This window comes from Actinacidiphila cocklensis (genome assembly GCF_907177275.1).
Lineage (GTDB): Bacteria > Actinomycetota > Actinomycetes > Streptomycetales > Streptomycetaceae > Actinacidiphila > Actinacidiphila cocklensis.
Map to the genome: position 1 here is coordinate 9,096 of NZ_CAJSLV010000058.1, position 57,671 is coordinate 66,766.

Here is a 57,671-nt window from a genome sequence, read left to right on the forward strand (position 1 = left end):
AACCGCCCGCTCCACCAGAAAACGGCCGTCCACGACCTTCCCGTGCTCAACATGACCACCAGCCGTGACGAAGACCGTGCCGTCCTCCGACAAGAACGACCCGTCATCCCCGACACTCCCCCACACCGTGTGCCCGTCGAGCACACGCGAAGCCCCATCCGGCAGGAACCGCCCGTCGGGCGCCGTCAACCCATGCGCAACCTTCCCCTGCGCATCGACATACACCGTGCCGTCGTCGGAGAAGAACGAGCCGTCCGGCTGGTTCGTCCCGGACACTTGGTGGCCGTCGATGGTCCGCTGCGCGTGGGTGACCGCTTGTGCTCCAGGGTCTCCTGGCGTCGGTGTCGTCACGTCGCGGCTCCACTCTTCCTTCTCCAGGCTTCCCTTTCACCGTACGGAGCGCCGCGCGGCGACCGGAAGGCCCACTTCGGGCGAGCGGGGGCGTCCAGGAAAGGGGACATCGCCCTCCCACCAGCGGGCCGTGAGAATAAGGGTGGTCCGTAGTATGGCCGACCAATCTGCCTCCTGAGGCCGGGAGTTCGGGGCCTCGTACGTCCAACAGAGAGCGGGTGCACAGCCGGTGTCCTCAGAGTCGGGTCACGTCAAGCCGATCAAGTCCAAGCACCAGGCACACCCCTGGCAACCAACGGTGGACTCGTCGGACGGCACCCAGAGTGCGGCCGGCAAGGACTACACCGACGTCTACGGCGGCAAGGTCAACAGCGCGAGCGGCGATTCCGGCAAGGGCGACGGCCGGCACGAGAAGAGCGGCCGCGAGCCGATCCTCAAGATGGCCTACACGACCGCGCCCGACCTCGTCGCGCCCGCCGATTCGGGCGGGACCGGCCAGGCCGCCGCCATGGAGAGCGGCCGTTTCAGCATCCAACTGTTCGCGCTGCTCAGCGCCGAGCAGACCTGCCTCAACGCGACCTCCGCGATGGTCGCCGGCTACGGCACCCTGAAGACGGTGGTCGACAAGGCGGCCTCCGACGACAACTACTTCGGGCAGTTGACCGGGCACCCGGTGGCGAATCAGCCCGATGGTGGGGGCCGAGGCGGCTGGTACGGCGACAGCTGGGTGCCCGACGCCGCCAACGCGGAGTCGAAGGAGTTCGCCGCCACGATCATCCCGCAGATGAAGAACCTGCTGAACACCATCGGCAACGTCATCGAGGCGTGCGGCCAGTTCAACGCGCTGCTCAACAACGCCGGCCAGTCTTACGCCACCATGGACTCCAAAGCCGAGTTCAAGGACGCCTGAGCCCGCTGCTACCCCGCCTTCGCCACGCCGGAGGCGCCCGGAGCACCTGAAGCGCCGGGAACACCTGGAACGCCGGGCAGGTCCTCCGGCAGGAGCGTCACCAGGTCCTCCGTGGTCGGCGCGACCATGTCGACCACCCGCCGCGCGTGGTTCTCCGTCATCCGCTGGAAGGTCTGCCGGGCGGTGCGGCCGTTGCCGAAGCGGTCGTCGCGGACCAACGCCTCGAAGTGGCCGAGCAGCGCCTCGCGGGTGCCGTCGGGCAGCTCGTACTGGTGGTGGCCGGCCTGCCACTCGACGATCCGCACCAGCTCCGGATCGTCGTAGTCCTCGAACATCAGGGTGCGGGTGAACCGCGAGGCGAGGCCCGGGTTGACGTCGATGAAGCGCTCCATCTCGTCCGGGTAGCCGGCCACGATGACGACGATGTTGTCGCGGTGGTCCTCCATCAGTTTCACCAGCGTGGCGATGGCCTCCCGGCCGAAGTCCGCGCCCTGGCCGCCGGGGGTGAGCGCGTACGCCTCGTCGATGAACAGCACGCCGCCGAGGGCCTGCCGGAACACCGCGGTGGTCTTGGGCGCCGTGTGGCCGACGTACTCGCCGACCAGCGAACCGCGGTCCGCCTCGACCAGGTGCCCGCGGGAGAGCAGGCCGACCGCGGCGAGGATCCGGCCGTAGAGGCGGGCCACGGTCGTCTTGCCCGTACCGCTGTTCCCGGCGAAGACCAGGTGCCGGCTGAGCGGCGGGGACGCCAGGCCGGCCTCGGTGCGCTGCCGGACCATCTGCATCACCTTGACCATGGTGCTGACGTCCTGCTTCACCCCGTTCAGCCCGACCAGGCCCTCCAACTCCGCGAGCGCCAGCGCCAGTTCCTCCGCCTCGCCGTCCTTCCCGTCCTTGTCCCCCTTGGCGTCCGCGCCGCCGGTGGCCTCGGTGGCCCGCGCCCCGGGTCCGGCCGGCGCGCCCGCCGGGACCGGCATCGGCGCCCCAGGCCCGGCGGCACCGGCGCCTTCGTCGCCCTCCGCGCCTTCGGGAAACGCGCCCGTGCGGACGTCCCGCACTCGGCATCCGACGAACCGCGGGGCGGCGCCCTCGGCGCACTCCACCGCCTCCTCCGTGTCGTGGACGAGGCAGCCGCGCAGCAGCGGGGCCGCCCCCGCGCCCACGTACACGGCCGGGAAGCCGGCGTCGCTGATGTCGCAGGACTCGAAGCTGCCCCGGCCGCCGGCCGCGACGTACACGCCGTTCTTGGCGGTGCGGGTGACGGACAGCCCCCGCACCCGGGGCGCCGCGCCCTCCCGCACCACCATCCCGGTGCCGCGGGTGTCGGCCACGGAGCAGTCGACGAGCCACGGTTCGGCGCGCTCCCGGACGAAGACGCCGGCACCGCCGGTGTTGAGGATCCGGCAGTCGACGACGAGGGCCGCCGTCCCGGCGGCCACGTCGAGCCCGGTGCCGGAGCAGCCGTCGACGTGGCAGCCGTCGAGGAGCGGCCGGTGCCCGGTGGTGAGGCTGATCCCGGTGGCGGCCTTGGTGATCCGGCAGCGCCGGGCCACGAGGTCGGCCCCGTCGACGCACAGCCCGGCCAGGCCGACGTCCTCGATGACGGTGTCCTCGACGGTGACCACCGCGTCCCCGACGCCGTGCAGCCCGTGCTCCGGGGTGCCGCGCAGCTCGCAGCCGTGCAGCGCCAGCCGGCTGGTGCCGGCGGCGTGCACGGCGGTGTAGGCGGCCTCGTCGACGACGGTCGCGTGCAGCTCCAGCCGGGCCGTGTCCGCCGCGTACACGCCGTTGGCCCCGGCCCGGTGGACGGCGCCGTTGCGGACCTCGACGCGCGCGGCGCCGCCGGCCGCCAGGCCGGTGTCCTTGGTGTCGCTGATCGCCGTGGCCTCCAGCCGCAGCCGGGCATCGCCGGCGGCGACCACCCCGGCCGCGCCCGCCTGGCTGATCCGGCAGTCCACCAGCGAGGCCACGGCCTGCCCGGTCACGTGCACGCCGTCGGTGGCCGTGTCCGAGATGCGGCAGCCGCGCAGCACCACGCCGGACGCGCCGCCACCCGCGTCCCCGTCGGCGCCGCCCGCGGCCGCGCCGGCGGACTGCCCCGGTCGCGCACCGCCGTCGGCGGGGTCCGGGTCACGGCCGGAGGTGCCGGCCCGGCCGGTGACGAGGACCCCGGCGGCGGCGCTGTCGCTGATCCGGCAGTCGGTCAGCCGCGGCAGCGCGGTGCCGTCGACGGCGACGGCCGCGACCCCCGTGCGGCTCACCTCGCATCCCTCGGCGACGGCACGCGAGGACCCGGTGAAGCGCAGCCCGTGGCCGCCGGTCCCGGCCACAGTGACCTGCCGCAGGACGGGGGCGGCCCCGTGGTCGACGAAGACGCCCGCCGAGGCGATGTCGGTGATCTCGGTCCGCTCGACCACGGCGGCGCTGTCGCCGCCCAGGTGGAGGCCGACCTCGCCGGTGTGGTGCACCCGGCAGTCGCGCACCACGGGGCTCGCGGTGCCGGTGACGCGGAGCGGGCCGCCGGTGATCTCGCAGCCCTCGATCACGACGTCGCCGGCGGTGACGGACACCGCCGGCTCCCCGTTCGGGTGCTCGATCACCAGGTCGCGTACGGTACCGCCGCCCCCGTGCACGGTGAGGGCGGGGCCGTGGCCGCCGACCAGGCGCACCGTGCCCGCGCCCTTCTCCGCGACCAGGCTGACGCCGCGGTCCAGGACGACGCTCTCGGTGTACGTGCCGGGCTGGACGGAGACGACCGAGCCCGGCTCGGCGGCCCGCACCGCCGCCGTGACGGTACGGTGCCCGCCCCAGCCGCGCGGGCCCACCCGCAGCGTCTTCACCGCCGCCACCGGGGGCCGGTGCCGGGGAAGCGGCCGGCTCCGCCGGTGCTCATACGGCGTGGCAGGTGATGCGCACCTGCGCGGCGGCGACGTGGGCGTCCTTCGCCTCGCCGCTGTCGCGGGCACCGGCGTCGACCAGCTTGACCGTCACCACGCCGGTCCTGACCTTGAAGGGGCTGCCGGTGACCCATCGGCCGCGCTGGCCGACCTGGTCGACGCGGTAGCCACCGAGTGACGACCCGCTGGTGGCGTAACCGTCGTCGGTCTGAAAGTAGTAGTAGTACGCCGGGTCACCGCCCACCGCGGTCCGCGTGCCGTCCGGCACGTAGGTGGAAAGGGTGCAGGAGGCGCTGGTGTACGTGGCGCCGAAGTCGAACCGCCACAGCGCGAACCGGTCCTGGTCGTAGGAGACCGGCTGCCCGGAGACCGGCAGGGACAGGTAGCTTCCGGTGCAACTGCCGCCACTGTAGCCGCCCTTGGCCGATGTGGACCAGCCGGTCGTCTGGTCGCTGTTGGTGCCGGTGTAGTAGCCGTACGCCGTGAAGCCGCTCGTGGCGTCGGAGGCGCAGCCGGGGCCGGCCACCGCCGTCCAGTCCTTGCCGGCCTGCGGCGCGCCGGCCGCACGTGAGCTGGGCGTGGCCATGGGCTTGACGTCGCCCGGCGACGCCGCCACCCGACCGCCGCCCAACGCGCCCTTCAGGAGTGCCGCCAGGCCGACGGCGACCACCACCGCGAAGCCGATGGCAAGCACCCGGGCACCCGAATGGGCGGGCCGGGCGTCGGGCCGGACCGCACGGTCGAAGGCGGAAGAGAATCCCCGCCAGTCCTCATCATTCATACGCAGCCTGAACTCCTCACGAACTGATGCTTCCGCCCGGCCAGGAACGGCGGAAAACCCTCTTCCCCTACGCGTGCGGGTGACTTCACCCGGCCGCCTGGATCCGTTTCCGATGATCACGCGCCCGCACGAGACAAACGGACAATTCGCAACCGAATCCGCGCCAGTAACGTGTATTTCACCGGTGGGCCGGTGTTCGCCTTCTTCCGAAATCCCGTCGCCATGCGCGTGTTTGCCAGGCAACTACCTTTGCAGTCAGTATCGTTGACACGCCATACGGCGGCCGGACCACCCAATTCCGTGGTCTGCGCGATGAAGAGAGAACGATAGGAGCACTATGCCCCGGATATGGCGCGTCGCCATCGTCGAACAGCACGCCCTTGTGCGGCGGGGGTTGACGAGCCTGCTGTCCACGAGCCCCCGGACGCGCCTGGCCGCCTCCGTGGCCGAACCCGGCGAACTGGCCGTCGCGCTCGCCGAGGCCGCGCCCGCGGAGCCGCTCGGCCCCGCACCGCACCTGGACGTCATCGTGCTGGGCCGGGCCGCGCGGTCCGACGGGACGCACGACAAGGTCGTCGAGGAGGTGTGCGGACTCGGCCGGGTCCTGGTCGTCGCCGACTTCGCCGACGGCCGGCCGGTCGCCGCCGTGCTGCGGGCCGGCGCCCACGGATGCGTCAGCCGCCTGTCCGAGGAGGAGGACCTGCTCGGCGCCGTCGAGACAGTGGCGCGCGGCGGCATCCACGTCGACCCGGCGCTGGCCGGGCACTTCCACGCCGAACTGCGGCAGCCCCGGGCGGCCGCCCCGCCCGAGCTCGCCCGCCGCGAGGTGGAGACGCTGCGCTGGCTGGCCGCCGGCCTGACGCACCGCCAGATCGCTCGCCGCATGGAGCTGACCGAGGCCACCGTCAGCACCTACGTCAAGCGGATCAGGAACAAGCTGGGTGTCGGCAACAAGGCCGACCTGACCCGCAAGGCCTTCGAACTCGGGGTGCTTCCGGACCCGGAAGAGCAGCGATCGACCGCCGGACCGCGCCCCCGGGGCGTTCGCGATCCCGCCGCCGCCTGACCGGCCGTCCGGCCGCCGCGCCCGGCCGTGGAACACCCCGCTCACAGGCCCTGGCCGACGTCGAGGATCGACCCGAAGACGCCGAACGTGGCGACGGCCAGCGCGATTCCGCCCGCGCCCAGCAGCGACGCCGCGCTGGTCGGCCAGCCGCGCCGGGCCCGTTCCAGCGGACCCGCCCCGCGCATCAGGTTGCGGAACCCGTAGGCGAGCAGGCCCGCGGCGACCAGGCACGCCGCGCCGGGCGCCGTCCACCCGGTCCAGCCCAGCCGCCCGGCGCCGAGCACCAGCACCATGCACAGGCCGGCCGCGCCCGAGGCGCCCACCGGCACCACCTCGGCGGCCAGCCGCCCTCCCCCGGCGCGCAGCAGCAGCGCGACGCCCAGACACGCCGCCAGCCCCACCCCGTAGCGGGACGGGGAGGCCGCCAGGCCCACCAGCGCCGCGGCCGCCACCGCGGTGAGGAACCACGTCCACGCCACCAGCAGCGTGCGGGCCGCAGCGACCGCGACGGCCACCCGGTCCTCACCCTCGTCCTCCGGCCCTGCGCCCCGGCGGGCCGCCTGTCGCCGGAAGACGTGGCCCACGACGCCGCTGGCGGTCTGCGCGCTGAAGGTCAGCAGCAGGAACGCGCACACGGCGGCCACCGCCGCCGCCTGGGTGCCGTCGGCGCCCGCCAGGGCGAGCAGCGTGCCGGCTCCCGCGGCGGCCGCGGCGGCGATGAGGACCGTGCAGGTCACCACGCCGAACGCGGCCACGTACGCGATCAGCGCGCCGAGCAGGGCGCCCACGGCGAGCGCGCCGAGGGTGAACCCGCCGCGGGTCAGCGCCCCGCCGGGGCCTTCCGCGCCGGGAGACCACTCGGCCACCGCCGTCACCCGGGCGCCGAGCGCCAGCAGCGGCACCGCGGCGAACGCGAACGCCTCGCGCAGCCGCCACGGCAGCGGCCACCGCCGCTCGCTCGCCACCCATGCCAGCGCCGGCAGCACCAGCCCGGCCGTCACGGTGAGGTCGCCGACGACCCGGTGCGAGATCCGCCCGCAGAGCAGCGACACCACCAGCACGGCCAGCAACCAGCACATCCCGGCCGCAGCGACCGTCACCACCCGCGTGCGTGCGGTCCAGCCGCGTTCCAGCATCCCTTCGGCAACCTCGGCGACCCGCTCGGCCACGTCGTGGACCACGGGCTCGTCGAACTCGTGCGCCGTCATGTCGCGCAGGTACAGCACCTGGCCGTCCACGACGCCGGCTTGCACCAGGGAGCGTTCGGGGGCGATCGGTTCCTGGGCGGCGACGGCCAGCGACCACGCGGCCGGCATCACGTCGGCCTGCGGCTGCCCGCACATCTGGACCAGGGATTCGACGTAAGTGGTGATCGGCGCGTCGGCGGGTACGGCCAGGTCGACCTGGCGCCGCTCGCCGACGACGGTGATCCGGCAGTGCTCGTCCACGGGAGAATGTCCTTGGGGTTCCACGATGGGGCTCAGGCCATTGTCGAGTGGCGGACCGCGTGCCTCCCAGTACCCCGTTCTGGTGTCACCGTCAGCCCCGGTTCGGGGTCGTACCGGGGGACGGCGCCGGTCACACCTTGAGCTTGACCGCCTCGATCCACGCGTTGTTGGCGTAGGTGCCGGCGTAGGTGAAGGAGTACCCACTCCCGGGGTCGTCGCACGCCAGGTCGAGCCAGCCGTCGTCGCTCACGTAGCCGGACTGGCAGACGGTGCCGTCGCCACCGCCGACGTTGATGGTGAAGCCCCGCATGAACGGGGCGTCCTTCGCGGTGCTGCCGACGTAGTTGTCGACGCCGTCCGCGGCGATCGACCACGGGTCGGGGAAGTACTGGTCCTCGCCCTTCGGGTTGTGGACGTTGGCGCCGCCGGACGTGCCCTTGGTCCCGAACACGGCGATGTCGACGGCCCTGAGCGGCGCCCCGCCCACCGTGCCCGCCGTCTGGCCGTCGCACGCGGGGGCGGTCCAGCCCTTGGTCGCCGTGTAGACCCGGTAGCAGATGTGCCGCCCGCTCGGGTCCCCCGCGGCCAGTTGCTGTACGGCGGTCGCCGCGGTCCGCTCCGGCGCCTGGGTCTTCTTCGCCTCGGAACCAACGGTGGCGGGGACGTGCTGCTGCGCCGGCGGGGGCGGGGCGGTGCGCGCGCCGGTAGTGGCTTGCGGCGGTGGGGACGGCTTCTTCGTCACGCCCTTCCGGGGTGTGCGCGTCGCACTCGCCGCGGGCAGCGACGCCTGAACCGTCTGGCGGGGCGCGGCCGGGCTGGTGGCGGCGGTGTCGGCCCGTCCCTTGCTCCCGGACGACGTGTGGCCGTGGAGCTGGACGGCCAGCGCCGTACCGAGGCCGACCAGCAGCACGGCGACGGCGGCCAGGACGGCGGTCGTGGGCACGTTCCGGCGAGGCCGGAGCTCCCCCGGACCGTCGGCGGCAGGCGGCTCCTCCGGCTCGTCCGGGTCGGCACCCGACGGGCCCGTGACCGACGCGGCGGTACTCGACGCGGCGGTGCCCGACGCGGCGGACCACTGGCCGCGTCGCAGCGAACCGCGGCCCGGGCCGCTGCCGGAGGCCGGCGAGGGCGCCTCGCCGGAGTCCGGATCGGACGAGGATTCCCCGTCCGACCCGGGCATTTTCGGATCGCGCAGCTCCGGCTCCGCCGGGACGTCCCCCGACGGCCTTTCCGTTGTCCCACCCACGTGCCAACCCCTCCTCGAACGCGGTATTTTCCCGCGCGGGTCCATGAACTCCGTTCACCGCCGTACCGTATGCGCGCCGTCCATCGGATGCGTGTGCCCCTGGCCGGAACGGATAGCGAACCGATGGCGAACGGGCCGGAATGCGGGAAGAGTTGTACCCTACCGGCACGGCGGCCGGGCTCCGTGTCATTGCACCAGCCACCGGACTGTGAAGAAGAATTACCCCGCGAAAGTCCGGAACCGGCCTCCTGGTTCCGACGTCGTTGACACACTGGTGGCCACCGACGAGGAGGTCACGGAAAGCCGGCACACCGGCATGTCGCCAAACAGAACCTGGTGGTGAGCTATGACACTCCCGCTCCAGCCCACGCTGATCGAACCTCTGCCGACCTTCTACAAAAGCGTCAAACCGGACTCCACGGGCGGCGGTTCCACGACCGTCGGGGGCGTCCACTACACGGTCACCCCGGAGTACCTGGCCCAGGCGCGCACGGACACGATCAACACCGCTCAGCGCATCGAGCAACAGCTGGCACAGCTGAAGTCCTACGTGCAGCAGCTGGAGAGCGCCTGGGGCGGTGTGGCCCGGGAGACGTTCCTCGTCCTGATGCAGGACTACGACATCTACTCGCGGATGCTGCACGACGCCCTGACGGACATCGCCTCCGGCCTCCAGGGCACGTACGTCAACTACACCCAGTCCGAGGCGCAGAACATCAACAACCTCCGCGCCCTGGGCGAGGACCTTCCCGCACCGCCCAGCGGCACGAACTTCGACTAGAGGAGCTCAGGATGGCAGACCCGTCCTCCATCGCCGGTGCCCGGATCAGGGTCGACGACACCCTGAGTGTGGCCGGCGCCACCATCCACGGCATGGCCGCGACCATCGCCGAGGAGCTGGCCACCCTCAAGGGCCGCCTCGCCCCGCTCCAGGAGGAGTGGCTCCAGAGCACCGCCGCCACGTACTACCAGGACATGATGAACGAGTGGGACCTCGCCGCGAACGGGCTGTTCGGCCCGGACGGCGTCCTGGGCCGCATCGCCCACGCGATGGACGTCAACTGGGGCAACTACTCCGACGCCGAGTGGTCCAACGTCAGCACCTGGCAGCGCTGACGAGCCTGCTCACCGGCGGAGACCGCACCGACGTCACGCAGCTCCTGCCGCTGCCCGACGCGGTCCCGCCGGGTGCGCGGCCGGTCGCATCCCGGTAGCCCGGGCCTGGGCACGTACCGCTGGGTCGTGGAAGGAGCGGTCGCGCGGCCTCACATCCGGGATCTCAGCACGTCGACCTCGCAGCCCGGCGCGGTCGGGTCGAAGCCGTGCTCAGCCAGCCAGCGGATGACCAGCAGGCTTCGCAACGACCACCACCCGCGGATCACGTCGAGGTCGACGTCGGTGCCGTAGCCGGCGACGACGTCGGCGAGGTGCTCCTCGTGCCCGAGCGTCAAGGTGGCGAGGTCGAACAGGGCATCGCCCTGGCCCGCCTCGGACCAGTCGATAATGCCCGTGACCTCGTCGCCGTCGACGAACACGTGAGTGATCTGCAGGTCGCCGTGCGCGAACACCGGAGTCCACGGCCGGAGCGCGGCCTCGGCGACCTGGCGGTTGCGGGTGACCAGGTCGGCGGGCAGGACGCCGTTCGCCACGAGCCGCTCGCACTCGCCGTCGAGATCCGCCGCCAACTCGTCGAGGCCCCTTCCCCGGCCGGGCCAGGGCGGCAACGGCGCGTCGTGCATGGTCCGGACGGCGGCACCCGCCGCCGCCCACGCCGCCGGCGACGCGGTCGACGGCTCGCCGAGGCGGCCGAGCGCCGTCCCCGGGACCGCGGCGATCGCGAGCACGGGCGGCTTGCGCCACAGGACCTCCGGGGTCGGGACCGGCACCAGGGCCATCGCCTCGACCTCGACGTCGATGCGCGCCTGATCGGGGTCCACCTTCAGGAACACGTCGCCGACGCGCAGGGTCGCGCGCTCGGAATGGGCGACGACGACCTCGACCTCATCCATGGCGACCAGGATGCCGGGGATGACGGTCGACGTCGCCGGGTTTACCGCGTGCGAGTGCGCTGCCGGCCACGCCCCGGGTGTCGGGCGGCCGTATCGGCCCCGGTCCTCACCCGCAACGAGATCAACCTGAAGCGGATCGCCACGCACTGGCCGGACATACTCCCGGTGGCCGGATCGCTCATCACGAACCAGGTCCGGGCCTACGACCTGCTGCGGATGTTCGGCCGCGAGGGCCGCCCCACCCCGCTGGCGGGGCCGCGTTCGCCGAGGACGGGCGGATCGACAAGACCATGCACCTGCTCGCCCCGGTCGACGACACCTACCGCCGACTGATGAACCGGCAGCTGACCGTGCAGGAGTCCGTCGCCGCCTGGCCCTGCGATCTGCACGGCGGCCGGGGCGCTCAAGGACCGGCACATCACCTTCCTGGGCCGTTATCTGTTCAACATCCAGGACAGCGGCCCCGACCGCGGCCTACGCCCTTTCCGCGATTCCGAGACCATCGAGGGCGACGAGGAGTGACGGCCAACGCACCAGGCTCGTTGTGCGCATCCGCAGCGAGAGGGGCATCCACTGGGGGTGGACGCCCTCTCGAAACCGCGGCGTGACCGGCCCTGCCGGACCTGTGCGGTCACAGCACTAGCGGGTCTCGCTGGGAACCCGGGCGAGCAGGGCGCGGGTCTCTGCGACGACTCGGTCGCTGAACTCGGGGTCACGCACCTGGGCGGAGCCGAGCATGGACTTGCCGTTCACCCACCCTCCCCGGGTGGTGCCGGAACTGGTCGCCACCGACCCGTCACAGGTCTTCTCCTGGGACATCACCAAGGTCGCAATGCCCAGTTCAAGACCACGAAGTACATGGCGGACTTCCCGGAAAGGTTCGACTCGCTGGCCCATGCCCGCGAGTGGTTCGAGGCGTTCGTCGCCTACTACAACCACGAGCACCGTCACTCCGGCATCGCCTGGCACACCCCCGCCAGCATCCATTTCGGCACCGCCGACGAGGTCCGCGACCAGCGGGCCGCCACCCTCGCTCAGGCATACGCACACCACCCCGTGCCCGAGCGCCCATCGGGCCACTGACATGCACGGATGAGATTATCGGCACCCGCAGGCGCCGACCGGGTCGAGCGCGCGCTGGACGTCACGGCGCAGGGCTCAGGTGCCGTTGGGGCCAAAGCCTGCGACGGCGAGCCGGAAGGCGCGGTCCGCCTGCATCGCCGGGTCGGTGTAATTCTCCGTGGCGAGGGCGATTCCGACGATCAGTGTGAGCAGATCGTCGATGGTGATATCCGCCCGGACAACCTGGTCGTCAATGGCCCTGCGGAGCAGCAAGGCGCCGGCCGCACCGATGACTGCCGCACAGGAGTCCTCGGTGGCCTCGTCCTGCAGGGGTTGGTAGGAGAGGGCGTCTGCCAGACCACGTGCGGCGAGCGAGTAGGCGAGCAGTTCACGCAGCCATTCCACCAACGCGAAGCGGCTGTCGTGGTCGCCACAGAGTGCATGAGCGCGATCGCACAGGCCATGGACGCGCTGTTTGAAGACGGCTTCGAGCAGGGCTTTGCGGGTGGGGAAGTGCCGCCGCACGGTGGCTGATCCGACGCCTGCGATGCGGGCGATCTGCTCCAGGGATGCCTGGGCTCCTCGGGTCGCCACCTCGGCCTCGGCTACGGCGAGGATGTGCGTGTAGTTGCGGCGGGCGTCCGAGCGCTGACCGGTCATGATCTCCCCCGTTGATAAGTGGCGGCCCCCGCCGTATCGTAGCGCCCACGAAACGGCGGGCCACGCCGTTTGTGCTGTGCGTGACTGTTGAGGGGATGCACTCATGACCACCGCCTCAGAACCGGTTCTCGTCGCCGGTGCCACTGGCCGCCAAGGCGGCGCAGCCGCCCGCGCCCTGCTCGCACAGGGAACACCGGTGCGCGCCCTGGTGCGCGATCCGAGTACGCCGCGCGCACAGGTCATCGAAGAACTCGGCGCCGGCCTGTTCGTGGGGGACCTCACCGAACCCGCGACCCTTGCGGCGGCCATGGACGGCGTGCGGGCCGTCTTCTCCGTGCAGATGCCCGCGTACACCGAGCAGGGGTTCGACTTCACCGGCGAGGTCAGCCAGGCGGACAACCTCATGACCGCTGCGCGAGCCGCCGGCGTGGAGCAGTTCATCCAGTCCTCCACTAGCGGCGTGGGACAGCACGTCGAGGCTCCGGGCTGGGCCGAAGGGCAGTGGGCAGTGATGGAAGCCCCGCTCGGTGCAAAGGCTGCGATCCAGGACCGGCTGCGCGAATTCGACTTTCCGTACTGGACGTTGCTGAAGCCGTCGTTCTTCATGGAGAACTTCGAGCCGTCCATGCGGTTCTACTTCCCCCGCGGCGTCGAAGGGGGTCTGGTCACCGTCGTCAAACCGAACACGCACCTGCCGCTCGTAGCAGCCAAGGACGTGGGCCGCGCCGCAGCAGCCGCCCTGTCCGCCCCCGCTGAGTTCCACCGAGTGGAACTGGAACTCACCAGCGATTACCTGACCATGACCGAAATCGCCGAGGTCCTCTCCCGCGCCCTGGGTGTCCCGCTGACGGCCCCGGACATGACCGAGGAACAGGCCCGCGCCGCCGGCATGGGAGACATGGGTGCCACGCACGAGTTCATGGAGGTGGTCGGCCAGCCGGCCCGACCGCAGTTCGCTCGTGCGCTGGGCCTCGACCTGACCAGCTTCGAGGAGTGGGCGCACGAACACCTGCGGACTGCCGCCTGAGCCGGCGTTCCCGGCCGAAAGGGACGTGCACGGGCAGCCCCCGCACCGGCCCCCGCGTCCGCACGACGTCAGGGTCCGGCCGGACCAGATCGCCCATCTGGACGTACGCCGACGAGCGCGGCTCGGCAGCACCCTCCATGAGCACCAACATGCGCCCTGACCACCATGAATGAGGTATTCGGCACCCGCAGCCGGACGGCCCTACCGCATGCGCGGGACGCGGGCCGGCCGGTGAAGACGGCATGTCCCACGGTCCGTTCGGCGCCGGACCGGCCGGTCCGGTGTCCCCCGAAGGAGCTATCTGATCTGTCAACCCTGGGGTGCAGCGCTCCACCCACGGTCTCTTGTTGACTCACTGCCTGTCAGCACAGCAACCGGCGGTTCGGTCACCGATCCGTAGGAGGGCAACACACCGTGGGAAGCAGACGCAGTTACGTCACGTCAGGTTCGCCGCGGGGGCACCGGTTTGCCGCGGCCCTGGTGGTGTCGGCAATGGCCGGAACCGGGCTCGGCGCATGCGGCGGGAACGCCAAGGACACGCTCCGGTCCCCGGCCACCGCGCAGACCGCGGCCGCCACGCCGACCCCGGACAGCGCCGCGATCACCTGGGGCAAGTGCCCCACGCCGGCCGAGGGGGAGAACCGCAACCCTGCCATGACCTGCGGGACGCTGAAGGTCCCGCTGAACTACAACGACCCCGACGGCAAGACAATCGACGTGGCGGTGTCCCGGCTGGCCACCTCCAACCCCGGGAAGCGACACGGCAACTTGCTGCTGAACCCCGGCGGACCGGCCCTGGGCGGTCTCGATATGCCCACGACCATGGCGTCCGCTCTGCCGAAGTCCGTACTGGACAGCTACGACCTGATCGGCTTCGACCCGCGCGGCGTCGAGCACAGCACGCCACAAAGCTGCGGCCTGAGCGACCCCAGCGTGGCCGGACTCTTTCCGTATCCCGCCGCGGACGGCTCGATCACCAAGAACGCCACCCTCGCCAAGGCCGACGCCGAGAAGTGCGCCGACACGGCAGGGGACGACCTGCGGTACTTCACCACCGCCAACACCGCTCGCGACATGGATCGTATCCGCAAGGCACTCGGCGAGCAGAAGATCTCCTACTGGGGCCAGTCCTACGGCACCTACCTCGGCGCCGTCTACAGGTCGCTGTTCCCAAGCCGAACCGATCGGATGATCCTGGAAGGCAACGTCGACCCCACCAAGGTGTGGGAGGACGAGGTGGCGGACACCTGGGGCAAGGGCATGGCCGACCGGTTCCCCAATGCGGCCGCCGTCGCCGCGGCTCAAAACAGCACCCTCAAGCTGGGTAGCAGCGTGAAGCAGGTGACCCAGGCCTACCTCACCCTGGCCGACCGGCTCGACCGCAAGCCCGCGGCCCTACCCGGCACGTCGCTGTCCTTGGACGGCGCGCTGCTGCGGAACATCACCTACGGCATGCTGCTGCACAACGAGACCATTCCGGCGTTGATCCAGTTCTGGAAGGGCGCCGCCGACCTGACCGGCGGCAGCCTCACGACCGCCGACAGCGCGGTCCTCAAGCAGGTCTTCGCCAACACCCCGACAACGCCGGGCGTGACCGCGGACAACCAGGCCACCATCTTCCTCGCTCTCACCTGCGGCGACGCCGAATGGCCGCACGACGTCGCCGGCTACGCCACCCGCACCGCCGCCGACCGCAAGGCCTATCCCCTCACGGCCGGAATGCCCAGCAACATCTGGGTGTGCGCCTACTGGAAGAAGCCGGCGGAATCACCCGTCACCGTGGCCGACACCGGTTCGCGCAACACCCTCGTCCTCCAGAACCGCCGGGACAACGCTACGCCGTGGGAGGGCGCCGTCGGGCTGCACAAGGTCCTCGCCAACAGCTCCGTCCTGGTCGGCGTCGACAACGGCGGGCACTACGTCTACAACGAGGGCTCGCCCTGCGCCGACAAGGCCACCGTGGACTTCCTGACCACCGGCAGGCTGCCGGCCAAGGACGTCTACTGCACCGACGTCAAGAAGAAGTGACCGCATCCCGCGGCCTCCCACTCCGGAGGACCGCCGTCTGCCGCCCGGTCGCGCGCCGTCACCGCCGCAGCGGCGCGCCGACTCCACGAACTCGGAAAGATACCTGGCGATCTCCACCTCGGCCTGCTCCAACTCCCTCTCAGCATCATCTGCTTGCGACAACTTCGAAGGTCACTCTGAAAACGGTAAGCCGCGAGAACGCCACGGACCCACCTCTTCCGGAGATTGTGACCAACGTCCTCCCTGTGAACCACATGCACGCGAGGACGTCTTATCACCGGATTCCCTTCGAGAAGCGACAGCTGAGCGCGGCGACCATGACCGCGCTTCCACGGGCAACAACGGGAATGGATACTCATGAAACTGACAGTCAAATCCGCGGTGGTAGCCGCAGCCATCGCCTCCACCGTCGTACTGGCAGCTCCGGGAACCGCGTCGGCTGACCCCAAAGACGCCTGTATGGGAGGTAGAATCTGCCTCTTTGACGGCCACAACAACGACGGGGAGATGCTGCAGCTCGATCCGGTGGACACCCCCAACATCGGTTGGGCGTGGAACGATCGGGCCAGCTCGGTGTGGAACCTCAGCGGCGGTCAAGTCTGCATCTGGACCGATGCCGACTACTACGGCTACTACTTCAGCATCCCGGCGGGCGCAAAGCAGGAACTTCTGTTCCTCTACGACAACGCGGTGTCCTCCATCTCGGTCAGTGGCTGCGGAGGCTGAGCCGGCTGGTTGACCGAACCCGCCGTCCACCCGCGCTTCGTGGGAGGACGGGCGGGCCGGATATAGAGCCTGCCATGGTGTGGGGCACTCGGGGGGCGGCGGAGGGCGGCTGGTGCCAGTGCGGGCAGTAAGTCCGAACGCCGGCTGGCACTGACAGGCTGCTGCCCCCTTCCCCGGGCACCCGTGTACCGGGGAAAGGCTGAGATCGCCGCAACTACCGCTCGTGGTAGCGGCTCGCGTCCGCGTAGACGATGCGCCCGAGTTCCTTGCCCAGATAGAGCCTGGGCTCTCCGGGCGGAAGGACCGGGGCCACCGTCTCGAAAACGCGGCGCAGCGCATCGCCCGTGTAGTCGTCGAGGTGCTCGGTGGCCTGCAGCCACACCGAACCGGTGGGCAGCTCCCGCACTTCGTGGAAGGCGCCGCTGACGCGCAGCGCGTCTGGGCCGCCGAGCCGACCGGCGAGCTCCGGTGCACACACCGTCACCCACGGGTACCCGCGCAGCACCTCGCGGCTCTGCGCGACTCCCACAAGAGGGTCACGCCCTAGGGCTTCCTCGAGCATCGTCGGGCCGTTCGGACGCCCGTCGTCCCCGAGACCGCCGAAGGTGACGGGTACGTCCTGCACCATTTCCCACATGAGCCGTCGGGCATCCTCGTCGGTCACCCGAGCGATCCGATTCCGCGGGCCATGGGGGAAGTTCCCGAACTCGCATCCCAGCCGGACCAACGGGTTGTCTTCACTGACGGTTCGAACCGTGATATCAGCACGGTCCCCCTGCCTCGGATAGCCCTCCGAATCCAGTTCGATCATGTGCATCTCGACTCCTGCCGGGAACTTGGCGAACCCTTTCAGGAACGTCTCCCAGCCGCGCGTGGACCAGGCCCGCCGACTCGTCACTCGTCCCCGCGCACTGGCCAGGCGCACCAATTCCGCCCACATGCTGCCGGGTTCTCCCCACGGCGCATCCCCGACCCCAGGCCGCGAACGCGGCAGGGAGACCTGGCCGTCGACCAGTCCCGCAATCACGTCGGCGAATAGCATTCCTGCAGCTGTTTCGAACCACCGCCTCGCCAGGGACGGCAGTTCATCGGGTCCCACGCTGCCGTTGAGCTCGATACTCGTCATCGGCGCCTCCAACCTCTCGCACGCCTGCGGGGCGCGGCATCTCACCGCGCCCCGCAGGGTGCTCCCTCAAACAGATCCTGTAAAACTACCTCACGCCGTTCACGGCATGATGGGGACCACTATCGGGCCGGGAAGCCCGGGGAGCTTGAATGGATTGTCCTCGGGGTTCGGCATCTTGATGTTCTCGTGCAACCAGTCCCTGAACTTGTCCATATTGGATTCGGGCTGTTCCTGGGGCTGTTCCTGCGGCTGCGGCACGGGTGCCGGTTTGGGTTGGGGTGTGGGGGTTCGCCGGTAGAGCACGATTCCGGTGGGCGGCGGCGAGATATGAGGTGCTGAGAAGATCAGATCGATACCGGCGGTGCGCCCGACTGGGACGGGGCCGATGGGCGGAAGATCCCATCCGAGCCGAGCGCTGTCTCCACGCGCCGTCATGGTGGTGATGTACAGGTCGATCTGGTCGTACGCCTCCTTCTCCGACGCCTCGGCCTTCACCTCCCACACGTACACATTGCCGTCCTTGGCGTGCAGCAAGATGTCCGGGTATCCGCAGACTTTGTCGTTCCCTTCGTTCTTCAGGCTGGCGCCCTTGACGCAGTTGAACATCTGCCGGGTGGTGAACGTCCCGCCGCCGGCCGCGTCGAATTCCGGCGTCCTCTTGATGTTCGCGATGGTCGCGATGATCGCGGCCTTGTGTTCGGCGTTGTAGTCGAGCATCTGCTGGACGAATGCCTGCTTGGCCATCTTGCTGGCCCACCGGCTCATCGCGGCAGCGAACTGCTTCATGCACTCGGCGTAGCAGTCGTCCGGGCGGTGGCCGTCGAGTTCGATGTTGGTGGTGGGGTTGCCGCCACCGAACGCGTAGCGGTTGCCCGTGAGAGGGCTGGTGGCGAGGTTCATGTCGGAGAGGGCGCCGTCGTACATGTCCCGGGTGGTGAAGCGGTTCAAGCCGGGGTCGTAGGTGCGGAAGCCCATGTCGTAGGTGCCGGAGGTCTGGTCCCAGCGTTTGGCGTTGAACCGGTAGGCGTTGTAGGGCTCCTGGGTGGGATCGCTGACGGATGGCTTGTCGATACCGGTGAATTCGGAGGTGTCGTTGTTGCCGTAGGCGGTGTAGCCGTAGGTGGCCTTGGTGTTGCCCGTGTCGTCGGTCAGGGTCTCGACGTCGGAGTGGCTGTCGTACCCGTAGTAAGCGTCGGAGGTGGTGCCGTCGGTGTTGTGGGTGACCTGGGAGAGGCGTTCGCCCCAGGGGCTGTACTGGTACGACTTCGTTAGCTGGCCGGCGACTTGTTCGTCGAGTACCTGTGTCGACAAGCCGAGGTAGGCGTAGTCGGTGGTCTTGCCGTTCGTCGTCTCGGAGGTGGTGCGGTCGAGGGGGTCGAACCTATAGGTCGTGGTGGTGCTGGTGCCGCCGCTGCCGAGCTTGGTGTTCTTCACGACGTGGTCGAAACCGTCATAGGTGTCGCGCTCGATGACGGTGTCTGCGGAGGTGACGGTGTCCAGGCGTCCGTACGGGTCGTAGTTGTAGGCGGCGCCGGTGCCGCTGGTGGTGGAGGACAGCAGGCGGTTGCGGTCGTAGGTGAATCCGGTGGTCTTTCCGCCGACCGTCTGCGAGATCACGTTGGCGTTGTCGTCGTGAACGTACTTCTCGGTTTGCGCGCCGTTGCCGGTCTTGACGGTTTGTGAGAGGCGGTCGGCGGGGTCGTAGGTGTAGTCGGTGGTGGAGTTCAGGTACGCGGCGTGGGTGTCGGCGTTCTGCTTGCTGGCAACGTCCTCGGCCTTGTTTCCGTTCGGGTCCCAGCTCAGGGTGTGGCCGTCGACGAGGGTGCCGGCGGAGGTCTTCTCGGTCTGGGTGTGGACCTCGCCGGAGGGCCAGTAGGTGTAGTCGACGGTGTTGCCGTTGGCCTTGGTCTGCTGCAGTTGCTGGCCGCGCGCGGTGTACGTGTAGGAGGTGGTCTTCGGGCTGCTGTCCGTCACGGAGTCCGCGATATTGACCGACTGTACGAGTTCGCGCAGGTCGTAGGTGTAGGTGGAGTACTGGCCGGGATGGTCGACGGTGGCGGGCTGTCCGTCGGGGTCGTAGGTGTACGAGGTGTGGGTCTTCTCCGCACCGGACAGGGATTCCGTGACCTTGGCCGCCTGGTTCAGGCCGTTGTAGGCGATGCTGTAGCTGTCGGCCTCGGCGCCCGGCGACGCGTCGCCGATGCCGGTGAGGTTGCCGTTCGGATCGTAGGTGTAGGTGAACGCGGTCTTCTCGTTGTCGGTGTCCGCGGTGTTGTCTCGGACCAGCTTGACCGCGTCGGCGCTTACGGTGCCACCGGCGTTCTGGGCCAGCGAGATCGATGACGCGTTGCCCTGCTTGAAGGCGGCGGTTCCCAGCGAGACCCAGGTTCCGGTATTCGCGGTCTGGTCGACGGTCTTGGTCGTCGTGGTGCCGTCGTCGTGGTGAACGCTGTACACGGCGGCGGTGGACGCTCCCGTGGCCTTCGGGTACCGGGCGTACATCGTGTACGTGCCGTCCTGCGGAACGTTCAGGTTCCACGTGAAGGCGTCCGTGCCGGTGCCGGCTGCGTGCGCGCGGTAGTCGTAGCCCTGCTCCGTGGTGGGATCACCGGTGGTCGCGGTGGTCCAGGTGCCCGTGGCCGCGGTGTTCTGGGTATCGGAGTTGTCGGCCAGGACGACCTGCAGGCCGACCGGCACACCGTCGTCCGTGCGCGACGCCAGCTGCCCGTCCGGGTAGTAGCTCCAGCCCATGGTGCGGCTGGAGGAGCCCCCGGCGGCGGTGAGGGTCCGGCTCGTCTGCTGACCCGACTCGTTGTAGTCGTACGCGGTGATGATGTTCCACGGGTCGGTCGACGTCCTGGTCTGGCCGTCGTCCCAGTAGGTGTACGTGGTGTCGTTGCGGACCGTCTGGCCGTCGGAGGGAGGCGCAGAGACCTTGGAGACTCGTCCCGCGTCATCGTACGAGGAGTAGCTGGACACCGGCGTGTTGTACTTCGCGTCGTTCGGGTCGTAGGGCTGAATGCTCTGCTTGACCCGGTTCAGCTCGTCGTAGACAGACTGGGTGGTGAACGCGGTGGTCGCGCCCGCCGCGTTGGCCCGCGGCGAGATGACCTTGGTGGTGTTGCCGACCTGGTCGTACTCGTATGACGTAGTCCGATAGGAGGGCGTGCCTGCGGCGCCCTGGTACGGGGTCTGCTCGCTTGCCACCTTCCCGCGCTCGTCGTAGGTCACGAGTGCTTCGTTGCCGTCCGCGTCGGTGGCGCCGACCTGGAGTCCGTCCTTGTCGTACCGGATCTTCGAGGTCTTTCCGGCCGCGTCCGTGGTCTGGGTCGCGCGGTGGTCGAGGTCGTGGTCGGTCTTGGTCGCGTAGTCCCCGCTGTCGGCGGTGGCGTTCTTGGCCGGGTCGAGGAGGTACACGGTGTTGCCGACGTCGTCGTACTGATAACTGAGCTTGTCGCCTGCCGCGTTGACGACGTCGGTCAGTTCGCCGATGGCGTCGTAGGTGTTGGTGGTGACGTAGTCCGACAGGTCCGAAGTGGTCAGGACGCCCTTCGGCTCGGTGGTGGTTTTGAGTTCGCCGATCCGGTCGTACGTGTAGGCGGTGACCCGGTCAGGGTCTGCCGTGTGCTCCTTCGGCGCGGTCGCGGAGGTGACCTGGTCCGCACTGTCGTAGACGGCCGTGCTGACAGCGCCGTTGGGAGCGGTCACCTGGACGACGTTGTCGTTGGCGTCGTAGACCGGTGCGGGGGTGGTGATGTAGATCCCGTTCGCCTGGTCCTTGGGCACCTTGTTCACCAGCGGCCGGCCGTAGACGTCGTAGGTCTGGGTCGTGGTGTGGGCGAGCTGGTCGGTGACCGAGAGAACCTGGCCGAGGGTGTCGTAGGCCGTGGTGACCGGTTTGTTGTAGGGGGCGGGGCCGGTGGTGGTCCTCGGGTAGCCGTTGGGGTCGAAGTCGGTGTAGGTGGTGGTGTGCTGGTTGGCGTCGGTGGCGGTCTTCAGCTGCCCGTACTGGTCGTAGGTGTAGCTGGTGGTGTAGTCCCCGGCGGTCGCGGTGGAGACGCCCTTGGGGTCGGTGACCGTGGTGAGGTTGCCGAAGGTGTCGTAGCCGAAGAGTGACTGGCGGCCTTCGGGTGAGGTTTTGGTGTGCAGGTCGGCGCTGTAGCCGTCGAGGCGGGTCTGGTAGGTGTAGACGGTCGCGGGCCAGCCGTTCTTGACCGCTTCGGCGTCCTGGGTGGTGAGGGGGTAGCCGGTCTTGGGGTCGTAGGTCCACTTGGTGGTGGCGCCGTTGTCCTCGACCAGTTGCGTGACGTTGTTGTCCGCGTCCCAGGCCAGCTTGGTGACCTGGTTCTTGGCGTTGGTGGTCTGCACCGGGCGGGCGAAGTCGTCCGTCACGCTCGTCGTCGCGTGCTGCTCGGCGTCAGTGACGGTGGTGTCGGTGAACCCACTGTTGGACGCATCGGCCGCGTAGGTGAAGGACGTGCCGGTGGTGAGCCGGTCCGTGATGGTCTTGGCCCACCAGTGGTACTTCGGGTCGTCTCCGGTCTTGGGCGCGTAGTAGTCCAGGTGGGTGGCATGGGTGCGCGGGTCGTTGATCGTGACGAGCTTGACGTTCTTGGTGCCCTGCGTGGCGTCGTAGGTGAAGCCGAACACCTTCGGCTGGGAGGAGCCGGCGCCGTCGGTGAGCTGCGCCATCAGGCCTTGCGTGGTGTACAGGAACGTCACCTTGCGCGCTGGGTTGGTGCCGTCGCCGAGGGCGGTCATCGACGCGAGGTGGTCGATGATCTTCGGGTTGGTCAGGTTGGTGCCGGACTGCACCTGGCCGCTGGCGTCGACGTAGGAGTACGCGTCACCCTTGTTGTAGTAGGTCAGGGTGAGGGTCTGCCGGCCGGTCGGGTCGGTGATGTACTGCAGGAACTTGACCGGCTTGTTGTTGGACTTGCGCGTGGCGTAGGTGAAGGTCTCGGTGTTGCCGTTCTTGTCGACGATCGACGTGGTGTAGCCGTCGCAGTCGTAGAAGAAGCGGGTGCCGTCCGGGCCGGTCATCGACCAGGCGTTCGGCGTGTTGTCCTTGTCGGGGGTGCAGTTGGCCGCGTTGTCGCCCTTGAGCAGGTAGTGGACGCCTGCCGGGGCTTTGAAGGTGCCGTCGGCCTGCTTGGTGAAGACCGAGGAGGTGCCGTCTCCGTCGGTCAGGGTGACCGTCGTCGGGTTGGGGTTGGGGTGGAAGTCCAGTGCGGCCCCGAGGCGTACGGGTGCGGAGGCCTGGGCCGACCAGCCGGGGCCCATCACGGTGTCGGAGGTGTCCAGCGAGTTGTACGCGAACCGCACGAACGTGCCCAGTCCCCGGCCGGGGTTGGTGAACGCGTTGTAGGACCACACCGCGTTACCCGAGGCCAGGTTGTCCATCACGGTGGACCCGGCGCCGGTGTTCTTGCCCGCGTAGGAGTAGAACTTCTCCAGGCCGATCCGGTCGGAGGTCGGGTCCTCGATCGTCTCGGCCTGGGTGAGTCCCGGGACGCCGCCGGCGGAGTTCCATGTGCTGGTGGTCTTGTTGTAGGCGTCCCAGGTCAGGGTGTACGCGGTCCGGGCGTTGGTGGGGTTGCCGGAGTCGGCGTTGGTCGGTGCCTTGACCTGCGCGTGGATTGTGGCGGTCTCGCCGGGTGAGAGGTCCTGTGGCAGCGCGGTCTGGATCTGGTTGCCGCCATTGGTGACGTCCGTCCCGTCCGGCAGCGTCCACCGGTAGGACAGCACCTCACTCGCCGCCGACCAGGTGGTATTCGTGGTGTTGGTGACGGTGACGTCGACGTTGTAGGCCGTGGCCGGCGTCATCCGCGCCGGGGTTGTCGCCGCGTAGTACGTCGAGTCCGTCGTCGCGTCGACGTAGGTGACGTCGAGTTGCGGCCGCAGTTGCGGCTCGGAGGTCTCGGAGGACGCGAAGACCGTGCGTTCCTGCGCTCCCGTGGTGGTCGACTCGTTGGCGACCTTCAGCAGCAGGCCGTGGTTGGAGGTCGGTGTGGTGATCCAGCCCTGGGTCAGGGACGTGGCGTCCCACCAGTGCCGGACCGGGTCGTTGGTGATGGACGCCACGGTGTCCGAGACCGTGCCGGAGAAGTCACCGCCCGCGGTGGTCCAGGCGGTGGTGGAGGTGGCGTTGTTCCAGGTGGCGGTGGCTTCGTCGAAGTCCCGGTTCAGCCCGTGCAGTTCGTAGACCGCTTTGCCGCCACCGGTGTTGGTGGTGATCGTCGACCACGCCTGGAACTGCGCGCTGATGACGCGTGCGGTCGAAGGAAGTGAGGTGGTGGGGAACTTCAGCACCGCGCGGGTCGGACCGAAGGTGGTGGAGTTGTTGCCGACGGCCAGCCACTTCTGGTTCACGCCGTCGGAGGAGATGGTGTCGTGTGCGGTGGTGGGCTGGGCGGAGGACAGCGTGGTGTCGGTCTGCCCGGCCTGGATGATCTGCGTGGTCTGCCCGGCCTTCGGCAACTCCGCCAACTGCACGGGGCTGCCGATGACCTGCCCGCCCTTGGTCTTCACCGCGACCTCGTAGTACACGGCGTGGAACGGGTCGGTCGCATCGGCAGGGGTCGGTATCGCGGTGGTGTCCGTGAACGACGTGGTCCCCGAGGCAACGGGGGCGATCAGGGTCGCGGCCGAAGGTGTGAAGCCCTGGAACACCGACCGGTGCACCTGGTACTCCGCCAGGTCGTTCGCCGAGTTGCCCGTGGTGTTGGTGTACGCAGGCCACGACAGCTCCGCACCCGTCGCGTGGATCACGGTGGGCGAATTGAGCGTCACGCCCGGAGTGCCGTAGGTGATCGTCAGCTTGGGGTAGGTGGCGGTCTCGCCGCCGTACCCGAACTCCGAGGCCTCGTACCACGGGCCGCCCTGCCCCAGCGTCGCCTCGTCGGCCGCCTGGAGGACGAAGCCGTAGTTCGCAGCCGTGCCGTTGACCCACTTCTGCACCGTGTCGGTGACCGCGAAGTTGTGCCACTGGTCGTAGGAGCCGGCCGCCTTCGTCAGCGTCGTGCCCGGCTCCACTAGCCGCACCGCGTCCGCGATCACCGACGTGGACGCCGACGCCGGACCGTCACCGAGGACGACCTTGCCCGCGGTGCCGGCCGCGAACGGCAGCGCAGTGCCGTTGTTCAGCGACCGCCACACACCGCCCGTACCCGCGGACTGGTCGACCGTCCCGCTGTACGTTCCGCCGTTGTACGTCACCGTGTACGGCGCGTTCGCCGCCCGGTCCGAGGCCGGAATCGAGTGCACATCCACCCGGTACGAACCGGCGGCGGGTACGGTCGGCTGCCAGGTGTACGTATCCCCGGCCACCGCGTCCTTGTTGTACGCGTAGTCGCCGTTGATCCCGTACTGCGTGTACGCGGTGTTCGTGGAATACGGCCACGAGCCCTTCGCTGCCGTGCCCGCATCTCCGTCGTCCAACTGGACTGTGGTGCCGGACAGTTCGCCTGACAGGGCGCTGGTGCTGTTCCACGTCGCGCTCGTGGCGTCCCACGACGTCGTGGCCCGGTGCGCCTCGATCACCACGCTGTTCGCGTTCGAGGTGTGCACCTGGTTGTAGTACACGCCCAACTGAGCCGACGTGATCTTCGTACCCGACGGGATCCCCGTCACCGGGAACCTCACCAGCGACCGCAGTTTGCCCGTCGCCGTGGTGCCGACCCCCAGCTGCCACGTGCCGTCGAGGTTCGTCGTCGGCTGCGTGGAGTCCACCATCACGTCCTGCGACGTCGACGGAGTGGGCGCCAGCACGATCGTCGGGTCCACCGACACGGGGAACCGCCGCCCCGGGGCCGACAGCCACGTGCTGTCCGGAGTCAGCCGGATCTGCCAGCCGGCCCCGTGCCGCACCAGCTTCTGCTGCACCGCGCCGTGGGTCAGGTCGCGCACCGCGCTGTCGGTGTTCGCCGGCGCCTGGAACATCACCGCGGCCGGGATCACCATCCGCGGCAGGCCCCGCTCGTCCCCGCCGTACAGCGCGATCGACCCGTCCGCCCGCTGCTTCGGCGTCAGGCCCTGCGTATCCAGGTCGAACGTGAACGACACCGGCCCGGCCGGCTTGCCGGCCAGGACCAGGTTCTCCTTCACCGCCCCGCGACCCACCGTGTACGTCGCGTCCACACCCGGCAGCACACCCGAGTACGTGACCGCATCGCCCTTCGCCGACGGCTTCACCCCCGCCGCCGCACCCTCCAACCGCAGCGACACCGCATGCGAGGCATCCGCCTCGAACCGCACCAACTGGCCGCCAGTGCCACCGAAGTACGCGGCTGCCAGGTTCGAGGTGTTCGCCAGCCGGAAGTCCTTCCGCGCCGACGCGACCACGCTCGTGTCGATCGCCTTCCACCCGCTGCCGGACTCGTACGACTCCGGCACCACCGACACCTCGGCCTGCGTCGTACCGTCCGACATCTGCCAGAACCGCGCCGACGACGTCCGCCGCCCCGCCAACTCCCGCACCCGATGCGCCGGAGCAGCCTTCTTGCCTGGCGGCAGCTTCTGCCGGTCCGCAATCGCCCCAGCAGGGCCGTTCACCGGATCCGGCGCATGATGCTCACGCGAGAACCCCCGCGGCGGCGCCGCCCCCGAACCCGCCTTCGCCGGCTCCGCGACCGCCGCCGGCACATAAGCCAGAGAAGCCAGAAGTGAACCAGCAGCCACCACCGTGGCCAACCGTCTGATCCGTCGTGCCCGCATAACCAGTCTCCCCAATCTCGACCAGTAAAAAGGCAGCCGGAACCCAGCCATGCGGAAAAGCACACGCACCGGTAAACACCGATGGCGTAAATGCGCCGCACGACCAGGAAGCACCCGCGGTGGAGCCACGGATCCTCGACCGACCCGGGAGTCAACGTGCTTGACGGCTCGCGGTCAACTCCATACCCATCAAGGCTGAGATGCCATCAAAACCCTGCACGCCACAGGCGCGTTTACACCCTTTTGCCGGATCACTCCCCATCTGCGGAAGCGTCGGAGATCCGCCTCCGCATCCCGTGGTCGACAATTCATTGCGAAATCTTGAACCTCACAGCGAGTGCCCGATTCGGAATCATTCACTCCGGAGATCTCATTCGCGCATTACCGCCGAGGAATGTCTCATTCCCGTGTCCTGGGTGCAGAAGAACCGTCGATGCAGGTATAAGTGAGCCGGCCAGCAACTCGGAGCGGTCCTACAGGAAAGGAAGATCCTTGAATATCCCGAAAACCATCCAGCCAACGGAAAACGGACAGCCCGACGCTGATCATCACAACACCCCCGACGACACACCCGTCAGGCGGGGGCACGCCCCTGCCGTCGGTCCGCTCCTGGTCGGCGCGCTCCTGGCGATCGCGGCGGTAGCCGCCGGAGTTATCTGGCTGGTGGCCGCGTACGGCGGTCATCCGGCGGCCAACGGCCGCCCCACAACCACTCGGCCCACAGTCCCCGTGGGCTACACCGTCACCGGCAGCGGCACGGCACGGATCACCTACACCCGGCCCGACGGCACCAGCCGCACCGTCACCGCTCACCTGCCCTGGCACCAGACGACAGCACTGCCCGGCAGAAGCCCCGCAACGATCAACATCGTCCTCGGCCCCAACGGCGGCACCGCCACCTGCGGCCTCACCCTCCACGGCGCCGCCGTCCAGCACGCCACCGCCCACGGCACCTACGGCCGCGCTACCTGCACCAGCGCCGCACCACCACGCTGATCGACCGGACCGCTGAGCGCGTGCAGAGGCATCCACGCCGCTCTCCGGCATCAGGGCGCCGTGTGCGGTCGCCGACGGCACCTGACCACCGTTCCCGATCCGCGGGCCGTAACTCGCCGATCCCATCTGTCGGCTGCTCCTTCGGCATGCGCCCGGCACGCCCGGCGCCTGCTCCCGGTCCGCGGTCGCAGGCGGCGGCCGCAACGACCGGCTCAAGGCCGAGCAGTCCGGCGCCGAAGAAGCGGTAGCGGACCAGGTCGATGCAGCGGCGGATCTCACCGACCGCGTGCCGGTCGTAGCGAGTGAAGTCCTCCGCCACGCAGATCAGCCTCGGCGTGCTCCACAGCATCTGGGCCGCGGCCGGAACCCCGAGCCGTTGAGTCGTCCATGGAGGCAACACGAGACCTGGCAGCACTGTCCGTCCCCCTGGTTGGGGAACTGGTGGCCATGGATGATCCGTGGGAGCCCTACCGGCTCATCGATCCGGCCGGAGAACCGGTCGAGGGAACCCGCGCCTTCCTACGGGACCTGCAGGGAGCCGGTCGTTCGGCGGCGACGCCCATTCGTACGGGATGGACATGCTGCGCTGGTTCCGCTTCCTCTGGGCTGTCGAGGTGCCGTGGGACCGAGCGAGCCGGATCGAAGCGAGGGACTTCTCCTGGTGGCTTCAGGTTGCCGGACAGCCGAGGCGTCCGCACTGGCGACGCCCGAGCGAGGCGGGAAGGTGGGCCGCAGGTGGCAAGCCGTACGCACCGTCGGTGCGGGCGCACAGCGAGACGGTGCTGCGGAGTTTCTACGACTTCCACCGCGACATCGGCACCGGGCCGGTCCTGAACCCGTTTCCGCTGGACCGATCACGCCGTGGCCGGCGGGCTCACGCCCACCGCAACCCGATGGACCCGCCCCACAACGAACGCACCGAGCTCTACCGGCCGAGGGTACCCAAGCGGGTGCCCCGCAGTGTCCCGGACGAGGAGTTCAACGAGATCTTCGCCCGGCTCCCGTCGCACCGGGACCGGGCCATGGTCGCCTTCTACATCTTCACCGGCGCCCGTGCCAGCGAACTGCTCAGCACATGGCAGGCTGGCGCCGATCCGGGGCGCCAGCTGATCTCGGTGGTCCGCAAGGGCACCGGCGAGGTCCAGGAACTCCCCGCCTCGACCGACGCGTTCGTCTGGCTGCGGCTCTACCAGCTGGAGATGGACGATGAGATCCCGCGTGGGCGACGTCTCCCGCTGTGGTGGACATTGCGCTCGCCGTCGAGGCCGCTGACCTACCACGCGGTTCACCGCATGTTCGAGCGGGCGAACGCCAAGGCGGGGACTTCCGCGACGCTGCACGCGTTGCGGCACACCGCCGCCTATCGTATGACCGAGGACCCGAGTCCTCCTCTCACCGATGTCCAATTCGTCCTTGGACACGCGCAGTTGACCACGCTCAGCTCTACCTCACGCCTCGCAAGGAAGTGGTGATCCGGCGACTGCTGGCCCACCATGCCGAGCAGACACGACAGGCAGCTACCCGCGTCGCCCCGCCTCCGGCAGCCGACTACCGGCCGGAAGGTCTCGATGTGCTGTTCGGGGCCGGTGCCCGGTGACCATCACCTTGTCGACGGGTGCCGGCTCTCCCACACCGGCCGCCGGAACGCTGCCTCGGATCACCCGCGCTATGGCCGCCCAACAGCGCTTCCCCGCCCGAAACGTTCCCGAAAATGGCCGGGCACCGAGCGCTCCCGCGCCGAGGCGGCCCGGTTGTTGTCCCGTCCGCCCTGCAAGCTGGATAACGCCGGCAGCGAACCGAATCACAGGCACGGCATCGTCATGGTGCTGGACTGGCTGGAAGATCAGCCGGGACAGACGTGGCAGGAGCGGTGGCAGGCCAGCGGCATCGAACAGCCCGGTGCCGCCTGGCGGCCGGTGATCAAACAGTGGCTGCACGAGCACGGCTTGAAGGCGGCCTTGCGCATGCCGGCGGCTGGCCTGGCGCTGACGACGCTGATCAGTGCTGATCTGCTGCGGCCGTCGGTGGACTGGCTGGCCGCCGGGGCCAGCCGCCGAGGCGTTCTGGTTCGCTCTACCGCTCGCATCCGCGACCCGCAGGGATTCGAGCGCCTGCGGGAGCTGGGCGCGTCACTTCAGGACGTACGGTCGCCCAACATCAGCGCGGCACTCTGCCGCGGCGCCCTCATCCTCGCGGCGAAGGGCGGAACGCCGACCGGCATCACCGTCGGCGACGTCCTGGAGCTCTTCGAGACCCAAGCCGCGGTTCTCCAGCGGATGACGTCGGGGACCGAGGTGTTCTACCGGCTGTTGCACCAGCTCGGAGCCCTCCGAGAGGCCGCCCCGCAGAATCTGCGCGAGGTCCGCAACCTTGGACAACCGACCCCTGAGGAGCTGATCGACCGCTACGGACTGCGCTGCCGTCCCGTCCCTGACCTGCTGGTGGGCTACCTCCGTGAACGTCAGCCCGGTTGGACCACAACAGCTTGAAGTCCCTCTCCTACCACCTCGGAAAACGCTTCTGGCAGGACATCGAGGACCACCACCCCGACGCCGACAGCCTCCGCCTCGCTCCGCACATCATCGGGCAGTGGAAGCAGAGGATTCGCACCAAGGACAAGACCGTCACCGGCCCCGACGGCCGAAGCACGAGCACACAGGTCGAGGGGCTCAACCACCGGGACACCTCACCCATCTGTGGGCCTTCTACCTCGACATCGTCCAGTGGGCGTTGGAAGATCCCGGCCGCTGGTGCCCGAGGGTGGCACCGAGCCTGGTGAGGGCTGACGAGCGAGAGAACCGCAAACTGCAACGACGGCGCAAGGCGAGGATGGACGCCCGCACCCGCGAGCGCCTTCCGGTCCTGCCGATCCTCGTCCGCACGGTCGACCAGCGTCGCAAGGACGCTGCTGCGATACTGGGAGCCGCCCGGCATGCCGGCCCCAGCGAGGTGTTCACCGCTGCCGGTCAGCAACTCGTACGCGCTGTGGTTCCGCACGGAACGGCTGGCAGGATCTGGGCCGAGGATCCACACACCGGCAAACGCCGCGATCTGGGACTCGAGGACGAGCGCGCCTTCTGGACCTGGGCCGTCATCGAGGTGCTGCGGGCCACCGGCATCCGCATCGAGGAACTGCTGGAACTCAGCCACCACAGCCTGGTCCAATACCGACTGCCCACCACCGGTGAACTCGTCCCCCTCCTGCAGATCGTCCCGTCCAAGACGGATACCGAGCGCCTCCTGCTGGTCAGTCCAGAACTCGCCGACGTCCTGAGCGCGATCATCTGCCGAGTCCGGGACATCACCGGTGCCGTTCCCCTGGTCCGCTCCTACGACCGCGGCGAATGCACATGGCAGGAGCCGGCCCCGCTGCTGTTCCAGCGGCGCATCTGCTGCGAGGACCGCGCGTTCACCGATGAACCCGTCCGTACCATGCTCGACCAGGCCCTCATCGACACCGGCGCCCCGCTCCGCTACACACCGCACGACTTCCGCCGGTTGTTCATCACCGACGCGATCCTCAAAGGACTGCCGCCGCAGATCGCCCAGGTGATCGCAGGCCACCAGGACATCCACGTGACTCTCGGTTACAAGGCTGTCTATCCCGAAGAGGGGATCCAGGCACACATGGCATTCCTGGCCCGTCGCCGGTCTCTCCGCCCCAGCGAGGAATATCGCGTCCCGACCGACCAGGAATGGCAGGAGTTCCTCGGCCACTTCGAGCAGCCCAAAGTCTCCATCGGAGCATGCGGCCGGGCATTCGGCACACCATGCATCCACGAACACGCCTGCGTCCGCTGCCCGATGCTCTGGCCCGACCCCGCCCAGTGCGACCGACTCATCGAGATCCGCGACAATCTCCTTGCCCGCATCGCCGAGGCCGAACGCGAAGGCTGGCTCGGCGAAGTCGAAGGTCTCCAGGTCAGCCCTGCCGGCGCAGAGGACAAACTTGCCCAGCTCGACGTCGCACCTCCGGACCCGGCGCCATCGAACTCGGCATTCCCACGGTCCCCAGCCAGCGTCCCTCTGCCAAGGAATCTGACATCCACTCCAACGTCCCATGAAGCCGAGTGAGTCGTGGCTCGAGAATAGCCCCTTGTTGTGGAGCACGGCGGGCTAAACGGACACCGGGCTTGGCCGAAATCGTGGTTAAGGAGTGGTTTTTCACGAGGGTGAACATAGGCGCCCACCATTCAGCATAAGGTGCGGTGCATGGGTTTGCCTGGGAAGGCTCTCGGGTACGCCATGGAAGTCACAGATCGTTCGCGACCGTCATCAGATCAACTTCGGATCGACTGATGGGATGACCAAGGTGGCGAACTTCTGGCGCGTCGTTCGGTACGCGATAGACAGCAACGGCAGGACACTCCGGCTGTGCTTGGTGCTCGTGATCCTTGCCGTCGTGGGCTTCGCGTGGCACCGCTGAAGCCCGAGCAGGTCATGCCGGCTCCTGTGGGGCTCAAAAAACGAATCATCCCCTGCCTCTTCATCCCGTCGCTGTGAGGATCTCCGCTCGCTGAGCAGCGACTCAACCGGGCCTGGGACCAGGTTTCGTGATCTTGTCCACCCTGTACGCGTAACCCGTCGCCTTCTCTCGCTGCCCGCGCTACTGCTACGGCGTGACGTCCCCAAGGAGGCCGAGTTATTGGTGTTGCGGCACGAGAACGCCGTCCTGCGCCGGCAGGTCCCACGCGTGCGCTACGAACCGGCCGACCGCCTGTGGTTCGCCACGCTCTCGCACCTGATACCGCGCCACCGCTGGACACAGGTCTTCCCGATGACCCCCGCGACGCTGCCGGCCTGGCACCGCAAACTCGTCGCCAAGAAGTGGGACTACAGCCAGCGCCGCCGCCCCGGACGCCCGCCGACAGCCTCCGCCATCAAAGCCCTGATCCTTCGCATGGCGGCCGAGAACCCGGGATGGGGCCACCAGCGCATCCACGGCGAACTCACCAGCCTCGGCCACAAATTGGCGGCCTCCACCGTGTGGAACATCCTCAACCAGCCCGGCGCCGGCCCCCGCCCCGCGTCGCAGCGGACCAACCTGGAAGCAGTTCCTCCAAGCCCAGGCCGAGCACATCGTCGCGGTCGACCCTCGGCGGACTCATCAACGAGTACCAGATCGCCAGCTGACATCACTACGAACCCGCAGCCCACAGGCCGATTCCTATATTTGAGCCCCACAGGATCAGGGTCGCCGCCAGCCCGGCCCGTATGCACGGCTTCATGCTGACCGTCGGCACGATGCTGGGCATGGTCCGCTTCTCCCTGTACGCCCGGGAGAAGGTCACCTGAACGGCTGCACCCGCCGACGGTGGGCTGGTGACAGCACAGGGCACTGGCCCAAGGCAGGGCAGTCAACGCATTCGTGCTGGTGGAAAGCAGGTTGGCGGCGGTTTTCGCACCGAAGGGAACGCGGGCAACGGAGCCCCGTCGGAGCAGACAGTCCGCCAGGACATCCGCCGCTCACGGAGCTTCGTTGCCTGTCCGTCACCGTCCCCTGCTGCCCAGGCATCCCCCGGTGGAGGCGATCTCGGACCACACCGGATTGACCAGTGGTGCTCAAGCGCTTCGTTCTCCTCGAGCTCGTCCCCCATGCTTGTGAGCTAAAAGGGCTCCGACACGTTCACGTGGGGGTCGTGCCTCTCCAGCAGTACATCGCGTGGGAGGGGAAAGCACGTGGTCGGAAGGGTGCGCGATCTTGGTGGTTAATTCGTAACGGTCATGCCGTGAGGGAGAGTTGGAGCCGAGCGAGATGGCTGTGACTGGCGCGGTCGAGGGGGTGGCCGTTCCACCAGGCGTGCAGTCGGATGATGTTGACGGCCGTGGCGCTGGTGGTGTGGTCGAGGTGGGTTTTGGCTAGTCCGCGGTAGCGGGCGCGGCGTAGGCCGGTGGTGTGGGTGGTCTGGCGGATGGTGCCCTCGATGCCGGCGCGCAGTGCGTAGTCGTGGTTCCACTCGTCGGTCTGCTGCTGGGCGCGGGCTGTCCGGATGGCTTCGGTGAGCTCGCGGGGGTGGAGGCTGATCTGGCGGCGGTTGCTTCGGGCGCTGGTGCACTGTTCCTTGAAGGGGCAGGGGATGCAGTCCAGGGCGGCGAAGGTGGCGACGGTCTTCGGGACGCCGTTTTGGATGGTCGGGTTCCACGTGGTGCTGGTCTTCCCGGCGGGGCAGACGGCTTGCTGGCGTTCCCAGTTGATGGTGAAGTCATGGGCGGCGAATCCGCTTTGGGTCTTGGCCTGGCGGGAGGTGTCGAGTAGGACCGGCGTGATCAGGGCGACGCCGTAGGTCTTGGCCGAGGCGACGATCAGTTCGGCACTTGGGTAGCCGGAGTCGAGGTAGTGCCGCTGCGGAAGCAACTGGCGCCGCTCGAGGGCTTGGTGGACAGGTTCGAGGGCCTTGGTGTCCGGCAGGGTGGAGGCGGTAGTGGTCACGTTGGTGATGATGTTCGGCCGCTCGGGGCGGATGCCGTCGGCCTGGGCGTGGCAGGTCTCCGAGACGTGGAGTTTGTATCCGTTCCAGAACATGTCGCGCTTGGCTGACCAGCGGGTGTCGGTGTCGTAGGGCGAGGCGAGGCGTATCGGGGCGGGTGGCAGACCGTCGCCGTCGTCCTCGCTGGGCTCGCGGCGTTTGACGCGCACGTGCCCGTTGCCGGCGGTGGTGCGGGTGTAGTTCTGCAGGAGGACGTGGCGCAGGATCTGCACTGCGGGAAGGGTTCGCAGCCAGGCCGGGGAGGCAGGTGCGTAGAGGGCGCCCAGCAGTGTGAAGCCGTCCTTGGCGTAGTTCAGGGCGAGTTCGTGCTGCTTGCTCTTGGAGTCGGGTATGCGCCAGGTGTCGACCCGGTCCGCGTAGCGGCGGCTCCAGTCGGCCACGACCAGGACCTGGTCGACCCAGTCGGGGGCCGCCGCGGACAGGGCGTTCAGCGCGGCGCGGACCGACTCGCCGACCAGTTCGAGACGGTTCAGGTCGCGGACGGCCGAGACGATGTGGGTGGAGTCGGTGCGCTGCCGGCCGCCCTCTTTGACCAGGCCGAGTTCGCGCAGCCGGTCCAGGAGCAGGTCCAGCACCCTCTCCTCCGCCTGGTGCTCGACCACGCGGGTGCGGAATTCCGACAGGACCGTGTGGTCGAAGCCTGGGTCGTCCAACCGCAGGCCGAGCGCGTACTTCCACGCGAGGTTCTCACGGGCCTCGTCAGCAGCTTGCCGGTCAGTCAGGTTCGCTGCCTTCTGCAGCACGGTGACCAGCGCAAGCCGTCCCGGTGACGAACCCGGCCTACCCCGCCGCTCGAACGCATCGGCAAACTGCTCGTCGGAGAACAGTTCCCCGAGCTGATGCGCACCTGCACCGCCAGCGGAACTCCGCGCTTTCCCCGGTACATCGCCCGAATCGCTCCCACGATCTGCGGATCCGGCTCCGGCCAGGGCTGCGGCTGCGGCTGCGGCTGCGGCTGCGGCTGCGGCTGCACCGACACGACAAGCTCCGATCCCCGGGACAACGGTGACACCACCGCCACTCCATGATCCACTACGCGTATCCAAACACCCATCGCCCCCACCCCACCCCGAATTAACCACCAAGATCGGACAGCGTCAATCCTCCGCACTACGTGCGGTCGAGGCCGCCCGCGTGCTGCGGAGCCGGATGCGGCGACCCGGCCGCCGGCGCCCGTGGTTGCGCAGGCGCCCCGTGCGTCACAGCGCGACGTCCGACCCTTGACCGCCGGACCCACCGGCTGCTGGTATTAGCGCCCGGTAGCGGGAGCGCTCCCACTTCGTACCGCGAGGAGCATCGGCCGATGTTACGCACCCGGGCGCCGGAGGTGCCGCACGCGTCCGGCCACGGCGTGGGGGCGGGTGACCGCCGGGGCACCGGCCTGGGCGCCGGGCACCCCTGACACCCGCGCCCGCTTCCGACCCGTCCTGACAGCCCCGTCCCCGCCCGCCCGCCCCGCCTGACCGCCCGCCCCGTCCCCGTCCCACCCCCGTGATCCCCGGAGAAGACGAGTGAAGACCGGACCGCTTTCCTCTGGCCAGCAGCGGCTGTGGTTTCTGCACGCCTTCGATCCGGACGACCCCTCCAACAACCTCGCCTACGCCTACCGGTTGCGCGGCACGCCGGACCTGGCGGCTCTGGAGGCGGCCTTCACCGCCGTGGTGGCGCGGCACGACGCCCTGCGTACCCGGTTCACCGCGCCGGGCGGGGAGCCGCTGGCGGTCGTCGAGGACCCGGCACCGGTCGTGATCGAACGGGTCGAGGCCGATTCCGTCGAGGAGGCCGAGCTGGTCGTCGCCGCCCGGACGAACGTGCGGTTCGACCTCGCGGCGCGGCCGCCGTTCGGCGTCACCGTGGTGCGGCTCGCCCCGGACGACCATGTGCTGTGCGTCGTCCTGCACCACATCATCGGTGACGGCTGGTCGTTCAACGTCATGCAGGAGGAGGTCGCCGCCCACTACGCGGGCCGCGCGCTGCCGCCCCCGGCCCTCCAGTACAGCGAGCTGGCCGCGGCACAGGAGCCGCCCGCGGGTCTCGCCTGGTGGGTCGAGCGGCTCGCCGGGGCACCGGACCTGGAGCTGCCGACCGACCGGCCGCGCCCTGCCGAGCGCACCTCGGCCGGCGGCCAGGTCGAGATCGCCCTCTCCGCCGAGCTGGTCTCCGCCCTGCACGACCTGGCCAAGCGTGCCCGCTGCACGCCATACATGGTGCTGTTCACCGCCTACCAGGTGCTGCTGGCGCGGCACAGCGGGCAGCATGAGTTCTGCGTCGGCACACCTGCGGCGGGCCGCGGGCGCGCCGAACTGGAGCGGGTGGTCGGCTTCCTGTCGACCACGATGGTGCTGCGCTGCGACCTGACCGGCGACCCGGCCTTCTCCGACCTGCTGCGGGCCACCCGCCGCAACGTCATCTCCGCCCTCACCCACTCCGACGTGCCGTTCGAGCAACTGGTCGACGCCCTCAGGGTCGAACGCGACCTGAGCCGGACCCCGTTGTTCCAGGCGATGTTCGCCCTGCACACGTACGGGGACGTCGCCGATCCGCTGCCCGGCCTCCAGGCGGCGCCGTTCCCGCTCGGGTGGCACTCCGCCCGCTGCGACCTGTCCTTCGACCTGCGCGAACAGCCCGACGGCTCGCTGCTGGCCTACCTGATCCACAGCACCGACCTGTTCGACCACGACACCGCCGTGCGGATGGGCGAACGCTACCGGCAGCTGCTCGCCTCAATCCTGTCCGATCCCGAACAGCCGGTGGGACGGCTGGAGTTGCTGCCGCCGGCCGAGCGCGCGCGGCTGGAGTCCTGGAACGACACGGCCGCGACGGTGCCCGCGCTGACGCTGGTCGATCTGGTGATCGCCCGCGCCGAGGCCGATCCGGAGGCGGTCGCGGTCGTCACGGGCACGAGCGTGCTCAGCTACGGCCGGCTGGTGGGCGCGGCGGCGGCGTTGGCCGAAGGCTTGCGGGAGCGCGGGGCCGGACGCGGTGCGCTGGTCGCGGTGCAGGCCTCGCGGCGGGCCGAGACGCTGGTGGCACTGCTCGGGGTGGCGATGTCGGGGGCCGCGTACGTACCGGTCGACCCGGACTATCCGGCGGCGCGGATCGCCTACGTGGTCCAGGACTGCGGGGCGGCGCTGGTACTCACCGATGCCGACCTGGACCGGGTGCTGGACGCGGAACCGGGGCGGCTTCCCGAGTCGCGGCCAGGCCCGGACGACACCGCCTACGTGCTGTACACCTCGGGCTCGACCGGGAATCCCAAGGGCGTGGTGGTGCCGCATCGGGCGCTGGCCAACTTCCTGTTCGCGATGCGCACGCTGGTCGGCAGTACGCCCGCCGACCGCTGGCTGGCGCTGACGTCGCTGTCGTTCGACATCTCGGCCCTGGAGCTGTACCTGCCCCTGGTCACCGGCGGCCGGGTGGTCGTCGCGGACGCCGAGACCTCGCGCGACGGCGGCACCCTGGCCGCCCTGATCAGGGACGAGGGCGTCACCCACGTCCAGGCCACCCCGTCGGGCTGGCGCGTCCTGCTCACCGGCGACCTCCCGCGGGTCGCCGCACTCAGCGGCGGCGAACCGCTGCCGCGCAAGCTCGCCTCCGAACTGCGCTCCCGGGTCAGCCGCCTGGTCAACGTCTACGGGCCCACCGAGACGACGATCTGGTCCACCGCGTGGGAGGTGCCCGAACAGCCCCGGCGCATCACCGTCGGCACACCCATCGCCAACACCACCGTCCACGTCGTCGATCCGCACGGCGCCCCGGTCCCGATCGGCGTCCCCGGCGAACTGCTCATCGGCGGCGCCGGCGTCGCCGACGGCTACCTCGGGCGCCCCGAACTGACCGCAGAGCGCTTCGCCGACCTGGACGGCGAGCGGGTCTACCGCACCGGCGACGTCGTACGCCGACTGCCCGACGGCACCCTGGAATTCTTCGGCCGCTCCGACGACCAGGTCAAACTACGCGGCCACCGCATCGAACTGGGCGAGATCGCAGCCGCCCTGGAAACCGCCCCCGGCATCCGCCAGGCCGTCATCGCCGTCCACGACGAGAACCTCACTGCCTTCTACGTCGCCGAGCAGACCGCGGACGACACCGGCGCCACCGACCCCGGCGAGCCCCGTGCCGACGATGCCGGCGCCACCGAAGCCGATCTCCCCCGCCCCCGCACCGACCGCACCGACCGCACCGACCACGCCGACCACGCCGAGCCGCTGCGCGCGCACCTGGCCGCGCGGCTCCCGGACTTCATGGTGCCCGCCCGGTACGTCCGCCTCGACGCGCTGCCGCTCACGCCCAACGGCAAGGTCGACCGCAAGGCCCTCCCCCACCCCGGCGACGAGCGGCGGGCCGGCGGCGGGCGGCCGCCGCACACCGCGGCGGAAAAGCTCGTGGCCGAGGTCTTCGCCGAGGTGCTGGACGCCGAGGACGTCCGCGCCGACGACGACTTCTTCGCCCTGGGCGGCCACTCCCTGCGCGCCGCGATGCTCACCGCCCGGCTCGGCGCCCGCGCCGGCGCCGTGGTCGCGGTCGGCGACGTCTTCCGTCACCCGTCCGTGGAGCGGCTGGCGCGGCTGGTGGACTCCGCGGCGCCCGGCGACGCGGTCACCGGTCCGGTGCCGCGCCCGGCGGGCACGCAGGCGCCGCTGTCCTCGGCGCAGGAGCGCCTGTGGTTCATGCACCGCCTCGACCCGCAGGACGCCTCGTACAACATGTGGCTGGCCAAACGGTTCAGGGGCGCCCTGGACGAGGCCGCCCTGCGGCACGCCCTCGACGCGGTGACCGAGCGGCACGAGATCCTGCGCACCCGCTTCCCCGAGGTCGACGGAGCGCCGACCGCGGTCGTCGAGCCGCCCGGCCCGGTGCCGTTGGAATCGCTGACCGCGCCGGACGAGGCGGCGGCCCTCTCCCTGGTGGCCGCCCGCACCAACAGCCCCCTCGGGCTCGCCACGGCGGTGCCGCTGCGGGCGGCCCTCATCCGGATCGCCGACGACGACCACGTCCTGTGCCTGGTCATGCACCACATCCTGGGCGACGGCTGGTCGCTGAACATCCTCTACGACGAGCTGGCCGCGCTCTACTCGGGCCGCGAACTGCCGCCACTGGCCGTACAGTTCGGCGACATCGCGATCTGGCAGCGGGCCCGGGACACCAGCGGGACGCTCGCGTACTGGCAGCAGCGGCTGGCGGGCCCCACCCCGCTGGCCCTGCCGCAGGACCGCCCGCGCGGCCGCGTCCCGGGGCGCATCGGCGCCAGGACGGTGATCCGGCTGGACGAGGCGGAGACCACCGCCCTGACCCGGCTCGGCCGCGAGCGCCGCAGCACCGTCTTCATGGTGCTGCTCGCCGCCTACCAGGCGCTGCTGGCCCGGCACACCGGGCAGGGCGACATCCTGGTCGGCACGGTGACGGCGGGCCGCGACCGGCTGGAGCTGGAGCCGGCCATCGGCTACCTCACCGACACCCTGGTGCTGCGCGGCGACCTGTCCCCCGACCCGACCGTCGCCGAACTGCTGGAGCGCACCCGCACCGACGTCCTGGACGCCTTCGCCCACCAGGGCATCCCCTTCGAGGAGTTGGCGGCGCAGCTGCGGGTGGTCCGGGACCCGGCGCGCACCCCGCTGTTCCAGACCATGGCGATCCTGCACACCCAGGGCGCCGACCACGACGAGAACGGCTTCGGCGGGCTGCGCACAACCGAGTTCGACGGGGGCTTCCAGCAGGCCAAATTCGACCTGACGCTGGAGGCCTGGCACGACGGCCCCGAGCTGCTGCTCTCGCTCGTCTACGACGCCGAGGTGTTCGACACGCGGACCATGGACCGCCTCACCGAGCGGTTCGCCCGCCTGCTGCGCGCCTTCCCCGGCCACGTCGGCACCCCGGTGTCGGCCGTGCCGCTGCTCACCGCCGGGGACACCGCCGTGCTCGACGGCCCGCCGCTGCCCGCTACCCCGAGCGTTCCCGAGCTCTTCGCCCGCGCCGTGCGCGAGCACCCCGACCGCATCGCCGTCGCCTGCGGGGACCGGCACCTGACGTACGCCCAGCTCGACGCCCGGGCCGCCGAGCTGTCCGTCGACCTGCCGCGCGGCGGGGTGGTCGGCATCCGGCTGGGCCGCTGCCCCGACGCGATCGCCGCGATGCTCGCCGCCTGGCGGGCCGGCTGCGCCTACCTCCCGCTCGACCCGGACTACCCCGAGCAGCGCCTCGCGCACATGGCCGAGGCAAGCGGCGCCCGCGTCGTCGTCACCCCCGACGGCCTGCGGCTCCTGCCCGGCACCACCGCCACGGACGCCGCGTACTGCATCTTCACCTCGGGCTCCACCGGCATCCCCAAAGGCGTACTGGTCGGCCACACCGCCTTGGCCGCCCGGGTGGCCTGGATGCGGGAGGCGTACGAACTGCGGCCCGGCGACCGGGTGGTCCAGTTCGCGGCGCTGAGCTTCGACACGCACGTCGAGGAGGTCTTCCCGGCCCTCGCCGCCGGGGCACGGATCGACCTGCTCCCCGAGGGCGCGGTGACCCTGCCCGAGCACCTCGACGGCGTCACCGTGCTCGACCTGCCGACCGCGTACTGGCACCACCTGGTCGAGGTGATCGACGACATCCCGTGGCCGGACACGCTGCGGCTGGTCGTCCTGGGCAGCGAGCAGGTGCACGAGGCCGCCGTCGCCCGCTGGCGCGAGCACTTCGGCGACCGGATCCGGCTGGTGAACACCTACGGCCCGACCGAGGCCACCGTCATCTGCACCGCCGACGACCTCACCGCCGAGCCCACCGTCGGCCGTCCCCCGATCGGGCGGCCCCTCGCCGGCACCCGGATCATGCTGCTCGGCCCGCACGGCGAGCCGGTGCCGCCCGGCAGTCCCGGCGAACTGTGCATCGGCGGCGCGGGGCTGGCCGACGGCTACGTCGGCCAGCCGGAGCTGACCGCCGAGCGCTTCCCGGTCCTCGGCGGGCAGCGGTACTACCGCAGCGGCGACCGCGCCCGGCTGCGGCCCGACGGCCGGCTGGAATTCCTCGGCCGCCTCGACGACCAGGTCAAACTGCGCGGCTTCCGTATCGAGCCCGGCGAGATCGAAGCCCGGCTCGGCGGCCGCGGAGCCGTCGCCGTACACGGCGAGACCCTGGTCTGCTACACCGTCGGGGACCGCGGGACGCTGCCCGAGGAGCTGCGTGCCGCGCTCCCGCCGCATCTGCTGCCCTCCGCCTGGGTGGAGGTGGATGCGCTGCCGCTGACCCCGAGCGGCAAGCTGGACCGTGCGGCGCTGCCCGCGCCCACCGTGACCCGGGAGCGCGTCGCCCCGCGCACCGACGCGGAGCTGCTGGTCGCCGACGTCTACGCCGAGGTGCTCGGGATACCCGGTGTCGGCGCGCTGGACGACTTCTTCGCCCTCGGCGGGCACTCACTGCTCGCCGTCAGGGTCATCGCGCGGCTGCGGGCCGCCACCGAGGTGGACCTGCCCATCCGGACCCTCTTCGACCAGGGCAGCGTGGCGGGCGTGGCGCAGGCGCTGGAGGACCGCCTGTTCGCGGAGCTCGACCGGCTCTCCGAGGAGGAGGCCGCCCGGCTGCTCGCAGACGATCCCGGCCCCGGCGCGGCAGGCGGTCCGGCGCAGGAGCCGGCGCACACCTCGGCATAGGCCCGTCGCAGATCCGCCCGCTGCGGATCAGCCGGCAGCGGATCAGCCGCGGCACCGCCGCACGGCACCAGCACGGCAGTACGGCCGCAGCACCGCAGCACCACCACAGGACCGCACGGCCGCAGGAGGGAAGGACCTACATGACCAGGGACGCAACGAGCGAGCGGCCCGTACCGCCGGCCGCCGGGGCCTCGGACGGCGGGATGACGCTCGCCTTCGCCGCGCCGGACGCCGGCGCCGGTCCCCTCACCTGGGGCCAGTCGGCGATCTGGGAGGCCATCGAGCGGACCGCCCCGGACGACGGCTACTTCAACTTCGGACGGATCCTCAAGGTCCCAGGGGAACGGACGCCCGAAGAGGTCGCCACCGCTCTCGCCGGCCTGCTCGCCGCCCATGGCGCGCTGCGCACCCGGCTCGACCTCACCGGTGCGCGGCCGCGCCAGCGGCTGGAGGCGGGCGGGGAGCTCCCCCTGACGCTCTCCACCGCGGCTCCCGATGAGCTGCTCGCGGAACTCACCGCAGAGCGCTTCGACTACGCGGCCGAGTGGCCGCTGCGGGTGGCGCTGGTCACCGACGGGCGCCAGGTCCGCCATGTGGTGCTCGCCTTCTGCCACCTGGCGGCCGACGGGTTCGGCGCCGAGATCGCCGTCCGCGACCTGCGGACGCTGATCCTGCGCGGCACCGGCTGCCTGGCCGGGCGGCCCGCCGCGCCCCGGCCGCTGGACCTGGCCCACTGGCAGGCCGGCCCCGAGGGCCGCCGGGTCGCCGAGCGCGCGGCGGCCCTATGGGAGAAGGTGCCGCGCGAGGTGATGTTCGGCAGGCGGGCGGGCGCTGCGGACCGGCCGCGGTTCTGGCGTGCCCAACTGGCTTCTCCCGCGATGGATCTGGCGGTACGGGCCGTCGCCGCCCGGTACCGCACCTCCACCTCCACTGTGCTGCTGGCCGCCACGGCCGCTCTGGTGGGCCGGGCGACCGGACGGGAGCGGTGTGCGGTGCTCCCCATCGTCAGCAACCGCTTCCGCCGCGACACGGCGGGGATCGTCGGCATGGTCTCCCAGGAGGGCGTCTTCGCTCTCGACGGGGTGGACCGCCGCTTCGGCGCGCTGCTGCGGGCAGCAGACTCCGCGGCGCTGCGGGCTTATCGCAGCGCCTTCCACGACCCGGTGGACCGGGCGCAGGGTGACTGGGTGCAGCCGCTCTGCTGCTTCAACGACCAGCGGTTGGCCAGGACCGGCCCGGCTCCCTGCCCGCCTGAGCAGATCCGGGCGGCGCTGCCGGCCAGCACGCTGCACTGGCCGCTGAGCCAGGACCGGCTCAACTGCCGCTTCTGCGTGCACGTCAGCGGCAACCTGGAGGTCTCCGTCACCGCCGACACCGCCTACCTGCCGCGCCCGGCGATGGAGCGCTTCCTCTACGACATGGAGGCCCTGCTGGTCGCCGAAGCGGGCGCGTGACGATCCGCAGGACGACGGTGTCCCGTGCCCAGCCGGCGCCCTGCATGCCGACATATTTCGGATTCTCTTCCGAGTCCTCGTACCGCTCCAGAATGGTTGCGCAGCCCCTGACCAGGGACTGCGTTCTTCCGTGCCGCGGGGCACCCTGGGTGCATATGTTCGTGCGCCTGCTCTACTTGATTGCCACGCGGGTCTTCGCGTGGCTCGTCCTGCTCTCCCGCTCCTCCGCCGTCAAGTACGCCGAGATCCTGGTCCTGCGGCAGGAGGTCGCGTTGCTGCGCCGCCAAGTCTCCACACCCAGGCCCACCTGGCCAGACCGCGCCCTGATCGCGGCACTCGCCCGACTACTCCCCCGCCCACTTCGCCGCCACCGCATCGTCTCCCCACGCACCCTGCTCGCCTGGCACCAAGGCCTGATCAAGCAGAAGTGGACCCAACCACCTTCCTCAGGCCGCCCGCCTCCGCCCGAGGAGATCCGGGACCTCATCGTCCGGCTCGGCACAGAAAACCCGCGCTGGGGCTTCCGAAGAGTGCACGGAGAACTGCGCCGCCTCGGCCACAAGGCCAGCCCGGCTGCCGTCCGCCGCGTCCCGCGCGCAGCCGGCCTCGGACCAGCACCGCGCCGACATCCAGCGCGACACGCGTGGACTGCGTTCCTCAAGAGCCCAGGCCCACGGCCTGCTCGCCACTGATCTCTTCCATGTCGACACGATCGGACTGCAGCGCCTGTACGTCCTGTTCGTCATGGAGGTACGTACCCGCACCGTCCACATCCTCGGCGTCACCGCCCACCCCACCGCAGCCTGGGCCACCCATCAAGCCCGCCAACTCCTATGGCACCTCGGCGACCGCGCCACCGACTTCACCCACCTCATCCGAGACAGGGATACGAAGTTCAGCACCGCCTTCGGCCGCCACTACCAGCGCCGCACGCACCTCGATCGGGTGAGTCACGAACCACCGCCACCCTGACGTGGCGCCAGCCAACCAGACTCCAAAAGAGCCACCTGACCAGGTCATATTGAGAAGTGCAACTGGAGTACTAGGCGCCTTCCCCGGTAGAGCGGATTCCTTGCCGCGTGCTTGCGCGCCCCAGTCGCGAGGCGGCATACGCGCAGAGCCGCAGAATCCGGCCCCGGGTTCTTCTGCCCGAATCCCTGCCACCGGCTGCCTCGTATGTCCGGACAGGACGAAGTGAAATCTTCCAGCCGCGCCCAGGGCACCGCGCCGGCCGACAGTTGGACCCTTGCCCGCCGCGTCCCAGGCGTGCGGGGTAGCGGCCGGGCGCGGTAGTTTACTCGAGTGAGTCTCCTCGATGATGTGGCCGAGCGCGACAGCTGGCGGTGCTGGGTGTGCGACGAACCGGTCGACCCCGAGATGTCGGTGAACGACCCGCGGGGGCCCAGCGTGGACAGCCGGACCGCCGACCGGAAGGCCAAGGTCGCCGAGAGGCTCGCGCACCGCGGGTGCAACACCCGCAAGGGCGCGGTCGAGGTGGTCATCGCCTGGCCGGACCGCCTGTACGTGGTCGAACCCGCGCCGCTGATCACCGTTGCCAGGAGGCTGGAGCGCAAGGGGGGCCGCGAGATGGTGGGCCGTTGTCCGACCCAGCGGGACGCACAAGGGGCGGCGGACTGGCTCGTGGACCGGTTCTCCCGACTGGTACCGGGACTGCCGGTGACCGCCGACATCGAGCCGGGCGGCGGCCAGTTCCTCGTCATCCTGGCCACCGGCCGGCGCTGACCGGGGAGATCGCCAGCACGGCGCACACACGCGTCGCCCTGCGCCTGCCGAGAATGTCATCCGCATAGGTCAGTGGCCCGGTCAGCGGTCGAGACGAGGGCTCCCGCAAAACAAGGGCTGAACGTGTGCAGGTAGACAGCCGGCTTCCTTGAACGCGTTCATTCTCAACCATCGCAACGCAGGCGTCTCAACCCGGTACAGGTGCACTGAGCAGGGCGGATGATTTATCGGCACCCGCAGTCTGGACAATCGCCTGGCAAAGACCCGGGAAGAGCTGGACAAGCTGCAGCGCGAGGCCAGCGGCCGCTACTACAACACTGCCGAAAAGAGCGCCGCGCGCGTCGGCGTCCTCCAGGCCGAAGCCACCGTCGACGGCTGGGTGCTGTGGGCCTCACCCGCGCTGCCCGGAGCCGTCCACGACATCCGCGCAGCCCGCAAACACTGCATCCTCGACGCTCTCGCACAGGCCGACGTCCCATGCTGGGCCGACAAGGGATACCGAGGGGCCGGCGGCCCGGTCCGCATCCCGTACTGGGGACGATGGGGAACCCTTTCCCCAGGCCAGAAGGCCGTGAACCAATCCCATGCGAAGATCCGCGCTCTCGTCGAGCAAGCCATGGCCACGCTGAAGCCCTGGCGCCTCCTCCGCAAACTACGGTGCTCCACCACTCGAGTCACCACCCTCGTCCAAGCCATCCTCGCCCCGCATCTGACCAGCTCAGACCGATGATGGAAAAGGCTCATTGCCTTTGTGCCCGGCGTCAGCGAACGTCTGGGAGCGTCGAGGGTCGTTGCTCTTTCGCCTAGCAAGTCGCGTTGCGTATGGCGTGCGACGGTGACGCCACCTTGGGAGCCCCGCTCAGCGAGGAGGCAGTTCACCGGAACCACGCGGGACAAGTCTGGTGGGGACGACCTCGGCCCGGGGGCGCGTCCGGTCGCCGTCGAGGCGGGCGAGCACGGTTCGTGCCGCGGCGGCGCCCAGTGCAGCGGGGTCCTGGGCGATGACCGTCAGGGGCGGTTCGAGGATCTCAGCGAGTGGCAGGTCGTCGAAGGCAACGAGGGCGATGTCCTTGCGACGTCGCCTGGCCAGGGCCGTTACCGCGCCCATGGCGGTGAAGTTGTTCCCGGCGAGCAGCGCCGTGGGCGGCTCGGCGAGATCCAGGAGGCCTTCGGTGGCGGCAGCTGACGCGCCCTGATCGTGGCCGCTGGCGACGAGGTTCCTGTCATAGGGCACACCGGCGTCGGCCAACGCGGCGCGGTAGCCGGCCAGGCGCTCGCGGCGGGTGTAGAGGCCTGCCGGGAGGTCCCCGATGAATCCGATCCGCCGGTGCCCGGCTGCCAACAGGTGCGCTGTGCCTTCCTGGGCGCCGGACCGGTTGGAACTCACCACCCTGTCGGTGGCCAGCCCGCTGCCGGGCCGGTCCAGGAAGACCACGGGCGGCCCGGAGGAGACCCCGCCGAGGTAGGCGTGGTGGGCGCCGACCGAGGGGACGACGACGAGCGCGCTGACCCTGCGGCTGAGGAAGGTCTCGATCAAGGCCCGTTCCTGGGCGGGATCCTCGGCCGAGGATCCCATGAGCAGCGTCAGACCCCGCTCGCGGACCGCGTCCTCGATACCGCCGGCCACAGTGCCGAAGAAGGGGTTGCCCATATCGGGTACCACCAGGCCGATGGTGCTGTCGGGACTGCCCCGGCGCATGTTGCGGGCCATGAGGTTGGGCTGGAAGCCGAGCCTGTTGACTGCTTCCATCACCTTTTCGCGGGTCCTGGCCGAGGTCGGGCCATCGTCGTTGAGGACGCGGGAGACCGTCTTGGCGCTTACGCCGACTTCGTGGGCCACGTCACTTAGCGTCGGCCGCCGACTCCCGGTCATACGCCACCGTTCTCCGTGTCCTGCCCTACCCGGCCGGCCCTGATCGCCGGCCGACAGGGCATCTTATAGGTCACGTCGTGGGAAGCCCGGCAGCTCTGGCCGCCTCCGCGTCGGCGACGGTCGCCTTCCCGCCGTCGCTTCCCACCGTCAGCGCCCCGGTCATGATCGCCACGACCTCGGCCATCGAATAGTCTGACGGCTTGATGAGCGCTTCCCGCTTCCCCATCCGGTGGACGTGGATACGGTCGGCGATCTCGAAGACATGGGGCATGTTGTGGCTGATGAGGATCACAGGCAGGCCTCTGTCCCGCACCTGCCGGATCAGGTCGAGGACCTGGCCGGACTCCTTGACGCCCAGGGCTGCGGTGGGTTCGTCCATGACCACGACGCTGCGAGCCCAGGCGACCGCACGGGCCACGGCAACCGCCTGGCGCTGTCCGCCGGAAAGCGTGTCGACGGTCTGGGTCAGCGAGCGCAGGCCGATCTTCAGCTCCGCCATGTGGGCGGCGGCCTCCTCGCGCATCCGCTTCTTGTCCAGCATGCGCAGCACGCTGCCGAGCGGGCCGGTCCGGCGCAGTTCGCGGCCGAGGAACATGTTGGAGGCGATGTCCATGGACGCGGCGACTGCCAGGTCCTGGTAGACGGTCTCGATGCCGTGCTCTCTGGCCTGCTGGGGTCCGCTGAAGCGGATGGCCTCGCCGTTCAGCCGGATCTCGCCGCGGTCCGGGACGAGGGCGCCGGTGAGGGCCTTGATCAGGCTGGACTTTCCGGCGCCGTTGTCGCCGATGACGGCGAGCACCTCGCCGGGCATCAGGTCGAAGTCGGCACCGTCGATCGCGGTGACGTGGCCGTAGCGCTTGACCAGGCCGCGGGCCTGGAGGATGGGAGTGACTGACTCCGCATCCGCACCGCTGGTCGCGGTGTCCTTCGGGGTGCTCGTCGTCGTGCGGTTCGGCTCGCTCATCGGCGGACCCTCTTCCGGGAGATCTGGTCGACGGTCACGGCGAGGATGACGAGAACGCCGGTGATCAGCGTCTGGTATATGGAAGCCACACCCATCAACTGCAGGCCGTTGCGGAACACTCCGACGATCAGCGCCCCGATCAGCGAGCCCATCACGGTGCCGCGGCCGCCGAAGAGGCTGGTGCCGCCGAGGACGACGGCGGTGATGCTGTCGAGGTTTTCGGTCTGCCCGGCCTGGGGGTCCCCCACGCCGGTACGCGAGACCAGCAGCAGGGCGGCGATCCCGTAGACCAGGCCGGCCACCGCGTAGACGCCGATGGTCAGCCGGGAGGTGCGTACCCCGTTGAGCCGGGCGGCCTCCGGGCTGTTGCCCAGCGCGTAGACATGCCGCCCCCAGGAGGTGCTGCTCAGCGCGTAGGCGAAGGCGAGGAAGAGGGCGATGGTCAGCACTGAGCCGTAAGTGACGTCGGTGCGGCCCAGCGGGAAGGTCTCCCCCAGCCAGGTGAGGGACCTCGGCAGGTCTGTGACAGTCTGCTCGTCGGAGTAGATGTGGGTCAGGGCGAAGGCGATGTTGAGCATGCCCAGCGTGACGATGAACGGCGGCAGCGGGACCAGGCGCACCAGCAGACCGTTGACCAGCCCGAACCCGGCGCAGACGCCCAGCCCCATCACGATGGCCACCAGGGGCGGAACACTGCCTTCCGCGGCGGACTTGGCGATCATGATGGAGCCGAACGCCATGACGGCGCCACAGGACAGGTCGATGCCCGCGGTCAGGATGATCAGGGTCTGGCCGATGGCGAGCGCGCCGACGACCATGACCTGCTGGATGATCAGCGAGAAGTTGCCGCCGGAGAGGAACTGGTCGGTCGTCAGGGAGAAGAAGGCGCACGCCAGCACGAGAGCTGCGAGTGGTCCCGCGGTGGGCGCGGCGGTCAGCCGGCGCAGCCGGGTCGGCTCCTTCACGGAGGCGTAGGGAGGAGCTGCGGTGGTCATGGAGGTCCTTGCGGTGTGAGAGTCGGAGGCGGCCCGGACCGGGTCAGGGCATCGCGGGCCGGGCCGCCGGTTCGTGTCGCGTGCGGGCCGCCGGTCACGGGGCCTGCCGCGACGCCTGTCATCCCCAGCAGTTGGCCAGGCCGTACGCGGTGTCCTTGGCGTCGACACCGGTCTGCGCCTTGTCCGTGATCAGGGTGACGCCGGTGTCGTGGTAGCCGGACGGCTTGGTGCCGCTCTTGGCGTAGTCGGCCACCGCCTTGATGCCCTCCTCGGCCATCTTCAGCGGGTACTGCTGTGAGGTGGCGGCGATCTTGCCGTCCTTGACCGCCTGGGTGCCGGTGCAGCCGCCGTCCACGGAGACGATCAGGACGTCCTTCTCGCGCCCCTTGGCTTTCAGCGCGGTGTACGCGCCGAGCGCCGCAGGCTCGTTGATGGTGTAGACGACGTTGAGGTCGGGTGCCTTCTGCAGGCAGTTCTCCATCGCGGTCTGGCCCTTGGCCTGGTCGCCACCGGTGTCCTGGGAACAGACGATCGACGGGTCGCCGTCGCTGACACCGAATCCCTTGAGGAAGCCGTCGTGCCGCTGCTGCCCGACCGCGACGCCCGGCGCCAGGTCCAGCGTGGCGATCTTCGCCTGCTTCCCCGCCATCGCCGCCTTGGCGTATGCGCCGATCAGCTCACCGGCCTTGGTGTTGTCGGTGGCGAACAGCGCGTCCGTGCCGCTCTGCGGATCCGTGGGGCTATCCAGTGCGATCACCACAACGCCCTTGGCCCGGGCCTTGGCGATCGCCGGCAGGATCGCCTTGGAGTCGCTCGGAGTGATCAGGATGCCCTTGACGCCGGCCGCCACCATGTTCTCGATCGCGGTGATCTGACTCGCGTTGTCCCCGTCGAACTTCCCCGCGGCCGTCATCAGATCGACGCCGTCGGCCTTGGCGGCCTTCTGCGCCCCGTCCTTCATCTTCACGAAGAACGGGTTGGTGTCGGTCTTGGTGATCAGGCCGACCTTGACCTTCCCGCCCGAGCCTGACCCGGCGTCCGACGACGATCCCTTGGACCCCGAACCGCAGGCGCTCAGTGCGAGCGCCGCGACGGTCAGCCCGGCGGCGGCTCTCAGCGCGGTCATGGCGGCGACGCGGGTGGTACGAGACATCTCAGCTCCTTGGGGTTGCGAAAGCGCGGCGCCCGTGGTCGCTCGCGTTATGTCAACGTTGACACTGTCATCGTTGACATCGACATGCAGAGGATGATGGGCTCCCCACCAGCGAAACGTCAATGCCCCCCAGCCATAACAAGTCGGCAACACCGCCGTCACCGTCCCGTCGGCGGCAGCCTCGCAACCACGGCACGAGCCTGCGCCTGATGCCACTCACCGCCGTCGCAGGACCGCGCCGCCTACCTCACGAAAAGAGACACATCGATGCAGGGACCCCAGGTCACCGTCATCGGCGAGTGCGTCGCCGACGCCTTTCCCGCCGGCGGGCTCGCGGCGCCGGGCGAACTCGCGCTGCGCGTGCTTCCCGGCGGCGGACCGGCCAACACCGCCGTCGCCCTGGGCCGCCTCGGCACCCCGGTGCGCTTCGTCGGCCGGCTGTCGGACGACACCTTCGGCCGGCTGTTCCGCGCGCAGCTGACCGGCTCCGGCGTCGACCTGGACGACTGCCCCCGAGCCGCGGAACCCAGCACCCTGGCCGTTGCCGAACTGGACGAGCACGGCTCCGCGGGCTGGACCTTCCACGCCGAGGGCACGGCGGACTGGCAGTGGACCGCAGCCGAACTCGCTGCCGTGGACCTCCGCGGCACTTCATGCGTTCACGGGGGGTCGCTCACGCTGGTACGAGCCCCGGGCGCCGCGGCCGTCGAGGAGTTCCTGGCCCGTGCGGCGACCGGGGCCACCGTGTCACTCGACCCCAACGTCCGCCCCCGGCTCGTCCCGCCGGCCGTCTACCGGGAACGCCTGGCCCGCTGGTGCGCGCTGGCCGACCTCCTGCGCATCAGCGAGGAGGACCTGCGGACGCTGCGGCCCGGGGTGACGCCGGAGCAGATCTGCGACGAGTGGCACGCGGCCGGGGTACGCCTGGTCGTCGTCACCCTCGGCGCGCGGGGAGCCCTGGTCTCACTCGACGGGGAACGCGCCGCCGTCCCGGGCGTCCGCGTGCGGGTGGTGGACACCGTCGCTGCGGGCGACTCGTTCACCGGCGGGCTCCTCCACCATCTGGGCAGCGCCGGCCTCCTCGGCGGACGTCTGGACCGGCTCACCCTCGCCGACGCCGTGGCCGCGGCCACTCTCGGCGCCCGCGTCGCCGCCCTGACCTGCACCGTTCCCGGACCCAACCCGCCCTGGGCCGACCAGCTCAACACCTCTGCCGGGACCGCCACGCCTTGACCGCCACGGCGGATGCCGCACTCGACGGGCGGGCAGGTCCCGGCCACCGGATCCGTCCAGGCCATTGACGCGGGGGACAGCGGCGGACAATCATCCTCGGCGACCGGTGTCAACGATGACTTTTCTGCGAAATGTCATCGTTGACACCCCGAGTGCCGTCGTCATCCCTGTTCAGGGGCGACTCCCGCCGCCGCGTCTGCCCGACCATTCATGCCGGCGGCCGTCGCGTCCCTCTCACGCACGTCCCATCCGGCGCAGGCGGGCACGTACGCCAGAAAATCCGACTTCGAGGAGCAACAACAACCGTGCAAGACAAGAGAACCTCGCCGAGGGCACGCCGACTGGTCGTGCGCTCCCTCGCCACCGCGTCCGTCGCCGCCTGCGTCGCAGTGCTCACGCCGGCCGCGGGGGCGGGAGCCACCGAGACGCCTCGGCCGTATTCCGAGACCTACCGCCCGCAGTTCCACTTCTCGCCCGCCCAGAACTGGATGAACGACCCCAACGGCCCGATCTGGTACAAGGGTCGCTACCACCTGTTCTTCCAGTACAACCCGTCCGGCAACACCTGGGGCAACATGTCCTGGGGCCATGCCACCAGCCCCGACCTGGTGCACTGGACTCAACAGCCGCTGGCCATCCCCCAGGACGACACCGAGATGGTCTTCTCCGGTGCCGTCGTCTTCGACAAGACCAACAGCAGCGGTCTCGGCACCCACGGCAATCCCCCGCTCGTCGCGGTCTACACCAGCCTCCACAAGTCCGACAGTGTGCAGGCACAGGCCCTGGCGTATTCCACGGACGGCGGCACGACCTGGAAGAAGTACGCGGGCAATCCCGTCATCGACATCGGCTCGCGCGACTTCCGTGACCCCAAGGTCTTCTGGAACGCCAAGACACGCAGCTGGACGATGGCCGTCGCACTGTCCGCCGAGCACAAGGTGCGCTTCTACTCCTCCCCCGACCTGAAGCACTGGACCGAGCTCAGCGAGTTCGGGCCGGCTGGCGCCACCGGCGGCGCCTGGGAGTGCCCCGACCTCTTCCCCCTCGCAGTCGACGGCGATCCCTCGCGCGTGAAGTGGGTGCTGGTGGTGAACATCAACCCCGGCGGCCCGCAGGGCGCATCCGCCGCTCAGTACTTCGTCGGCGACTTCGACGGGAAGACATTCACGCCGGACGATTCGAGCACCTACACCCCGCCGGCAGGCGAAGTGATCGCCGACTTCGAGGATGGCACGTACCGGTCGTGGACCACCACCGGCACAGCCTTCGGCAGCGCACCGGCCGCCGGCACCCTGCCCGGTCAGCAGCTCGTCACCGGCTACCAGGGAAGCGGCCTGGCCAACAGCTTCATCGACTTCGACGCCAGCACGGGTTCCCTGACGTCGCCGGAATTCACCATCGACAAGCCGTATCTGAACTTCCTCATCGGCGGCGGCAACCACCCCATCTCCCAGCCCGACCCCACCGCCGTCAACCTTGTCGTGAACGGCAAGGTGGTCAGGACCACCACCGGGCAGGACGGCGAGGCCCTGGACTGGACCCACTGGAACGTGGCCGATCTCGCGGGCCAGAAGGCGCAGATCCAGATCGTCGACGACAACACCAGTGGCTGGGGACACATCAACGCCGACCAGTTCGTGCTCGCCGACGCCCCCGCGCTCGGTTCGGTGCAGCGAGCGCACTGGATGGACTACGGTGCCGACTTCTACGCAGCGACCTCAGTGAACGACGAGCCACGCGGCAGGCGCGTCGTCATCGGGTGGATGAACAGCTGGCAGTACGGCCAGGACATTCCCACCTCTCCCTGGCGCAGCGCCGACACCTTCCCCCGCGAACTCGCCCTGCGCACCGTCCACGGCAAGCCGCAGCTCGTCCAGCAGCCCGTCCAGGAACTGAACATCCTGCGCACCGGAATCACGCGGACGGCCACCACCGTCCTGCCCGACGGCACCGACGTGCCCTTGGCCGCGAACGGCAGCCTGCTCGACATCACCGCGACCCTGCGGGCCGGAACCGCGAAGGACTTCGGCATCAAGGTGCACACCGGGGCCGGCCAGGAGACCCGCATCGGCTACGACACCGCCACGCAGGAGATCTACGTCGACCGCACCCGCTCCGGGGCGTCCTCTCTCAGCCCCGCCTTCGCCGGTGTGCAGCGCGCCCCCCTGACGCTGGACAGCAAGGGACGCCTGGACCTGCGCATCGTCGTCGACACCTCCTCGGTGGAGGTGTACGCCGACGACGGCCGCGTCGTCCTGACCGACCAGATCTTCCCCGACCCCTCCAGCAACGGCGTCTCCGCCTACGCCGAAGGCGGCACGGCACACCTGGACTCACTACGTGCCCAGAGGCTCAGGTCCGCCTGGCGGTAGAAGCCTTCCGCCGGGGAGCACAAAACGAGCACGTAACCAGCTCTTGACATGGGCGTCGTCATGCACCACCGTCGAAAACGGTAGCCAAAACGTTTGGGCAATCGGAATGTAGTCGACGATGTTCATTCCGTCGCAACCCTCGCCCCGGCCGCAGCAGTCCGCGGAGCGCACCCAGGAGGATGATCATGGAGCGGCAGACCGAGTCAGCGCATGCCACCGCGGTCTACCTGCGCTGTTATCCGCGCGACGGCTGGGCCGTGATGAGCTTGCACCGGATCCTGGACAGGTACGCCCTCGATCTGGGACTGTCCTGGCCCAACGCCTTCATCGACAACGGGATTTCGTCCCACCAGGCGGCGCCGCGCCGCGCCAACCTCGAGGTCGCGGGGGCCGCTGGGTGCAGCGGTGTCATCCTGATCCCGGGTCCGTGGGTCTTCGCTCTCGACGACGGGGCTGCACGGCCGGCGGTGGACCGGTTCACCGCGCAGGGCTGCGAGATCACCGAGCTTCCACGGCACCTGGGGGCCGCCGCTGCACCATCGGCGGAGCCTGCTCGCACCCATGATCGGCAGGTGCGGCTTACGCACCCATCCGCCGGCCTGCCTTCGCATCCAGGCGGCACTCCGGGCGGTGCGGTGGATCGGCTCCCCTCCGCCGGTCTCGCGTCCTGGGACACAGGTCCGTAACGAGTCGTTGACACGGCCTTCGCCGTGCCCCATTGTCGTCGCAAACCGGATTGCCCAAACGTTTTGGCAGGGTCTTATGAAGCGAGTCGGACTCAAGGATGTGGCCGCCGAGGCAGGTGTCTCGGTCACCACGGTCTCCCACATCCTCAACAACGTGCAGGGCAAACGCATCAACGCCGAGACCCGGCGGCTGGTGCTTGAGGTCGCCGAGCACCTGGGATACCAGCCCAACGACCTGGCCCGCGGGCTGCGCCTGAGACGCTCGAACACGGTGGGGTTCGTCAGCGACGAGATCGCCACCACTCCGCACGCCGGGCAGATCATCCGCGGCGCTCAGGAAGCCGCCGCACAAAACGGCCTGATGCTGCTGATGCTGAACACCGGGAACGACCGCGACCTGGAGGACAAGGAGATCGCGCTGCTGCTGCGTCACCAGGTCGACGGCGTGCTGTACGCGTCGATGTACCACCGGGTGGTGGAGGTGCCACAGCGACTGGCCTCTGTTCCCACCGTCCTGCTCGATGCCCGCAGCGACGATCCCGCCGTCCCCTCGGTAGTTCCCGACGAGGAGCAGGGGGGGCGGACCGCGACCCGTGAGCTGCTCGCACACGGCCACCGCAGGATCGGGTTCGTCAACAACATCGACGACATTCCGGCCTCGCGGGGTCGCCTCGCTGGCTACCGGGGTGAACTGGCGGAGGCGGGTATCGATTTCGACCCTTCCCTGGTGGTCACCGAGGACTCCGTCGCAGCAGGTGGGTACCGGGGCTCGCGGACGCTGCTCGGGTTGGACGACCCTCCGACCGCGTTGTTCTGCTTCAACGATCGCATGGCGATGGGTGCCTACCGGGCGGCATCTGAAGCAGGGCTCGCCATTCCGGCCGACCTCTCGGTGATCGGCTTCGACAACCAGGAGCTGATCAGCGAAAACCTCTTTCCCGCGCTGACCACGGTCGCCCTCCCCCACTACGAGATGGGGGCCAGGGCCATCTTCCACCTCCAGCAGGTGATCGATAGGGCCGAACCCCTCGGCGCGGCTGTCCACGAAGTCCTGCACTGCCCGCTGATCTCCCGGGACTCGGTTGCCCGGCCCCGGACGTGACGCGGAACAGCAACGCAGCACAGATACGGGCGGACTGTCGGCACCCGACGCGCCCCGCCGTCCCGGATCTGACCCGGGACGGCGAAGCACCACCAACAGGCGGCCGTTGACACCGGCCGTCCGGCGAGGCATCCGCAAGGACTCGCCCTGTAGACGGAGGAACCATGAGATCGAACACCAGACGCCTCGCGGCAGCCAGTCTAGCCGCGGTCACCGCGACAGCCCTGCTCACGGCCTGCGGGGCCACGAGCAGCGGCCAGGGGTCGGGCGCCGACGGCAACACCATCACCTTGTGGACCCACAACGCAGGCAACGCGGGCGAGTACAAGGTGGTCCAGCAGATCGTCAAGGACTTCAACGCCGGCCAGAGCACGTACAAGGTGAAGATCCAGGCGTTCCCTCAGCAGTCGTACAACGACTCGGTGGTGGCAGCGGCATCGGCCAAGAAGTTGCCGTGCATCCTGGACAGCGACGGGCCGAACGTGCCGAACTGGGCGTGGGGCGGTTACCTGGCGCCGGTGGACCTGTCAGGCAGCCAGGTCCCGCTGTCCGATCAGCTGCCAAGTACGGTCGGCACCTACCAGGGCAAGACCTACACCTTCGGGTACTACGACGTCGCGCTGACGATGTTCGCCCGCAAGTCCGTGCTCCAGGCCAACAGCATCCGCATCCCCACCATCGGCAAGCCCTGGACCAAGGACGAGTTCGACGCCGCCCTGGCCAAGCTCAAGGCCGGCGGGAAGTTCACCTACCCGCTGGAGATGGGCACCGGCGGCGCAGGCGAGTGGTGGCCGTACGCCTACTCGCCCCAGCTGCAGAGCTTCGGCGGAGACCTGGTCGACCGGTCGCAGTACAAGACCGCCGACAAGGCCATGAACGGCCCGGCGGCCGTGGCCTGGGGGACCTGGTTCCGTTCCCTGGTGACCAACGGCTACATGGCGCAGAAGAGCGGGGCCAGCCCCAACAACGACTTCCTCAACGGCAAGTCCGCCATCGAGTGGGACGGCAGCTGGGACGCGGCCACCAACAGCGCGAAACTCGGAAGTGACCTGGCCGTCCTGCCGCCCGTCGACTTCGGGAAGGGACCGAAGATCGGCGGCGCCTCATGGCAGTGGGGCATGAGCGCGACATGCAGCAACAAGGCTGGCGCCCAGGCCTATCTGAAGTTCTCGCGGCAGACGAAGTACTTCGTCGACTTCGCCAAGGCGGCCGGCACGATTCCGGCCACCGCAGACGCCGCGGCACAGATTCCCGGCTACCAGCCCGGCGGACCGTACGACGTCTTCTCCCAGGAGGCCCGGAAGTTCGCGGTCGTGCGCCCGGTCACTCCGGCCTATCCCTTCATCTCCTCGGTCTTCGAGAAGACCGCCAAGGACATCCTTGCCGGTGCTGACGTCCAGAAGTCCCTGGACCAGGCCGTCCAGCAGATCAACTCGAACCTGAAGACCAACCGCTACTACGCCGGCTGACCTACCACACACCTACCGGCGGGGGACGGCCGTCAGGACATCCGTCCTGACCCCCGTTCCCCGCCCGAGTCCTGATCTGCCCGGAGTCCCCCTGTGTCCACCACCGTCAGTGCAAGACCCCGCCCACGCGGCACCCCCGGAGGCGTCCAACGCCGCCGGGAGCGGCTGACCGCGTTCGGCATGGTCAGCCCCGCAGTCGTCCTGCTGCTGTGCTTCCTCGTCGTTCCCGTCGCGCTGGCCTTCGGCCTCGCCTTCACCAGCGCGCGCCTCGTCTCCCCCACTCCCGCCCACTTCGTGGGCCTCGAGAACTTCCGCCTGCTCTTCCATGACCCGGTCTTCGCCCGCTCACTGAGGAACACCCTGGTATTCGCCGCCGTGGTCGTACCGGTTCAGGCCGGCTTCGGCCTGGCTCTGGCCCTTCTGGTGAACACGAAGGTCAGGGGCACCACCTTCTTCCGCACCGTCTACTTCGTGCCCGTGGTCACCTCCATGGTGGTGGTGTCCCTGGTCTGGCTGTTCCTCTACCAGAAGACCGGACTGGTCAACCACCTCATCCATTCCTTCACCTTCGGTCTGGTGACCGGGCCCGACTGGCTGAACAACCCCCGCACCTCACTGCCGGCCATCATCTTCATGTCCGTATGGCAGGGCGTCGGCTTCCACATGGTGATCTGGTTGTCCGGGCTGCAGACCATACCCGTCGAGCTGCACGAGGCCGCCGCCATCGACGGCGCCGACCGCTGGGCCCGCTTCCGCAGCGTGACCTGGCCCGGGCTGCGGCCCACCAGGGCCTTTGTCCTGATCACCATCACGATCGACGCGTTCCGCCTGTTCACCCAGGTGAACGTCATGACGCAGGGCGGCCCGGTCGACTCCACCAGCACCGTGGTCTACCAGGCGGTGCACACCGGATACGACCAGCAGCAGACGGCATACGCGTCCGCGATCTCGCTGGTGTTCTTCGTCATCGTGCTGGCCGTCTCCCTCATCCAGCGCTTCCTCACCCGGGAGAAGGACTGACATGGCCACCGCATCGAACCCGACCCGCGGCACCGGACTCCGGCGCGTCCCGGGCGTGCTCCTGCGCATCGTTCTCGCGCTGTTCTTCGCCTTCCCGATCGTGTTCATGCTGATCTCGTCCTTCAAGCCCGACCAGCAGATATTCAAAGACCTCGGAAGCATCCGGGCGTTCCTGCCCGTGGGCCACGTGTCACTGGCCAATTACCGGGGTGTCTTCGACCGGGTTCCGGCGATGCGATTCCTGATGAACTCGATCGTCATCTCGGCCGTCACCGTCGCGCTGGGCATCGTGGTGAACAGCATGGCCGCCTTCGCGCTGTCCCGGATGCGCTGGCCCGGGCGCAGGCTGCTGCTCACACTGATCATCGCCACCCTGATCGTGCCGTTCGAGACGTTCGCCCTGCCGATGGTGTGGTGGGTCAACAAGCTCCCCTGGC

At 69.6% G+C, this 57,671-nt stretch carries 38 protein-coding genes and 1 pseudogene (1 of these 39 only partly in view); 25 read left to right on the forward strand and 14 right to left on the reverse strand.

The annotated features are described in order from the left end of the window. On the reverse strand, window positions 1-351 hold a 351-nt coding region (locus tag NFU81_RS18690), incomplete at its 3' end, for a hypothetical protein (RefSeq protein ID WP_251491365.1). 229 nt (window positions 352-580) lie between these two features. On the opposite strand from NFU81_RS18690, the gene NFU81_RS18695 reads away from it, so the two are divergent. After that, window positions 581-1,261: a hypothetical protein gene (locus NFU81_RS18695; protein ID WP_251491367.1), complete on the forward strand. Its 681-nt coding sequence runs from the start codon at window positions 581-583 to the stop codon at window positions 1,259-1,261. Between the two features lie 8 nt (window positions 1,262-1,269). Here NFU81_RS18695 and NFU81_RS18700 read toward each other — a convergent pair whose 3' ends face one another. Both NFU81_RS18700 and NFU81_RS18705 read right to left on the reverse strand, forming a co-directional pair. Further along, window positions 1,270-4,110, reverse strand: coding sequence for a right-handed parallel beta-helix repeat-containing protein (locus NFU81_RS18700; RefSeq protein ID WP_251491370.1), 2,841 nt, complete (start codon window positions 4,108-4,110; stop codon window positions 1,270-1,272). A gap of 40 nt (window positions 4,111-4,150) precedes the next feature. After that, entirely contained in the window at window positions 4,151-4,939 is a 789-nt protein-coding gene (locus NFU81_RS18705) for a hypothetical protein (RefSeq protein ID WP_251491373.1), read from the reverse strand. Between the two features lie 337 nt (window positions 4,940-5,276). On the opposite strand from NFU81_RS18705, the gene NFU81_RS18710 reads away from it, so the two are divergent. Continuing rightward, on the forward strand, window positions 5,277-6,005 hold the full coding sequence (locus NFU81_RS18710; protein ID WP_251491375.1) for a LuxR C-terminal-related transcriptional regulator: 729 nt from the start codon (window positions 5,277-5,279) through the stop codon (window positions 6,003-6,005). Window positions 6,006-6,046: 41 nt separating this feature from the next. On the opposite strand, the gene NFU81_RS18715 is transcribed toward NFU81_RS18710, so the two are convergent. After that, window positions 6,047-7,453, reverse strand: a complete 1,407-nt coding sequence (locus NFU81_RS18715) for an EsaB/YukD family protein (RefSeq protein WP_251491379.1) — start codon at window positions 7,451-7,453, stop codon at window positions 6,047-6,049. Between the two features lie 130 nt (window positions 7,454-7,583). After that, complete coding sequence (locus tag NFU81_RS18720) at window positions 7,584-8,633, reverse strand: hypothetical protein (RefSeq protein WP_251491382.1); 1,050 nt, start codon at window positions 8,631-8,633, stop codon at window positions 7,584-7,586. Between the two features lie 412 nt (window positions 8,634-9,045). Here NFU81_RS18720 and NFU81_RS18725 point away from each other — a divergent pair, with 412 nt between their 5' ends. Both NFU81_RS18725 and NFU81_RS18730 read left to right on the forward strand, forming a co-directional pair. Beyond that, complete coding sequence (locus tag NFU81_RS18725) at window positions 9,046-9,480, forward strand: WXG100 family type VII secretion target (RefSeq protein WP_251491384.1); 435 nt, start codon at window positions 9,046-9,048, stop codon at window positions 9,478-9,480. 11 nt (window positions 9,481-9,491) lie between these two features. Beyond that, window positions 9,492-9,815, forward strand: a complete 324-nt coding sequence (locus tag NFU81_RS18730; RefSeq protein ID WP_251491387.1) for a WXG100 family type VII secretion target — start codon at window positions 9,492-9,494, stop codon at window positions 9,813-9,815. A 149-nt stretch (window positions 9,816-9,964) separates the two neighbouring features. Here NFU81_RS18730 and NFU81_RS18735 read toward each other — a convergent pair whose 3' ends face one another. After that, window positions 9,965-10,708, reverse strand: a complete 744-nt coding sequence (locus NFU81_RS18735; protein WP_251491390.1) for a phosphotransferase family protein — start codon at window positions 10,706-10,708, stop codon at window positions 9,965-9,967. A gap of 105 nt (window positions 10,709-10,813) precedes the next feature. Between NFU81_RS18735 and NFU81_RS18740 the strand changes: the two are divergent. Continuing rightward, window positions 10,814-11,109, forward strand: a pseudogene (locus tag NFU81_RS18740) (Tn3 family transposase); the annotation flags it as partial. A gap of 409 nt (window positions 11,110-11,518) precedes the next feature. Beyond that, entirely contained in the window at window positions 11,519-11,791 is a 273-nt protein-coding gene (locus NFU81_RS18745) for an integrase core domain-containing protein (RefSeq protein WP_274038183.1), read from the forward strand. A 75-nt stretch (window positions 11,792-11,866) separates the two neighbouring features. Here NFU81_RS18745 and NFU81_RS18750 read toward each other — a convergent pair whose 3' ends face one another. Further along, the gene (locus tag NFU81_RS18750) at window positions 11,867-12,430 is read right to left on the reverse strand and encodes a TetR/AcrR family transcriptional regulator (RefSeq protein ID WP_251491396.1); all 564 of its coding nucleotides are present in this window, start codon (window positions 12,428-12,430) and stop codon (window positions 11,867-11,869) included. A gap of 103 nt (window positions 12,431-12,533) precedes the next feature. Between NFU81_RS18750 and NFU81_RS18755 the strand changes: the two genes are divergently transcribed. The 3 genes from NFU81_RS18755 (at window position 12,534) to NFU81_RS18765 (ending at window position 16,211) form a co-directional block, all read left to right on the forward strand. After that, on the forward strand, window positions 12,534-13,457 hold the full coding sequence (locus NFU81_RS18755) for an NmrA family NAD(P)-binding protein (protein WP_251491399.1): 924 nt from the start codon (window positions 12,534-12,536) through the stop codon (window positions 13,455-13,457). Between the two features lie 492 nt (window positions 13,458-13,949). Continuing rightward, window positions 13,950-15,485 (forward strand): alpha/beta hydrolase, encoded by a 1,536-nt coding sequence (locus NFU81_RS18760; RefSeq protein WP_251491401.1) that lies wholly within the window; start codon window positions 13,950-13,952, stop codon window positions 15,483-15,485. A gap of 357 nt (window positions 15,486-15,842) precedes the next feature. After that, a complete protein-coding gene (locus NFU81_RS18765; protein WP_251491404.1) occupies window positions 15,843-16,211 on the forward strand; it encodes a peptidase inhibitor family I36 protein in 369 nt (122 codons plus the stop codon). Between the two features lie 214 nt (window positions 16,212-16,425). Here the strand turns inward: NFU81_RS18765 and NFU81_RS18770 are convergent, their stop codons facing one another. Together NFU81_RS18770 and NFU81_RS18775 are read right to left on the reverse strand one after the other, a co-directional pair. Beyond that, complete coding sequence (locus NFU81_RS18770) at window positions 16,426-17,337, reverse strand: hypothetical protein (RefSeq protein WP_251491407.1); 912 nt, start codon at window positions 17,335-17,337, stop codon at window positions 16,426-16,428. A gap of 99 nt (window positions 17,338-17,436) precedes the next feature. Continuing rightward, complete coding sequence (locus tag NFU81_RS18775) at window positions 17,437-25,767, reverse strand: golvesin C-terminal-like domain-containing protein (RefSeq protein WP_251491410.1); 8,331 nt, start codon at window positions 25,765-25,767, stop codon at window positions 17,437-17,439. 1,014 nt (window positions 25,768-26,781) lie between these two features. On the opposite strand from NFU81_RS18775, the gene NFU81_RS18780 reads away from it, so the two are divergent. From NFU81_RS18780 to NFU81_RS18800, 4 genes are all read left to right on the forward strand, one after another. Then, the gene (locus NFU81_RS18780; RefSeq protein ID WP_251491413.1) at window positions 26,782-27,048 is read left to right on the forward strand and encodes a hypothetical protein; all 267 of its coding nucleotides are present in this window, start codon (window positions 26,782-26,784) and stop codon (window positions 27,046-27,048) included. 758 nt (window positions 27,049-27,806) lie between these two features. Further along, complete coding sequence (locus tag NFU81_RS18790) at window positions 27,807-28,520, forward strand: tyrosine-type recombinase/integrase (RefSeq protein WP_251491416.1); 714 nt, start codon at window positions 27,807-27,809, stop codon at window positions 28,518-28,520. Between the two features lie 348 nt (window positions 28,521-28,868). After that, a complete protein-coding gene (locus NFU81_RS18795) occupies window positions 28,869-29,537 on the forward strand; it encodes a hypothetical protein (protein ID WP_251491418.1) in 669 nt (222 codons plus the stop codon). A 340-nt stretch (window positions 29,538-29,877) separates the two neighbouring features. Beyond that, window positions 29,878-31,122: a tyrosine-type recombinase/integrase gene (locus tag NFU81_RS18800; RefSeq protein WP_251491420.1), complete on the forward strand. Its 1,245-nt coding sequence runs from the start codon at window positions 29,878-29,880 to the stop codon at window positions 31,120-31,122. Window positions 31,123-32,770: 1,648 nt separating this feature from the next. Here the strand turns inward: NFU81_RS18800 and NFU81_RS18810 are convergent. Next, complete coding sequence (locus NFU81_RS18810) at window positions 32,771-34,618, reverse strand: IS1182 family transposase (protein WP_251491508.1); 1,848 nt, start codon at window positions 34,616-34,618, stop codon at window positions 32,771-32,773. A gap of 429 nt (window positions 34,619-35,047) precedes the next feature. On the opposite strand from NFU81_RS18810, the gene NFU81_RS18815 reads away from it, so the two are divergent. The 5 genes from NFU81_RS18815 to NFU81_RS18835 all read left to right on the forward strand — a co-directional run bounded on the left by NFU81_RS18815 (window position 35,048) and on the right by NFU81_RS18835 (window position 45,097). Continuing rightward, window positions 35,048-41,170, forward strand: a complete 6,123-nt coding sequence (locus tag NFU81_RS18815) for a non-ribosomal peptide synthetase (protein WP_251491421.1) — start codon at window positions 35,048-35,050, stop codon at window positions 41,168-41,170. Window positions 41,171-41,310: 140 nt separating this feature from the next. Beyond that, window positions 41,311-42,624 carry a condensation domain-containing protein gene (locus NFU81_RS18820; protein WP_251491422.1) on the forward strand — a complete coding sequence of 438 codons (1,314 nt, stop codon included), beginning with the start codon at window positions 41,311-41,313 and terminating at the stop codon, window positions 42,622-42,624. A 744-nt stretch (window positions 42,625-43,368) separates the two neighbouring features. Continuing rightward, window positions 43,369-43,596, forward strand: coding sequence for a hypothetical protein (locus NFU81_RS18825; RefSeq protein WP_251491424.1), 228 nt, complete (start codon window positions 43,369-43,371; stop codon window positions 43,594-43,596). Between the two features lie 330 nt (window positions 43,597-43,926). Continuing rightward, a complete protein-coding gene (locus tag NFU81_RS18830; RefSeq protein WP_251491426.1) occupies window positions 43,927-44,367 on the forward strand; it encodes a hypothetical protein in 441 nt (146 codons plus the stop codon). Window positions 44,368-44,650: 283 nt separating this feature from the next. Beyond that, window positions 44,651-45,097, forward strand: a complete 447-nt coding sequence (locus NFU81_RS18835; RefSeq protein ID WP_274038193.1) for a transposase family protein — start codon at window positions 44,651-44,653, stop codon at window positions 45,095-45,097. 129 nt (window positions 45,098-45,226) lie between these two features. Here NFU81_RS18835 and NFU81_RS18840 read toward each other — a convergent pair whose 3' ends face one another. The 4 genes from NFU81_RS18840 to NFU81_RS18855 all read right to left on the reverse strand — a co-directional run bounded on the left by NFU81_RS18840 (window position 45,227) and on the right by NFU81_RS18855 (window position 49,352). Then, window positions 45,227-46,240 carry a LacI family DNA-binding transcriptional regulator gene (locus tag NFU81_RS18840; RefSeq protein WP_251491428.1) on the reverse strand — a complete coding sequence of 338 codons (1,014 nt, stop codon included), beginning with the start codon at window positions 46,238-46,240 and terminating at the stop codon, window positions 45,227-45,229. 70 nt (window positions 46,241-46,310) lie between these two features. After that, entirely contained in the window at window positions 46,311-47,204 is an 894-nt protein-coding gene (locus NFU81_RS18845) for an ATP-binding cassette domain-containing protein (protein WP_251491430.1), read from the reverse strand. Beyond that, on the reverse strand, window positions 47,201-48,199 hold the full coding sequence (locus NFU81_RS18850) for an ABC transporter permease (protein ID WP_251491432.1): 999 nt from the start codon (window positions 48,197-48,199) through the stop codon (window positions 47,201-47,203). The genes NFU81_RS18845 and NFU81_RS18850 overlap by 4 nt, the downstream gene beginning before the upstream one ends. A 118-nt stretch (window positions 48,200-48,317) precedes the next feature. Beyond that, window positions 48,318-49,352 carry a sugar ABC transporter substrate-binding protein gene (locus tag NFU81_RS18855; protein ID WP_251491434.1) on the reverse strand — a complete coding sequence of 345 codons (1,035 nt, stop codon included), beginning with the start codon at window positions 49,350-49,352 and terminating at the stop codon, window positions 48,318-48,320. A gap of 267 nt (window positions 49,353-49,619) precedes the next feature. On the opposite strand from NFU81_RS18855, the gene NFU81_RS18860 reads away from it, so the two are divergent. The 7 genes from NFU81_RS18860 to NFU81_RS18890 all read left to right on the forward strand — a co-directional run. Continuing rightward, window positions 49,620-50,585 (forward strand): carbohydrate kinase family protein, encoded by a 966-nt coding sequence (locus NFU81_RS18860; protein WP_251491436.1) that lies wholly within the window; start codon window positions 49,620-49,622, stop codon window positions 50,583-50,585. Between the two features lie 305 nt (window positions 50,586-50,890). After that, on the forward strand, window positions 50,891-52,957 hold the full coding sequence (locus NFU81_RS18865) for a glycoside hydrolase family 32 protein (protein WP_422665230.1): 2,067 nt from the start codon (window positions 50,891-50,893) through the stop codon (window positions 52,955-52,957). 185 nt (window positions 52,958-53,142) lie between these two features. Beyond that, window positions 53,143-53,643, forward strand: coding sequence for a hypothetical protein (locus tag NFU81_RS18870; RefSeq protein WP_251491438.1), 501 nt, complete (start codon window positions 53,143-53,145; stop codon window positions 53,641-53,643). Between the two features lie 7 nt (window positions 53,644-53,650). Then, window positions 53,651-54,745, forward strand: coding sequence for a LacI family DNA-binding transcriptional regulator (locus tag NFU81_RS18875; protein WP_251491440.1), 1,095 nt, complete (start codon window positions 53,651-53,653; stop codon window positions 54,743-54,745). 164 nt (window positions 54,746-54,909) lie between these two features. Beyond that, window positions 54,910-56,214 carry an ABC transporter substrate-binding protein gene (locus NFU81_RS18880; RefSeq protein WP_251491442.1) on the forward strand — a complete coding sequence of 435 codons (1,305 nt, stop codon included), beginning with the start codon at window positions 54,910-54,912 and terminating at the stop codon, window positions 56,212-56,214. 180 nt (window positions 56,215-56,394) lie between these two features. Beyond that, complete coding sequence (locus NFU81_RS18885) at window positions 56,395-57,234, forward strand: carbohydrate ABC transporter permease (protein WP_251491444.1); 840 nt, start codon at window positions 56,395-56,397, stop codon at window positions 57,232-57,234. A 1-nt stretch (window position 57,235) separates the two neighbouring features. Further along, window positions 57,236-57,671, forward strand: the 5' portion of a protein-coding gene (locus NFU81_RS18890) for a carbohydrate ABC transporter permease (RefSeq protein WP_251491446.1). The gene runs 461 nt beyond the window's last position; the window shows 436 of its 897 coding nt (coding positions 1-436); it begins with the start codon at window positions 57,236-57,238; the stop codon falls past the right edge of the window.

Excerpts from the sequence above, each read along its gene's own strand:
- NFU81_RS18705 (WP_251491373.1), bottom strand. The coding sequence starts at position 4,939 with ATGAATGATGAGGACTGGCGGGGATTCTCTTCCGCCTTCGACCGTGCG.
- NFU81_RS18710 (WP_251491375.1), top strand. The coding sequence starts at position 5,277 with ATGCCCCGGATATGGCGCGTCGCCATCGTCGAACAGCACGCCCTTGTG.
- NFU81_RS18720 (WP_251491382.1), bottom strand. The coding sequence starts at position 8,633 with ATGCCCGGGTCGGACGGGGAATCCTCGTCCGATCCGGACTCCGGCGAG.
- NFU81_RS18725 (WP_251491384.1), top strand. The coding sequence starts at position 9,046 with ATGACACTCCCGCTCCAGCCCACGCTGATCGAACCTCTGCCGACCTTC.
- NFU81_RS18730 (WP_251491387.1), top strand. The coding sequence starts at position 9,492 with ATGGCAGACCCGTCCTCCATCGCCGGTGCCCGGATCAGGGTCGACGAC.
- NFU81_RS18735 (WP_251491390.1), bottom strand. The coding sequence starts at position 10,708 with ATGGATGAGGTCGAGGTCGTCGTCGCCCATTCCGAGCGCGCGACCCTG.
- NFU81_RS18750 (WP_251491396.1), bottom strand. The coding sequence starts at position 12,430 with ATGACCGGTCAGCGCTCGGACGCCCGCCGCAACTACACGCACATCCTC.
- NFU81_RS18755 (WP_251491399.1), top strand. The coding sequence starts at position 12,534 with ATGACCACCGCCTCAGAACCGGTTCTCGTCGCCGGTGCCACTGGCCGC.
- NFU81_RS18760 (WP_251491401.1), top strand. The coding sequence starts at position 13,950 with ATGGCCGGAACCGGGCTCGGCGCATGCGGCGGGAACGCCAAGGACACG.
- NFU81_RS18765 (WP_251491404.1), top strand. The coding sequence starts at position 15,843 with ATGAAACTGACAGTCAAATCCGCGGTGGTAGCCGCAGCCATCGCCTCC.
- NFU81_RS18770 (WP_251491407.1), bottom strand. The coding sequence starts at position 17,337 with ATGACGAGTATCGAGCTCAACGGCAGCGTGGGACCCGATGAACTGCCG.
- NFU81_RS18775 (WP_251491410.1), bottom strand. The coding sequence starts at position 25,767 with ATGTCGGACGGTACGACGCAGGCCGAGGTGTCGGTGGTGCCGGAGTCG.
- NFU81_RS18795 (WP_251491418.1), top strand. The coding sequence starts at position 28,869 with ATGGTGCTGGACTGGCTGGAAGATCAGCCGGGACAGACGTGGCAGGAG.
- NFU81_RS18800 (WP_251491420.1), top strand. The coding sequence starts at position 29,878 with ATGGACGCCCGCACCCGCGAGCGCCTTCCGGTCCTGCCGATCCTCGTC.
- NFU81_RS18820 (WP_251491422.1), top strand. The coding sequence starts at position 41,311 with ATGACCAGGGACGCAACGAGCGAGCGGCCCGTACCGCCGGCCGCCGGG.
- NFU81_RS18825 (WP_251491424.1), top strand. The coding sequence starts at position 43,369 with ATGGAGGTACGTACCCGCACCGTCCACATCCTCGGCGTCACCGCCCAC.
- NFU81_RS18840 (WP_251491428.1), bottom strand. The coding sequence starts at position 46,240 with ATGACCGGGAGTCGGCGGCCGACGCTAAGTGACGTGGCCCACGAAGTC.
- NFU81_RS18845 (WP_251491430.1), bottom strand. The coding sequence starts at position 47,204 with ATGAGCGAGCCGAACCGCACGACGACGAGCACCCCGAAGGACACCGCG.
- NFU81_RS18850 (WP_251491432.1), bottom strand. The coding sequence starts at position 48,199 with ATGACCACCGCAGCTCCTCCCTACGCCTCCGTGAAGGAGCCGACCCGG.
- NFU81_RS18855 (WP_251491434.1), bottom strand. The coding sequence starts at position 49,352 with ATGTCTCGTACCACCCGCGTCGCCGCCATGACCGCGCTGAGAGCCGCC.
- NFU81_RS18860 (WP_251491436.1), top strand. The coding sequence starts at position 49,620 with ATGCAGGGACCCCAGGTCACCGTCATCGGCGAGTGCGTCGCCGACGCC.
- NFU81_RS18870 (WP_251491438.1), top strand. The coding sequence starts at position 53,143 with ATGGAGCGGCAGACCGAGTCAGCGCATGCCACCGCGGTCTACCTGCGC.
- NFU81_RS18880 (WP_251491442.1), top strand. The coding sequence starts at position 54,910 with ATGAGATCGAACACCAGACGCCTCGCGGCAGCCAGTCTAGCCGCGGTC.
- NFU81_RS18885 (WP_251491444.1), top strand. The coding sequence starts at position 56,395 with ATGGTCAGCCCCGCAGTCGTCCTGCTGCTGTGCTTCCTCGTCGTTCCC.